This window comes from Acidovorax sp. SUPP950 (assembly GCF_030158935.1).
In the GTDB taxonomy this organism is placed as follows: Bacteria; Pseudomonadota; Gammaproteobacteria; order Burkholderiales; family Burkholderiaceae_C; genus Paracidovorax.
Genome location: NZ_BQXE01000011.1, coordinates 1 through 56,376, shown reverse-complemented (window position 1 = coordinate 56,376; position 56,376 = coordinate 1). Strand labels below are relative to the sequence as shown.

Here is a 56,376-nt window from a genome sequence, read left to right as displayed (position 1 = left end):
CGCGCACGCGCTGCATGCCGTAGTTCAGGCGGATGGCGGCGGGCCGCGTGGTGCCGTAGTCGCGCGCCAGCTGGCGGATCTGCTCCACGGGCAGGCCGCAGACCTCGGCCGCGCGCTCGGGCGGCCACTGCAGCGCGTTCTCGCGCAGCGCGTCCCAGCCCACGGTGTACTGCGCGATGTAGTCGTGGTCGAGCCAGTCGTTGGCAATCAGCTCGTGCATGAGCGACAGGGCCAGGGCCGCATCGGTGCCGGGGCGCAGTTGCAGGTGTTCGTGGCACTTCTCGGCGGTCTCGCTCTTGCGCGGGTCGATGCACACCAGCCGGGCGCCGTCGCGCTTGGCCTGTTGCGCGTAGCGCCAGAAGTGCAGGTTGCTGCCGATGGAGTTGCTGCCCCAGATGACGATGAGGCGCGATTCGGCGAAGAACTCCACCTTCATGCCCAGCTTGCCGCCCAGCGTGTAGTTCAGGCCTTCGCCGCCGGCGGTGGAGCAGATGGTGCGGCCCAGCTGCGATGCGCCCAGCCGGTTGAAAAAGCGCCGGTCCATGCTTTCGCCCTGCACGAGGCCCATGGTGCCGGCATAGCTGTAGGGCAGGATGGCCTGCGGGGCGCGGGCGGCGATGCGCGTCAAACGCGCCGCGATATCAGTGAGCGCCTCGTCCCATGTCACCGCCTCGAACTGCGCCCCCGGGCCCTTGGGGCCGACGCGCCGCAGCGGCTGCAGCAGGCGGTCGGGGTGGTTCGTGCGCTCGGCATAGCGCGACACCTTGGCGCACAGCACGCCGCCGGTGTGGCCGTGCGCCGGGTTGCCCTGCACGCGCGTGGCCACGCCGTTGTCCACGGTGGTGAGCAGGGCGCAGGCGTCGGGGCAGTCGTGGGGGCAGGCCCCGCGCACTTGCCGGACCGGCTCGGAAATGGGGGGGATTTCAGTCGTGGACATAGGGGTTTTCCTGTCGATACACTCACCGACCAGCAGCGATGGCGGGGTGGCGACCCCGCGGAACGTCGACGTTTTTGATCGAAGAGGGGATTTCACCATGAAGCATATTGCGTTGGGGCGCAGACGGTTTTCCATCGGCCTGGGGGCCGCCGCGCTTGGCGGTTTCGGGCTGGCACGGGCGCAATCGGAGGCGCCGATCGTGCTGGGACAGTCCGCCCCGTTCAGCGGGCCCGCCGCGCAGCTCGGGGTGCAGTTGCACCAGGGCGCCCAGCTTTACTTCGAGCAGTGGAACGCCCAGGCGGGCTCCGGCCGGCGCACGGTGGAGCTGCGCACGCTGGACGACGGCTACGAGCCCGACCGCTGCGCTTCCAACACGCGCAAGTTCATCACCGACGATGTGTTCGCGCTGTTCGGCTACGTGGGCACGCCCACCAGCCTGGCGGCGATGCCGCTGCTCACGCAGGCCAAGCTGCCGTTCTTCGCGCCGTTCACGGGGGCCGAGGCCTTGCGCCAGCCCTTGAACAAATTGGTGTTCCACGTGCGCGCCTCGTACAACGACGAGACCGCCGCCATCGTGAACAAGCTCACCCACCTGGGCCTGAGCAAGATCGGCGTCTTCCATCAAAACGATGCCTATGGCAAGGCCGGACTGGATGGCGTGGCGCTGGCACTGGGCGCCCACAAGCTCGCCCCGGTGGCGCAGGCCACGGTGGAGCGCAACTCGGTGGACGTGGCCGCAGCGGTGCAGACCCTGGTGGCGGCGCGGCCCGAGGCGATCGTGCAGGTCGGCACCTATGCCGCCAGCGCCGCTTTCGTGCGCGCCGCGCGCAAGGCGGGCTACGGTGGCACGTTCTACAACCTGTCGTTCGTGGGCACGCAGGCGCTGATGGACGAGCTCAAGGCCGATGGCGCGGGCGTGGTGGTCTCGCAGGTAATGCCCTCGCCCTACCAGTCCGCCCGCCAGCTCACGCGGGAGTTCCAGGACGCGATCAAGAAGGGCGGCAACAAGGTCCAGGCCAATTACTCCAGCCTGGAGGGCTACCTGGCCGCGCGCGTGTTCACCGAGGGGCTGCGCCAGGCCAGCGGCCGGCCCACGCGCGAATCGCTGATCTCGGCGCTGGAAGGGTTCGGCACGCAGCAGATCGCGGGCTTCCAGGTGGCGTTCGGCCCCGGCAACCACACGGGGTCGCACTTCGTGGAGATGTCGATGCTCACGGGCGACGGCCGCGTGCGCGTCTGACCCGGCGCGCGGTTTACAGCTGGCGCGTCGCGGCCAGCCCCTGCATGAAGGCCTCGCAGCGGGCGAGCTGGTCCAGCGAGACGTATTCGTCGGGCTGGTGCGCCTGCTGGATGCTGCCGGGCCCGCACACCACGGTGGGAATCCCGGCGTTCTTGAACAGCCCCGCCTCGGTGCCGAAGGCCACCAGCGTGGTGCCCTGTTCCCCGGCCAGGCGCTGCGCGAGCCGCGTGACGGCATCGTCCCGGTTGCCCAGGAAGCTCGGGATCTCGCAGATCGTCTCGAAGGTGATGCCGGTGCTGGGCGCCACTTTATGCATCGCGGGCTCCAGCGACCGGGCATAGGCGATCACCTCGGCCTGCATGCCGGCGGCGTCCGCCGTGGGCAGGTCGCGGAATTCATAGCGGAACTCGGCATCGCGCGGCACCACGTTGTCGGCGATGCCGCCATGGAACTGGCCCACGCTGGCGGTGGAAAAGGGCACGTCGAAGCCTTCGAAGCGCGGCTCGTGCCGCTCGAAGCCCTCGGCCATGTCGCGCACGCGACCCACCACGCGCGCGGCCATCTCGATGGCGTTGACCGAATGCGGCGTGAGCGAGGAGTGCGCCTCCTTGCCGCGCACGCAGCACTTGTAGCGGTACACGCCCTTGTGCGCGATGGCCGGCACCATGCTGGTGGGCTCGCCCACGATGCAGGCCAGCGGGCGGATGCCGGCGTCCTTCATGTCGGCGATGAGCTCCTTCACGCCGAAGCAGCCCACCTCCTCGTCGTAGCTGAAAGCGTAGTGGATGGCGAAGGGGGCATCGCTGTTCAGGAACGCTTCGGCCTGCGCGAGCGCGATGGCGATGAAGGCCTTCATGTCGGCGCTGCCCCGGCCGTACAGGCGCCCGTCCTGGACGGTGGCGCCCAGCGGGTCGAAGGTCCAGTCCTGGCCGTCCCACGGCACGGTGTCGGTGTGCCCGGACAGGATGATGCCGGCAGGCTTGCCCTCGCCCAGCGTGGCGAACAGATTGGCCTTGGTCTTGTCGGCGTTGAAGCTCAGGCGGCTTTTCACGCCGAGCTTTTCGAGCGTGTCGCGCACGAAATGGATGAGATCCAGATTGGAGTGGTGGCTGACGGTGTTCATGCGCACCAGCGTCTGGGCCAGTTGCAGGGCATTCGTGGAGATCATGGTTCCATTCTCCCGGATCCCGCCGGCCCGCGCTGCGAGCACGGGCTCAAAAGCCTTCCCAATCCTTTTCTCTGTGGGCTGCGCTCGCGCTCGGCGCGGTGCCCAGCCGCTTCACGGTGGCCTGCGAAGCTGGCAGCGGTGGCCGTACCGCGCTGGGGCGGGGGCGTGGCACGGCGGGCTGCTGTGGCTGTTGCAGCGATGCCCCGGGCGCGAGCTGGAATACCTCCATGGTCTGCACCAGTTGCTGCGCCTGCGTCTTCAGGCTCTGCGCCGCTGCGGCGCTTTCTTCCACCAGCGCGGCGTTCTGCTGGGTGACCTGGTCCATCTGGGTGATGGCCTGGCCCACCTGCTCCACGCCGGCGCTCTGCTCGCTGCTGGCGGCGCTGATCTCGCCCATGATGTCAGTCACCCGCCGCACCGAGGCGACCACCTCGTCCATGGTCACGCCAGCCTGGTTCACCAGCGTGGTGCCCTGGCCCACGCGGTCCACGCTGATGGTGATGAGGTTCTTGATCTCCTTGGCGGCCTCGGCGCTGCGCCCGGCCAGGCTGCGCACCTCGCTGGCCACCACGGCGAAGCCCCGGCCCTGCTCGCCGGCGCGGGCCGCTTCCACGGCCGCGTTCAGCGCCAGGATGTTGGTCTGGAAGGCAATGCCGTCGATCACGCCGATGATGTCGGAGATCTTCTTGCTGCTGTCGTGGATGCCCTTCATGGTTGCCACGACCTGCGTCACCACGTCGCCTCCCTTTTGCGCGATGGCGCTGGCGCCGGCGGCCAGCTGGTTGGCCTCCCGGGCGTTGTCGGCGTTCTGCTTGACGGTGGAGCTGAGCTGCTCCATCGACGCGGCGGTCTGCTGCAGCGCCGAGGCCTGCCGCTCGGTGCGCTGGGCCAGGTCGTTGTTGCCGGAGGCGATCTCCGCGCTGGCCGTGGCCACGCCTTCGGCGTTGTTGCGCACGTTCACCACGACGTCCGTCAGCGAAGCCTGCATGGTCGCCATGGTCTGCAGCAGCGGACTGAATTCGTCGTGGGCGCTGTCCATCACGGGCTGGGTGAAGTTGCCCTGGCGCACCCGGTCGGCCACGTCCTGCGACACCTTCACGCGGGTGCGCAGCAGCCTTGCGATGTAACAGGAAAAAGCGATCAGGCCAATGGCGATCACCGTGACCAGGGCGGTGAGCTGGCGCCGCGTGGCGTCGGCAGCGGACTGGATCCCCTGTACCTCCGTTGCCAGCGTTTGGCTCTGGCGCTCGCGTTCGGCCTTCAGCCAGGCCTGCATGGGCATGAAGGTGGGAATGGTCCTTTCCATCAGCATGGACTGCGCCTGCGGCTGCTGCCCCCCACGCACCAGGGCCATGTTGGCCTCGGCGGCGGGCCAGGTGGCGCGCTGCAGCTGTAGCCAGTCGCGCTCGAAGGCGTCGCGGCCGGCCTGGTTGGTCACCCCCTGCAGGAACGCGTCATCGTTGCGGGTGATCTGCTGGCGCATCGCGTCGATGTCCTTGGCCGCGGCGTCGATGCCCTGGGGCGACTGCACCAGCAGCGCCTGGCGCAGGTCCAGCAGCACTTGCGTCACGCTCAGCTCGGTGCTGGCGATGAGCCCGAGCTGGAGCACGCGTGTCTTGCCGGCCACGTCGGCCAGCCGCGCCACTTCCGAGAGCTGGAGCCAGGAGGTGAGGGCAAGGGCCGACAGTGCGGCGATCAATAGCAGGGACACGCCATGCAGGCGGGTGCCGATGCTCAGTCCGTTGAAGAATTTCATGGGGTTTCCTGGCTCTCTGCGCTGAAGGGATGCCCTGGGGGGCATCGGGGGATCGGACCGGGGGAAGATGGCTTGGACGTGGCAAGTAGCGGTGCCCATTCGATCGAGTTTGCGAAGGGCCGAAACCTGCAGGCTGCGTGCTGGCCTGCTGGGACTATCGGCATCCTATGGAGGCGATTAGCATCCCAGGTTGCGCCAGGTCAATCAAAGCAGTTTCCGGCGTGTGGGGCAGGCAGGCCCTAGACTCGGTGCGTCAGGCATGCATGTTGCATTCCTGCCCTTCTTTTTCGTCATGGTCGCTGGGTCCAGCCCTGGTGCACCGCTAAAGGAATGTTCCTATGAAAGTCCTCGACTCCATCGTTGCGCAGGCCGCCGGCATCGCCGCTGTGCGCCGCGACATCCACGCGCATCCCGAACTGTGCTTTGAAGAAGTCCGCACCGCCGACGTGGTGGCCGGCAAGCTCACCGAATGGGGCATTCCCATCCACCGCGGCCTGGGCAAGACGGGCGTGGTCGGCATCGTGCACGGGCGCGACGGCGGCGCCTCGGGCCGGGCCATCGGCCTGCGCGCCGACATTGACGCGCTGCCCATCACCGAATTCAACACCTTCGCCCACGCCAGCACCCACCCCGGCAAGATGCACGCCTGCGGCCACGACGGCCACACGGCCATGCTGCTGGCCGCGGCGCAGCACTTCGCCAAGCACCGCGACTTCGACGGCACCGTGTACCTGATCTTCCAGCCGGCGGAGGAGGGCGGCGGCGGCGCGCGCGTGATGATCGAGGATGGCCTGTTCGAGCAGTTCCCGATGCAGGCCGTGTTCGGCATGCACAACTGGCCCGGCATGAAGGCCGGCCAGTTCGCCGTGAGCCCCGGCCCGGTGATGGCCTCCAGCAACGAGTTCAAGATCGTCATCCGCGGCAAGGGCAGCCACGCGGCCATGCCGCACATGGGCACCGATCCCGTGCCGATCGCCTGCCTGATGGTGCAGGCCTTCCAGAACATCATCAGCCGCAACAAGAAGCCGGTGGATGCGGGCGTGATCTCGGTCACCATGATCCACACCGGCGAGGCCACCAACGTGGTGCCCGACAGCTGCGAACTGCAGGGCACGGTGCGCACCTTCAGCGTCGAGGTGCTGGACATGATCGAGCGCCGCATGAAGCAGGTGGCCGAACACACCTGCGCCGCGCACGAGGCCACGTGCGAGTTCGAGTTCGTGCGCAACTACCCGCCCACCATCAACTCGCCTGCCGAAGCGGAGTTCGCGCGCCAGGTCATGGCCGGCATCGTGGGCGAGGCCAACGTGGTGCGGCAGGAGCCCACCATGGGCGCGGAAGACTTCGCCTTCATGCTGCAGGCCAAGCCCGGCGCCTACTGCTTCATCGCCAACGGCGATGGCGACCACCGCGCCATGGGCCATGGCGGCGGCCCCTGCACGCTGCACAACCCGAGCTACGACTTCAATGACGACCTGATCCCGCTCGGCGCCACCTACTGGGTGCAGCTGGCACAAGGCTGGCTGTCCCGGCCGGCCGGCTGATCCGCTGGCGCGTGCCGGCCTCCATCCTGGCTCCCAAGGGTGCCGGATGGCATTCCTGTTTTTCGGGTGCTTCGGGCGCCTGCGCCCTGCCGCTCGCGGCGGGGTTTTTGCGTTGCCTTTTTTTGCCTCCCGGCCTCTTGAACGGAGATCTTCATGATCGGTATCGCCCCGGCGTTTTCCCCCAGCTACGCGCGCGCCCGCACCCAGTTCCTGGAGGCCGCCGCGGCCGCCGGATTGCTGGTGGAGTCGCACACGCACCCGCTCAAGGGGCGCGACGGCGAGACGCTGGCGATGGACGTGGTGCGCGACGGCCCGGACCATGCGCAACACCTGCTCATCGTGAGCAGCGCCTGCCATGGGGTCGAAGGCTACTGCGGCAGCGGCGTGCAGGTGTTCGCCCTGCACGACGAGGCCTGGCGCGCCAAGGCCCGCGAGCAGGGCGTGGCCGTGCTCTACGTGCATGGGCTCAACCCGTATGGCTTCTCGCACATCCGCCGGGCCACGCACGAGAACGTGGACCTGAACCGCAATTTCCACGACTTCACCCGGCCGCTGCCGGAGAACGCGGCCTACCGCGAGATCCAGCCGCTGCTGCTGCCCGACCAGTGGCCGCCCACGGCCGAGAACCGCGAGGCGGTGTTCCGCTTCATCGCCGAGCGCGGCGAGGCCGCGTGGCAGGCCGCCATCAGCCGCGGCCAGCATGAGTTTCCGGGTGGGCTGTTCTTCGGCGGCACGGCCCCGACCTGGAGCAACCGCACCTTGCGCCAGGTGCTGCGCGAGCAGGGCGAGCACGCCCGGCGCATCGCCTGGATCGATCTGCACACGGGCCTGGGGCCGAGCGGCCATGGCGAGCGCATCTATGCCGGCCGGGACGATGCCGCCTCGGTGCAGCGGGCGCGCGACTGGTGGGCCGGCGGCGGCGCCACGCCCGTCACCTCGATCTACGACGGTTCGTCCACCTCGGCTTTTCTCACGGGCCTGATGTGGAACAGCGTGTACGAAGAATGTCCACAGGCCGAAATCACCGGCATCGCGATGGAATACGGCACGGTGCCGGTGCTGGAGGTCATGCAGGCCCTGCGCGCCGAGCACTGGCTGAACCTGCATCCGGAGGCTCCGGCTGAGCTGGCAACGCAGATCAGGGCTCAAATGCTGGCCGCCTTCTACACCGACACCGACGCCTGGAAAGGCCAGGTGGTGAGCCAGGCGCGACAGTCGATGTTCCAGGCCGTGGACGGGCTTTGCGGCCCCGCATAGCGCTGCGGCGATAGATCCTCTGCATCCGTGGTGACACGGGGGGCTGGCATTTCCTGCGAATAACGCGAACAATGGCCCCTGCGCACCACCCGCAGCGCCCCGTATGGCCCGCCATGCGGCGGCGCTGTCAAAACAATCAAGGCACAGGGGATCGCTATGGAGGTTGGACAAGGACGGAACACGCTCGCACGCCGTTTGATGCTCATCAACGGGGTCATCCTGCTCCTGCTTGGCGGGGTGGCGGTCGCGATCTGGATCATGATGGGGCAGGTCACCGAGGACGCGGAGGTGGTCCGCTCCAGGAACGTGCCGCAACTGCAGCGGATCGCGGCCCTGGAGCTGAACGTGACGCGGGTGTCGCTGCAGCTGCGGCACTCGATCCTGTCGCGCACACCCGAAGAGCGGAATGCCGCGTTGGCCGACATCGCCGAAAAGCGCCAGCTGCTGCAAAAAACCCTGGAAGAGTTCGGCGCCAACATGGTCTCCGACGACGGGCGCCGCGCCTATGAGCCCCTGCCCGCGCTGATGCGCGCGTTCTGGGCCACCGGCGAGCAGAACCTCGCGCTCATCCAGGCCGATCGCAAGGAGGAAGCCTTCGCCTTCCTGGTGGACCAGACCATTCCCGCCCGCAACCGCCTGCTGGCGCCCTTGGGCCAGGAAAAGGACCGCCAGGGCGAGCGCCTGTCCTCCCGCATCAACGACGTGAAGGAATACGCGGCCACGGGCCGTGCGGTGGCAACGGCCGCGGTGCTGGCCGTGGTGGCTTGCCTTGCCGGCCTGAGCGTCTACCTGCGCACGGTGGTGCGGCAGCTCGGCGCCGATCCGTCGGAGCTCAAGCGTGTCGCGGACGCGGTGGCGGCGGGCGATCTGGCTTCGCGCGTTCCCGTGCGGCCGGGGGATACGAACAGCATCATGGCGGCGATGGCCAGCATGAGCGCGCGGCTGGCTTCGGTCGTGCGGACCGTGCGCAACAGCGCCGAAAGCGTGTCCGGTGCCAGCAGCGAGATCGACGCCGGCAACCACGACCTGTCCTCGCGCACCGAGCGGCAGGCCTCTGCGCTGGAGCAGACCGCGGCGTCGGCGGAGCAGCTGGGCAGCACCGTGCGCCAGAACGCCGACAGTGCGCGCCGGGCCAACGAATTGGCGCAGACCGCCTCGTCGGTGGCCGAGCAAGGGGGGGCGGTGGTGGCCGAAGTGGTGGACACCATGCGCGGAATCCAGGACAGCAGCGGCAAGATCGGCGAGATCATCGGCGTGATCGATGGCATTGCCTTCCAGACCAACATCCTCGCCCTCAACGCCGCGGTGGAAGCGGCCCGCGCGGGCGAGCAGGGCCGGGGCTTCGCGGTCGTCGCATCGGAGGTGCGCAGCCTCGCGCAGCGCAGCGCCGAGGCCGCCAAGGAGATCAAGGGCCTCATCACCGCCAGCGTGGACCGGGTGGAGCGCGGCAGCGCGCTGGTGGACAAGGCGGGACACACCATGGCCGAGGTGGTGGCCGCGATCCGCCGCGCCACGGACCTCATGGGCGAGATCAGCGCGGCCAGCGCCGAGCAAAGCAGCGGCGTGGACCAGATCAGCGAAGCCATCACGCACGTGGACCAGGCCACGCAGCAGAATGCGGCCCTGGTCGAGGAGATGGCCGCGGCGGCCAGCAGCCTGAACGCCCAGGCCAGCGAACTGGTGCGCGCGACCGCGGTGTTCCACCTGGGCGGCGAGGGCGCACTGCCCGCCGCGGCGCCACCACCGGTACCCCGGGCTGCGCCGGTGTCTGCACCACGGTTTGCGGCTTCCACGGCGGCCAAGCCGGCGGTCAAGCGCTTGTCGCCGGCCGTGGGCCAAAAGGCCGGGCCGCAGGCGCCGGACTCTCCGCCTGCATCGCCAACCGATGCCCCACCAGCCACTTCGCCAGCGCCCAAGCCCGCGCAAACCACCTCGGCATCGGCGGCGGCAAACCGCGCCGCGCCACCGGCATCCCGGCCCGGATCCGAGAGCGACTGGGAAACCTTTTGACGGGATGCGGCGCTGATGCGATGGGGGGTCACGGCGCTCCGGGCGTTCCAGGGCGCAGGAGCAACAGAGGCCCTAAGATGGCAGTTCGACCACCAACGGAGACCCTTTCCATGTCCGATCTGAACGCGGCGTTCGAAGCCGCCGTCGCCCAGTCCAAGAACCTCAGCGAGCGCCCCGACAACCCGACGCTGCTCAAGATCTACGCGCTCTACAAGCAGGCCACGGCCGGCGACAACGCCGAGAAGAAGCCGAGCTTTTCCGATGTGGTCGGCCGCGCCAAATGGGACGCCTGGGAAAAGCTCAAGGGCACCGAGGGCGATGCCGCCCGCCAGCAGTACATCGACCTCATCGAATCGCTGAGCTGACGCCGCGCTGGGCGCCAGTGTTTCCATGCGGGGCCGTGCAGTGCGCGGCCCCGCATTTTTGTTGCGGTGACCGATGCGGCTCAGGCCGCACTGGGCGACGGCCGGCCCAGCAGCTTGTCGAACTGCGCATCGATCTCGGCGGCGATACGGTCCTTGAAGGCGCTGAACAGGAAACCCAGTTCCGCCTGCAGTTCGAAGCGGTCGGCATGCACCTGCAGCGTGCCTTCGATGCCCGGGCGCTGAAAGCGCAGCGTGTCCTGCGCCGCGCCTTCTTCGTAGGCGCATTCCATGTCGAACTTGGCCTGGGCTTTCTGGGCCCACAGGCCGGCGATCTTGCGGGCCTCGGGCAGGCCGAGCCGGTGGGGGCGTTGGATGTGGATGTCAGGCAAGGGGCTTCTCCGGGGATGGCGTGGGCAGCAGGGCGCGCATGGCGGCCTGGCGTTGTTCGTGCGGCAGGGCCGCGAGGCGTTTCACCGCATCATAAAAGCGCGGCCAGTCGCGGCCTTCGCGCTCGAACAGCGCCTCGAAGGCCGGCACCCATTCGTCGTAGGCGGCCTGCGCGCCGAACGTGGCGTTGTTGGCCTCTGCCACCCATCGGTCGTAGCCCGCCAGCTGCGCGGGGGTGGCGCCGTCCTCGGCGATCCAGCGGGCGCGCAGCGCGGCGTAATCGGCGCGAAACGCCTGCATGCCCTTCTGTTTCAAGGTTGCCATCTCCGCGCTGGCAGCGGCGTTTTCGGCCGCAGCGACCGCCGCAGCGGCGGAGGCCGGGGCCGGGGCTTCCGAAGCACGGGGCGCATGGGCCGCGTAGACGGCGGCCAACCGCTCGCGGGCGTTCCGTGTGAGCGCGCGGAACGCGTTGCGGCGGCCATCGCCGCGCGCGTAGTCGGCCCGCGCCTGCGGCGTGGCGCGCTCGGCCAGCCAGCGCGCCACGCCCAGGCGCTCCACGGCGGTGGCGAACGATTCATTGAACAGTGTGTCGCCATGGGCGTACACGACCTGGTGCGCCAGCTCGTGGAAGAGCAGCCGCACGAACTCGCCCTCGGGCCAGCCGATGAAGGTGTTGAGCAGCGGGTCGCCGCCCGCCCAGTTCATGTAGCCCAGGGTGGAATACGCCGGCACGCCGTACACGCCCACCTCCAGGCCCTCGGTGGCCAGCCGCGCCGCCTCGGCGCGCGCATCGGCCTCGTTGAAATAGCCGCGGTAGCCGATGCACCCCGTGATCGGAAAGCACCAGCGGTGCAGCGTGAGCGAATCGGGCGGCGCGGCCACCACGTTCCACACGGCCGCGCGGCGGCCCAGGTCGGCATAGCGGCGGTAGCTGGCGTTGTCGGGCAGCGCCAGCTCGGTCACGGCGAAGCGCCGGGCCTCCTGTGCCAGCTGCAGGCGATCGCGCAGCGGCTGCGAGGTGTCGCCCCGCGCGAGCCACGTGTCGATGGGTTCGGCCGCGTGCATGAGCTGCAGGTGCCCGCGCACCGACTGCCAGTAGTACGCCAGCGACTGCCCCGTGCTGGCGCAGCCGGAGAGCAGGAGCGAGGCGGCCAGCAGCAGGGGGCGGGGCGACCGCAAGGGTGACGGGGGAAAGGGTGGCAGGGGCATTCGGCAATGGGTCGGCGGTCGGTGGGCCAAGGATAGCGAAAGCCATTGTTCGCCGCCGGGTGCCCCCGCGTTCGGGGCGCGGGCAGAATCCCGGCATGCCCGCCCCTCTTTCCGCTCCCGTTTCCGCCCACCCGTCTTCCAGTCCGGACAGTGGCCTGTTCACCGACGAGGCCGGATGCGCCCGCTGCCAGTGGTGCAGCGCCACGCCACTGTACCGCCACTACCACGACCATGAATGGGGCTTTCCGGTCGCGGACGACCGGCGCCTGTATGAAAAGCTGTGCCTGGAAGGCTTTCAGGCGGGCCTGAGCTGGCTCACCATCCTGAACAAGCGCGAAGCCTTCCGCGCGGGGTTTGCCCATTTCGATGCCGAGCAGGTGGCGCGCTTCGGTGCGGCCGACGTGCAGCGGCTGCTGGGCGATGCCGGCATCGTGCGCCACCGCGGCAAGATCGAGTCGGCCATCCAGAACGCGCAGCGCGTGCTGGAGCTGCGCCGCGAGTTCGGCTCGCTGGCGCACTACGTGTGGCGTTTCGCCCCGGCCGCCGCCGAAGGGCGCCCCGGCCGCATCACGCTGGAGTCGGTGCGCGCCATGCCCACCACGCCGGCTTCGGTGGCGATGTCCAAGGACTTGAAAAAACGGGGCTTCACCTTCGTCGGCCCCACCACGGTCTATGCCTTCATGCAGGCCATGGGGCTGGTCAACGACCACTTCGAAGGCTGCAGCGTGCGCGCGGCGGCCGAGGCGGCGCGTGCGGCGTTCGTGGTGCCCGGTCCGGGCTGATCACCGGGCCGCGGGCTACACCACCGTGTCGGAGCGGATCACGATGCGGTCGAAGCCCAGGTGCTGCATGCATTCGCGCAGGATGAGCAGCGTGGCGGCGAAGGCGGAGCCCTCGGGCAGGCCCTCCTGGGCGGGCGGGCGGCCCAGGGCCACCGAGACCAGGCGGTTGAAGGTGCGCTCCACGGCATCCAGCGGCAGGGTCATCTCGGGCTGGGCTTCGATGCCGGCCGCCAGCGCCACCTGGCGGATGCCGGCATCGGCCGTGTAGAGCGTGGTGTCCGGCGGCAGCACCGCGTGCACGGGCATCACGGCCTCTTCCACCACCTGGATGGCGTGCTCCAGTTCGCCCTCGGCCGGGGGATCGTGGCGAAAGCAGGCGGCGGCCGTGGCGTAGTAGCCCACTTCCAGGGTGCGCAGCAGCCGGGCCTGGGCCTGGGTGCCGCTGGCGATGGACGAGTGGCCCGCTCCGATGCGCAGCGCCGTGATGGGGCTTCCGGCCAGCGGGCCCGCCTGCAACGCCTGGTACAGGGCGCCGGCGTCGTTCGGTGAAAGGTGGGTGGACATGGTGCGGTCCCGGCAGGTGGAAAGGGTGGATCGATTGTGCCCTTTGCCGCAGGCCATGGGGCCCTGGCGGGTCAGTGGCCTGGATCGGCGGGCCGCCTGGGACGGCCGATGGCAGCCCCCGCCCCGGCGGCGCGCAGGAGGCGCCGGAAGGTGGGGCATTCCATGTGGCTGGGGGCCTTGCAGCGCGCGGCGTGCTGCAGCCCGTCGCGCATGGCGGTGAGCTGGCGGATGGTGGTGTCCAGGTCGTCGGCCTGGGCCAGGAGCCGGTCGCGGTCGATGCGCGGCTGGCCGTCGGGGCCGAACATCTGCCCGATGGCGTCGAGCGAGAAGCCGGCCGCCCGCCCGAGCGCGACGAGCGCGAGCCGCTCCACCACGCCCGCATCGAACAGCCGCCGCAGGCCGTGCCGCCCGACGGAGGCGATCAGGCCTTTTTCTTCGTAGAAGCGCAGCGTCGATGCCGGCAGGCCCGAACGGCGTGCCACCTCGGCGATGTCCAGGATCTCCATGGGCTTGACCTCAAGTCGGCTTGAAGTCGCACAGTCTAGCTTTCACTCCCTTTCCAGGCACCCAGGAGGCCGCCATGAACCCACCCCTTTCGATCGATTCCCCGCAAGCCGCGCTCTGGAACGGCGCCGCCGGCCATGCCTGGGTGCAGGCGCAGCCCCTGCTCGACCGCATGTTCGCGCCCTTCGAGGCCCTGCTCGCCGAGGCGGCCGACGCCCCTGGCGCGGGGCCCGGCATGCAGGTGCTCGACATCGGCTGCGGCACCGGGGCCACCACGCTGGCCATCGCGCGCCGGCTGGGCGACCAAGGGCGCTGCACCGGGATCGACCTTTCCGCGCCCATGGTCGCCGCGGCGCGCCAGCGCGGCCTGCGCGAGGGGCTGACGGCGCCCCGCGCGGACTTCGTCTGTGCCGATGCGCAGACCCATGCGTTCGCGCCGGCTTCCGTGGATCGGCTGGTGTCGCGCTTCGGGGTCATGTTCTTCGGCGACCCGGTGGCGGCGTTCGCGAACCTGCGCCGCGCGGCGCGCCCCGGTGCGAGCCTGTGCGCCGTCGCGTGGCGCAGCGCGGCGGAGAACCCCTTCATGACGGCCGCCGAGCGCGCCGCCGCCCCGCTGCTGCCGGGCCTGCCCGTGCGCCAGCCGGATGCGCCAGGCCAGTTCGCGTTCGCGGACCGTGAGCGGGTGGCGGGCATCCTGCGGGCCAGTGGCTGGGCCGGCATCGAGATCGAGCCCCTGGATGTCGTCTGCACGCTGCGGCGCGACGAACTGGTGCCTTATTTCACCGGCCTTGGCCCGGTCGGCCTGGCCCTGCGCGGCGCCGACGGGCCGACCCGCACCCGGGTCATCGCCGCCGTGCGGGCGGCTTTCGAGCCCTTTGTGCAGGGCGAGGCGGTGCGTTTCGGCGCGGCCTGCTGGCGGATCGCCGCACAGGCCGCGGCGGGTGGCACGCAAGGCTGGCGTTAGAGGGCCGTGGCCCGCCTCCTGGCCCGCTGCGGGGTGAACGATCGCCTGCCGGTCGCGCTGAACGTGCAGAACGTGTTCGACCGCAAGTACATCGCCGCGATGTCGGGCTGGTGGTATTCGGGCATGTACGGCGCGCCGCGCAGTGCGCAGGTGATGGCGGCGCGCTACCGGTTCTGAGCCGGCGGGCCGAGCGCGCCGCCGCCGCGTTGGCGCGCCACCGTCGCACCATGAAAAAAGCCCTCCGGAGAGGGCTTTGGCGTTGCGCTGGGCGCGAAGGGGGCTTTTCAGCCGCCCTTCTTGGAGCGCTTGCCGGGGTTCTTCTTGCTGCGGGTGGCGACGCCACGCTCCAGGCTCACGCGCTGGCCGCGGCCGGGGGTGGCCAGGGTCACGCCGGGCAGTGGCTGGGGACGGGGGGTGCGCTTGCGGTCGGCTTCGGTAACGATCTTGTTGCCCATTTGGGAGGCTCCTGGAGAGAAAAGTGAAAAACACGCTATTAGGCCACATCGTGCAGCCGCGCCCGGTGCGGGCCGTTTCCGCCCCCGCCGGGGCGCCGGGAAGTGCAGGGGGCCGCGCTCAGTCCGGCAGCACGGCGGTGGCCTCGATCTCGATGCGCGCGCGCGCTTCCATGAGGCCGGCGACCTGCACGCAGGCCATGGCCGGAAAGTGCCGGCCCAGCACCTCGCGGTAGGCGGCGCCCAGCTCCTTCAGGCGCGCGTTGTATTCCTCGCGGTCCACCACGTACCAAGTCATGCGCACCAGGTGTTCGGGGCCGGCGCCGCCGGCCTCCAGCACGGCGCGCACGTTCAGAAAGGTCTGGCGGGCCTGGACGATGAAGTCGTCGCTCTCGAACTCCTGGCGGGCGTTCCAGCCGATCTGGCCGCCCACGAAGAGCAGCGTGCCGCGGGCGGCCACGCCATTGGCGTAGCCCTTGGGGGGCGCCCAGTCGGGCGGTTGCAGTCGGGTGTGCAGGGTCATGTCTTGGGGGATGGAAGTGGGGCGTTGGCGGCCGCAGCGGCCGCGCTGTCGCGGGCCAGCGCGGCGGCCTGGCGCAGCTTGAAGCGCTGCAGCTTGCCGGTCTCGGTGCGCGGCAGGGCGGTGGCGAACTCCACGATGCGCGGGTATTTGAAGGGGGCGATGCTGGCCTTCACGTGGTCCTGCAGCGCCTTGGCCAGGGCGTCGTCGCCGGCATGGCCGGGGCGCAGCACGCAGATGGCCTTGACGACCATGCCGCGCTCGTCGTCGGGCACGCCGATCACGGCGCACTCGGCCACGGCGGGGTGGCGCAGCAGGGCATCCTCGACCTCGGGGCCGCCCACGTTGTAGCCGGCCGTGATGATCATGTCGTCGTCGCGCGCCTGGTAGAAGAAGTAGCCGTCGGCGTCCTGCACGAAGGCGTCGCCGGGGTGGTTCCAGCCGTTCTTCACGTAGTTGGCCTGGCGCGCATCGTCCAGGTAGCGGCAGCCCGTGGGGCCGATCACGGCGAGCTTGCCGACCGTGCCGCGCGGCAGCTCGCGCCCGCGCCCGTCCACCACCTTGGCCTGGTAGCCCGGCACCACGCGGCCGATGGCGCCGCGCCGCACCTCGCTGCCGGCCGACGAGATGAAGATGTGGAACATTTCGGTGGCGCCGATGCCGTCGGTCATCTCGATGCCGGTGGCGTCCTTCCACAGCTGGCGCGTGGCATCCGGCAGGGCCTCGCCGGCACTCACGCAGGTGCGCAGCGCGGGCAGGCCCAGGGCCTTGGCGAAGGGTGCCATCTGCCGGTAGAAGGTGGGCGCGGTGTAGCAGACGGTGGCGCCCACCTCGCGCATCAGCCGCACCATCACCTCGGGGGTGTAGGGCACGTCGGGAAAGTACACGCTCGCGCAGGCGGCCATGGGAAAGAGCAGCAGCCCGCCCAGCCCGAAGGTGAAGGCCAGCGGCGGCGAGCCGACCACGATGTCCTCGGGCGTGGAGCGCAGCACATGGTGCGGCCACGCGCCGCAGGCCGCCAGCACGTCGCGGTGGCTGTGCACCGGCGCCTTGGGATGCCCCGTGGTGCCCGAGGTGAAGGCCATGAGCGCGATGTCGTCCGCCGCGGTGGGGCAGGCGGGCAGCGGCGCGCAGCCGGCCGCGCGCACCAGCAGGTCGTCGGCCGCCGGCGCGGTGTGGAAGGGCACGATGGCGCGCAGCACCGGGTGCTGTGCCTGCGCGGCCTGCAGCTCGTCCAGCAGCCGGCCGTCGCACAGCGCGGCGGCGGGCTGGGCGCGCTCGATCACGTCGGACAGCTCCCGCGCGCGCAGCAGCGGCATGGTGGCCACCGCCACCAGCCCGGCATGCACCACGGCCAGCCAGGCGAGCGCCATCTCGGGCGTGTTGCCGCCGCGCAGCAGCACGCGGTTGCCGGGAACCAGGCCCAGGCCGTCCACCAGCACGCGGGCGATGCGCGCGACCTCGTCCTGCGCCTGCGCGTAGGTCCAGGTGCGCGTGGGCGAGCGCAGCAGCGGCCGCCCGCCGTGGCCTGCCTGTGCGGCGCGCTCGAACAGCACCTGCACGAGGTTGGCCTGCGCCGGCACCTGCAGCGAGGGCAGGTCGTAGTGCAGCGCGGGCCACTGCTCGCGCGGCGGCAGGCGGTCGTGGACGAAGGTGTCGGTCTGTGCGCTGGGGGTCATGCCTGCTCCTGCAAGACGGCTTTGCCGATGATGAGTTGCTGGACCTCGGTGGCGCCTTCGTAGATGCGCAGCGCGCGGATGTCTCGGTACAGCGATTCGATCTTGGCGCCCACCTCGACGCCGCGCCCGCCGTGCATCTGCAGGGCCATGTCGATCACGCGCTGCGCGTTCTCGGTGGCGGTCATCTTGGCCATCGCAGCGGCGACGCTGCGATTCCGGGCCTCAGAAGGATCGTGCGCGCGGCCCGCGGACAGCGATTCATCGCGCATCCATGCCGCCCGGTACGTGAGCAGCGCCGCGCCATCGACCAGCGCCGCCATCTCGCCCAGCTTGGCCTGCGTGAGCTGGAAGTCGCCCAGCGTCTGGCCGAACATGCGGCGCGTGCGCGCATGGTGCACCGCCTCGGCGAGCGCGCGCCGCGCCAGCCCCAACGCGGCGCCCGCCACCGAGGCGCGAAAGATGTCCAGCGTGCGCATGGCCAGCTTGAAGCCGCCGTGCAGCTCGCCCAGCAGCGCATCGGCCGGCACGGTGCAGCCCTCGAACGCGAGCGTGGCCAGCGGGTGCGGCGCCATCACGTGGATGTGGCGCGAATCGTCCAGGCCCGGCGTGGGCGCATCGACGATGAAGGCGCTGATGCCGCGCGTGCCGCCGGCCGGGTCGGTCTTGGCGAAGACGCAGTAGAAGTCGGCGATGCCGCCGTTGCTGATCCACGTCTTGGTGCCGTTCAGCGTGTAGGCGCCCATGGCCTCGCCCGCGGTATCGGAGCCGTTCGGGCCCGATGCCGGCGGATTGTTTGCCTGTGTAGCTATTGTTTTCATAGCGCCGACGTCGGAGCCGGCCTCGGGCTCGCTGAGCGCGAAGGCGGCGATCTTCTCGCCGCGCGCCACCGCGGGCAGGTAGCGTGCCTGCTGCGCGGCACTGCCGGCCAGCGTGATCGCGCCGCTGCCCAGGCCCTGCATGGCGAAGGCGAAGTCGGCCAGGGGCGAGTGGTAGGCCAGGGTCTCGCGCAGCAGCACCAGCGCGCGGGAATCGAGTTCGGCCAGCGCGCCGCCGTGCGCGGCGGGCACGCAGTAGCGCAGCCAGCCGCCGTCGCCCAGGCGGCGCACCCACTCGCGGCAGGCGGCGCGGTCGTCGGATTCGTCCACCGCCTGCGCGGCGGCCCAGGGCACGAGGCCATCCACCAATGCCCGGTGGGCTTCGCCGAAGAACGGCAGGGCGAGGTGCGCCGTGGACGGGGCGGCGGGCGCGGGGGGCGTGGCGGCGTGCATGGCCTCAATCCCCCGCGAACACGGGTTTCTGCTTGGCTGCGAACGCCTCGTAGGCGCGGCGGAAGTCCTGCGTCTGCATGCAGATGGCCTGCGCCTGGGCCTCGGCCTCGATGGCCTGGTCGATGGTCATGCTCCACTCCTGGCCCAGCATGGTCTTGGTCATGCCGTGCGCGAAGGTGGGGCCCTCGGCCAGCGAGCGGGCCGCGGCCTGCACGTGGGCGAGCAGGTCGGCCGATTCGTGCAGGCCGTTGAAGAAGCCCCAGGCCAGCCCTTCCTGCGCCGTCATCGCGCGGCCGGTGAACAGCAGCTCGGAGGCGCGGCCCTGCCCGATCATGCGCGGCAGCAGCGCGCAGGCGCCCATGTCGGCGCCGGCCAGGCCCACGCGGGTGAACAGGAACGCGGTGCGAGCGGCGGGCGTGCCGTAGCGCAGGTCGCAGGCCAGCGCCACCATGGCGCCGGCGCCGGCGCAGATGCCGTCGATGGCGCCCAGCACCGGCTGCGGGCAGGCGCGGATGGCCTTCACCAGGTCGCCCGTCATGCGCGTGAACTCCAGCAGTTCGGGCATGGTCATGCCGGTGAGCGGGCCGATGATTTCGTGCACGTCGCCGCCCGAGCAGAAGTTGCCGCCCGCGCCGGTCACCACCACGGCCTTCACGTCGGTCGCCGTGCGCAGCGCGCCGAAGAAGTCGCGCAGCTCGGCATAGCTCTGGAAGGTCAGCGGGTTCTTGCGCTCGGGCCGGTCCAGCGTGATGGTGCCCACGCCGCGGTCGAACTGCCAGGCGAAGTGCCGTGCCGCGTAGGGGGCCCGGGGCTCGAACTGCGGGCGCATGGGGTTGCCCGCGGAGATGTAGTGCTTCATGCGTTGGTTTCCTGGAGGGTGGGGGTGGCTGCCTGGGCGTGGGCCTTCACCTTGCCGAGCAGCCGGTGCAGGCTGGCGATATCGCGCTCGCCGAGCGGGCCGAAGGCCTCGACGATCCACTGCGCGTGCGCGTGGGCCATCGCGTCGAACTGTTCGCGCCCGCGCGGCGTGAGCCGCACGAGGAACACGCGGCGGTCGCCCGCCACGTCCACGCGTTCCACCAGCCCTTCGGCGACGAGCTGGTCGGTGATGCCGGTGACGTTGCCGCTGGTGACCATCATGCGGCGCGAGAGGTCCTTCATCTTCAGGCCCTCCGGCGCGCGTTCGAGCTGCGCCATCAGGTCGAAGCGCGGCAGCGTGGTGCCGAACTGGTCGCGCAGCCGGGTGCGCACCTGCTTTTCCACCAGCTGCGTGCAGGTGAGCAGGCGCAGCCACAGGCGCAGGGCCTCGGGGTGCTCGCTGGGGGCGGCGCCGTGAAGGCGGGCTTCGAGGTCCATGGTTTCAGTCCAGGGCATCATTTGCTATTGTTTTAATAGCGGTATGCCCTAGTACCGATTGCGCTGGGGCCTGTTTTTGCTTGGAGGCCTCGCGCAGCAGCTGGTCGCGGCCCGGGCCGTAGGGGCGCGGCCAGTGCACGTGGCGGCTGGCCGTCTCGCCCAGTTGCGCGGCGGCGTGCAGCGTCCAGGCCGGGTCGGCCAGGTGCGGGCGGGCGAGGGCGCACAGGTCGGCGCGGCCGGCGGCGATGATGCTGTTGGCATGGTCGGCCTCGCTGATGGCGCCCACGGCCATGGTGGCGATCTCCACCTCATTGCGGATGCGGTCGGCGAACGGCGTCTGGTACATGCGCCCGTACACCGGCCGGGCGGCGCGCGTGGTCTGGCCGGAGGAGACGTCGATCAAATCGCAGCCCGCGGCCTTGAACCACCGCGCCATCGCCACGGCGTCGTCCGGCGTGGTGCCGCCGGGTGCCCAGTCGTGGGCCGAGATGCGCACGCTCATGGGGCGCTCGGCGGGCCACGCGGCGCGCACCGCCGCGAACACCTCGAGCGGGTAGCGGCAGCGGTTTTCCAGGCGGCCGCCGTATTCGTCGGTGCGCTGGTTGGTCAGCGGGCTGATGAAGCTGGCCAGCAGGTAGCCGTGCGCGCAGTGCAGCTCCAGCCAGTCGAAGCCGCAGGCGGCCGCACGCCGGGCGCTGGCCACGAAGGCGGCGGTGAGCGCGTCCATGTCGGCGCGCGTCAGCGCGGCGGGTGTCTGGTTCTGCGGGCCGTAGGGCAGGGCGCTGGCGGCGCGCAGCGGCCAGTTGCCGTGCGGATCGCCCTCGGGCAGGGGCTCATCCGTGCCTTCCCAGCCCACGCGCGTGGAGCCCTTGGGGCCGCTGTGGCCCAGCTGCAGGCCGATCTTGGCGCGGCTGCTGCCGTGCACGAAATCCACGATGCGCGTGAAGGCGGCCTGCTGCGCATCGTTCCACAGCCCGGTGCAGGCGGGGGTGATGCGGCCGTCGGGCGTGGGGGCGGTCATCTCCACCATCACCAGCGCCGCGCCGCCGAGCGCGCGGGCGCCCAGGTGCACCAGGTGGAAGTCCTGCGGCACGCCCTCGACCGCGCTGTAGGTGGCCATGGGCGAGACGACGATGCGGTTATCGAGCGTGAGGCCGCGCAGCGTGAAGGGCGTGAGCATGGGCGCCACCGCGGCGCCGCTGTCGCCGGGCACGCCGGCGGGTGCCGGGGCCGGCGCCGCGCCGACCGTGGGGCGCGCCTGGGCCAGCCAGGCCTCGTAGCCCTCCAGCCAGCGCGCGTCGCGCAGGCGCAGGTTCTCGTGGCTGATGCGCTGGCTGCGCGTGAGCAGCGAATAGGCGAACTGCTCCACCGGCAGCCGGCTGTAGCGCGCCACGTTCTCGAACCACTCGGTGGAGTTGCGCGCGGCGTTCTGGATCTTGAGCACCTCGACGCTGCGGCGCGCCTCGTAGTCGTGCAGCGCCTGCTCCAGGGTCGCGCCGGTGGCCAGCGTCTGGGCCAGGTCGATGGCGTCTTCCAGCGCGAGCTTGGTGCCGCTGCCGATCGAGAAATGCGCCGTGTGCGCGGCATCGCCCATCAGCACGATGGGCACCGCCTTGCCGCCGATGGTTTCCCGATGCACCCAGGTGCGGCAGATCACGCGCGGAAAGCGGATCCAGTTGGCCGAGCCGCGCAGGTGCGTGGCGTTGCTGATGAGCGCGTGCCCGCCCAGGTAGGGCGCGAATAGCCGTTCGCAGAAGGCGATGGCCTCGGGCTGCTCCATGCGGTCCAGCCCGTGGGCCTGCCACACGGCCTCGGGCGTCTCGACGATGAAGGTGGAGGTGTCGGCGTCGAACTGGTAGGCGTGCGCCTGGAACCAGCCGTGCTCGGTCTCTTCGAACGCGAAGGTGAAGGCCTCGAACTTCTGGTGCGTGCCCAGCCACACGAAGCGGCACTGGCGCAGGTCGATGTCGGGCTGGAAGACCTCGGCATAGCGCGTGCGGATGCGGCTGTTCAGGCCGTCGCTGGCGATCACCAGGTCGGCTCGGTAGCGCGCGGCGAGCGCCTGGTCGTCGGACACGTCGGTCTCGAACACCAGCTCCACGCCCAGCGCCAGGCAGCGCTCCTGCAGGATGTTGAGCAGCCGCTTGCGCCCGATGCCGCAAAAGCCATGGCCGCTGGAGCGCACGCTGCGCCCGCGCAGGAACACCGCCACGTCGTCCCAGTGGTTGAACGCATCGCCGATCTGCGCGGCGGTTTCGGGATCGGCCGCGTGCAGGTTGGCCAGCGTCTGGTCCGACAGCACCACGCCCCAGCCGAAGGTGTCGAACGGCCGGTTGCGCTCCACCACCACGACGCGGTGCGCCGGGTCCTGCCGCTTCATCAGCAGGGCGAAATAAAGGCCGGCGGGACCACCGCCGATGCACAGGATGTTCATGTGAAAACAGTTTAGGCTTAAACGAATGACTGTCAATGGGGCCTGTGCCGATCGGGCGCGCCCGTGTCGGACAACGGCCATTGACGAGGCGTTGGGGCGGTTCAAGAATCGACGGCCATGAAACCGCTGCTGCACGCCCTGCAAGCCCGGCTGGAATCCCTGCCGGTGGACCTCTCGCTCGAACTGCCCGGCGGGCAGCGGCTGGGCCGTGCGCAGGCCCCGGTGGCGCTGCAGTTCCGCGACCGCCGCTCGCTGGCGGCGCTGCTCTCGGGCGAGGTGGGCGACCTGGGCGCGGCCATCGTCGAGGGGCGCGTGCGCTTCGAAGGCCGCATGCGCGACCTGGTGGCGGCCGCCGCCGCCCTGCTGCACGGCGACCCGGCGCGCGAACAGGCCGGGTGGTGGACGCGCATGATGGCCCGCGCCCGCTCGCGCGCGGTGCACACCATCACGCGCGATGCGCAGCAGGTGCGGTTCCACTACGACCTGTCCGACGACTTCTACGCCCTGTGGCTGGACCCGCGCCGCGTGTATTCGTGCGCCTACTACCGCGACGGCGCCATGGACCTGGCCCAGGCGCAGGAGGCCAAGCTCGACCACATCTGCCGCAAGCTGCGGCTCGCGCCGGGCCAGCGCTTCCTGGACATCGGCGCGGGCTGGGGCGGGCTGCTGCTGTGGGCGGCCGAGCACTATGGCGTGGACGCCACCGGCATCACCCTGTCGCGCAACCAGCACGCGCACGTGTCGCGCCTCATCGCCGAGCGGGGCCTGTCGGGCCGCGTGCGCATGGAACTGCGCGACTACCGCGAACTGCAGCACCCCGAGCCCGCGCCGTTCGACCGCATCGCCTCGGTGGGCATGTTCGAGCACGTGGGCCGCGCGCACATGCCCGATTACTTCGCCACCGTGCGCCGGCTTTTGCGGCCCGGCGGGCTGCTGCTCAACCACGGCATCACCTCGGGCGGCGTGGACAACGCGCAGCTGGGCGCCGGCCTGGGCGACTTCATCGAAAAGTACATCTTCCCGGGCGGCGAGCTGCTGCATGTGAGCGCCGTGCTGCACGATCTGGCGGCCAGCGGCCTGGAGATGGTGGACACCGAGAACCTGCGCCCGCACTACGCGCGCACGCTCTGGGCCTGGTCCGACGCGCTGGAGGCGCGGCTGCAGGAAGCGCTGCGCGTGCTCTCGGCCGGGGTCGGCGCGCCGCAGGGCGAGCGTGCCCTGCGCGCCTACCGCCTCTACCTGGCCGGCAGCGCCATGGGATTCGAGCGCGGCTGGATGGCCCTGCACCAGATGCTGGCCGCGCGGCCCGACGGCGACCTGGCCACGGGCGCCCTGCGCGGGGCCCAGTCGGACTATCCTTTCACCCGCGACTACATGCATTCACGCACCAGCCCGGCCGGGCATTGACGGCTGCAAGCCACCCCATCACCCCTACCTACCCACCCTTACCAAGGACCCTCGCCACCCATGCTGTACAAGTTCAAATCCCGCGCCACCGCCGACGTCATCATGCTGGAGGCCAACGGCCGCCAGCTGCTGCAGATCATGGGCAAGGGCACCGACCCGCACGGCATCGTCACCGCCGCGCAGATCCCCGCCGCGCTCCAGGCACTGGAAGCCGCCGTCGCAGCCGACGACGCCAAGGGTCGGTCCGATGCCGGCGAGGCGCCGGGCAGCGAGGACGACGATGCGGGCGAGCGCCCCGACACCGTGCGCCTGCGCCAGCGCGCGGCGCCGATCATCGACATGCTCCAACGCAGCGCCGCGGAAGGGCACGACGTGGTCTGGTGAACCAGGCCGGACCGGCGCTGCGGCAGGCCGCCATGAGGCCGGGCACGCGGGCGTCGGCCGCGGCATGCAAGTCCCTCCTGGCGGAGGAAGTGAAGGCCAGGATCGGGGCCGGCATGCCGGATTTTTCAGGCGAGAACGTTTCGAATTTCCGCAGCGCGGCACCCGTGGTGCCGATCGGGCCAAGCCGACCTTAAAAGTTCTGAATCCTGCTTCAGCGCGGCGTGGAAAGCGTGAATTTCAGGACCCGGGCACCTACAGTTCGAGTCCGAAGCCAGGGGTCGAGCGACCGTGACGCGAGACCCGGGCCCAGCGCCCCACCGTGGGCACCATATCCTGCGTTCTCACCGCTTTTCATGTTGACTCTCGTTCCGCGCGGCATCCGCAACCACAATCCCGGCAACATCGTGCGCAACCACATTGGCTGGCGCGGCATGGCCGAGGACCAGTCGGCCGACCCCCGGTTCGTGGTGTTCTGCGAGCCGTACTGGGGCCTGCGCGCCATGGCCCTGCTGCTGCGCAACTACCAGGCCAAGTACCAGCTGTGCACCATCGACGGCATCATCCGCCGCTGGGCAGCCTGCGGCGAGTGCGACCCCTGCGACTACGTGCGGCAGGTCGCCGGCAGCCTGGACATCAGCCCGCACGCCTTCATCTGCCTGAACGCTGCGACCCTGCCGCCGGTCATGCGCACCATCGTGCAGCTGGAAAACGGCATGCAGCCCTATCCGGATGGGTTGATCGCCCGGGCGGTCAGCGCGTACTGAACGCCCACCGGGAGGCGTGCGGCCGCGCCACCGCGGCTCAATCCACCTTTGCGCCCGACGCCTTCACCACCTGCGCCCACTTGCGGTGTTCGCTGTCGATGTGTTTGGCGAAGTCGGCCGGCGAGTTGCCGCCAGGGATCGCGCCCTGCGCCAGCAGGCGTTCCTTGACGGCCGGGGTGGCCAGGGCCTTGGCGGTTTCCTGCTGGATGCGGGCCACGATCTCGGGCGGGGTCCCGGCGGGGGCGAGCAGGCCGAACCACGAGCTGGCCTCGTAGCCCTTGAGATCCGGGCCGCCGACCTCTTCGACCGTGGGCACATCGGGCAGGGCGGGCGAGCGGTGGGCGCTGGTCACGGCCAGGGCCTTGAGCTTGCCGGCCTTGATCTGCGCCATGGAAGACGGCAGGTTGTCGAACATCACGTCCATGTTGCCGCCCACCAGGTCCAGCAGCGCGGGGCCGGAGCCGCGGTAGGGCATGTGCAGCATGTAGGTCCCGGTCATGCTCTTGAACAGCTCGCCGGCCAGGTGGATCGAGGTGCCGTTGCCGCTCGATGCCATGTTCAGCTGGCCGGGGTGGGCCTTGGCGTAGCGGATGAAGTCGGGCACCGACTGGATGCCCAGCGTGCGCGCCTTGTCGGCGTTGATCTCCATCACGTTGGGCACGGCCGCCACCAGGGTGATGGGCACGAAGTCCTTGATGGGGTCGTAGGGCAACCTGCTGTACAGCGCGCGGTTGATGCCGTGCGTGCCGACCGTGCCCATCAGCAGGGTGTAGCCGTCGGCCGGCGACTTGGCGACCACTTCGGCGCCGATGTTGCCGCCCGCGCCGCCCCGGTTGTCCACGATGAACTGCTGGCCGAAGGCGCGGCCCAGCTCGGGCGCCACGGCGCGCGCCAGGATGTCGGTGGTGCCGCCGGGGGCGAACGGCACGACGATGCGCACCGGCTTGGTGGGCCATGCGCCGGACTGGGCATGGGCGCCGGGCATCGCGTTCCAAAGGCCGGCGGCCAGCAGCAGGGCGGCGAGCGCCAGCGCGCGGCGGCGCGGCGTGGCAAGGGGCTGGCGAAGGGTCTTGGACGGGGTGGCGGAAAAGCGCATGGGGATCGGTCCTTGGGGATGGCGGTCAATCCCCCGTTGTAGGCCCCGCTGCGCGAGGCGGGCAGAGGGATGACCCGTAGGCCGGAGCGCGTTCCACGCCTCGCAAAATGCACGCCCCAAGAAAAAAACCGCCCGGGGCGCAAGGCCAGAGGCGGTCGGGGCGATGCGCGGGCGCTGCGTGTGGCGCAGTGCCCGGCCCGTCAGTGGGATCAGTCGGATCAGTCGGCGTAGGTGCCGGCGGCCTTGATGATGGGGCCCCACTTGTCGATCTCGGCCTGCACGAACTTCTTGTGCTCGGCGGGTTCGACGCGCTGGTCGGCCGCCACCACGGCGCCCAGGCCTTCCTGCTTCTTGATGAAGTCGGGGTCTTTCAGCGCGGCCTTCAGGGCGTCGTTGAGCTTCTTGAGCACGTCGGCGGGCGTGCCCTTGGGCGCGTACAGGCCGTGCCAGATCGTGACCTGGAAGTCCTTGACGCCGGACTCAGCCAGCGTGGGCAGGTCCTTGAGGGATGGCGTGGTGAGGCGCTTGGGCGTGGTGACCGCGTAGGCCTTGACCTTCTTGGCCTCGATCTGCGAGGTGGTGTTGGTGGTCTGGTCGCACAGCAGGTCGATCTGGCCACCGATCAGGTCGGTGATGGCGGGTGCCGTGCCCTTGTAGGGCACGGGGGTCATCTCGACCTTGATCGCGCTCTGGTACAGCAGGCCGCACAGGTGCGACGCGGCGCCCAGGCCGGCATGGCCCAGGTTGATCTTGCCCTTGTTCTGCTCGATCCAGGTGGCCAGTTCCTTGTAGTTGTTGGCGGGCAGCGTGGGGCGGGCGATGAGCGTCATGGGCACGTCGTTCACGACGCCCAGGTATTCAAAGTCGTTGGGCACGCTGAACGGCAGCTTGCGGTACAGCGCCGGCATGGTGGCCATGGCGATGTGGTTGAGCAGCAGGGTATAGCCGTCGGCACTGGCGCGCGCCACCTTGGCGGTGCCGATGCTGCTGCCTGCGCCCGCGGCGTTGTCGATCACCACGCTCACCCCACCCAGCGGCTTGCGCATGGCCTCCGCCAGATCGCGTGCCACGCGGTCGGTCGGGCCACCGGCGGCGAAAGGAACGACGATCGTGACCGTCTTGTCCTTGGAGGGAAAACCCTGCGCCTGCGCGCCGAAAGCGGCGGCCACGGCAACGGCCACCAGTGCGGTCTTGAATGTAGTTTTCATGAGGTTCCTTTGAAAAGACGCGCCATGATAGCCACCGGTTTTTACACCGCCATCAAGGTAATTACTTAGCAGTAACGTGTAGGGGTTTAAAGGTTTATAGGCCTGCAGCGCTTGTCTGTATTGGTTTTTAAGCTATTAATATAGGAGCGACGGGTGCGGCGATCCGGTGGGCGGCTGCCGGGCTCATCGATAGCTGCGTGCGTCCTCGATCACACGGCCGTCATTGGGCAGCGTGCCGGGGGCCACCATCTCGACCTCGCCGCGCAGCTTGGTCTGCTCGCGCATCGCCTCGGCCAATTGCACGGCCAGGCCGGCGGCGGTCTCGGTGGTTTCCACGCGCAGCAGCATCTGGTCGCTGGCCATCTCGCCGCTCACCACCAGGCGCGCGCGCAGCACCTGCGGAAAGCGCCGCACGATGTCGGCCACCTGGCCGGGGTGCACGAACATGCCGCGCACCTTGGTGGTCTGATCGGCCCGGCCCATCCAGCCCTGGATGCGGGTGTTGGTGCGGCCGGTGGGGCAGGTGCCGGGCAGCACGGCCGAGAGGTCACCCGTGCCGAAGCGGATCAGCGGGTAGTCGGGGTTGAGCGTGGTCACCACCAGTTCGCCCACCTCGCCTTCGGGCACCGGGTCGCCGGTGCCGGGCCGCACGATCTCCACGATCACGCCCTCGTCCAGCACCAGGCCTTCGCGCGCGGTGGTTTCGTAAGCGATCAGGCCCAGGTCGGCCGTGGCATAGCACTGGTAGCCGGCCACGCCCCGCCCGGCCAGCCAATCGCGCAGCGAGGGCGGAAACGCCTCGCCCGAGACCAGGGCCTTGCCCACGCTGGGCAGCGGCGTGCCCAGCTCGGCCGCCTTGTCCAGCAGGATCTTGAGAAAGCTCGGCGTGCCGATGTAGCCCGCGGGTTTCAGTTCGGCCATGGCCTGCACCTGCTGCTCGGTCTGGCCCGTGCCGCCCGGGAACACCGAGCAGCCCAGTGCATGGGCGCCGGTTTCCATCATCGAACCGGCGGGCACGAAGTGGTAGCTGAAGCTGTTGTGGATCAGTTCGCCGGGCCGAAAGCCGGCGGCGTGGATGGCGCGCGCCATGCGCCAGTAGTCGCGCCGCGTGCCCTCCGGTTCGTACAGCGTGCCGGGGCTGGCGAACACGCGCGGCATGGCGGCGCCGAACGACAGCGCGCTGAATCCGCCGAACACGTTGGTGGCACGGCCGGCCTGCTGGCGCGCGAGCAGCTCGTGCTTGCGCGTGACCGGCAAGGTGGCCAGCGCCTGGCGCGTGGCGATGCCCGCCGGATCGATGCCCTGCAGGATGCCGGCGAACGCGGGCGAGGCCCGCTGCGCATGCGCCACCTGCGCGGGCAGCGCGGCCATCAATGCGCTTTCGCGGGCTTCGGGCGGGCGGGTTTCGAGGTCGTCGTAGAAAACGCTCATGGATATACCTCCGGGGTGCACGTTCTGGGCGTGCTGGGGATGGGAGACAGGCAAATGGTGGGCTGGACTGCACCGCGCGGTCGCGGCGCGCCGGATTCGCGGTGGACCTAGGCCAGCCAGCGCTTGCGGCGCTTGTAGCTCTTGACGTCCTTGAAGCTCTTGCGCTCGCCGCCGCCGACGCCCAGGTAGAACTCCTTCACGTCCTCGTTGTTGGCCAGGTCGCTCGCCGCGCCGTCCATCACCACGCGGCCGCTTTCCATGATGTAGCCGTAGTCCGAGTATTTGAGCGCCATGTTGGTGTTCTGCTCGGCCAGCAGGAAGGTCACCTTTTCCTTGGTGTTGAGGTCCTTCACGATGTTGAAGACCTCCTCCACGATCTGCGGCGCCAGGCCCATCGAGGGCTCATCGAGCAGCACCATGCTGGGGTTGGCCATGAGCGCGCGGCCGATGGCGCACATCTGCTGCTCGCCGCCCGAGGTGTAGGCGGCCTGCGAGGTGCGGCGGGTCTTCAGGCGCGGGAAGTACGCGTACACCTTCTCCAGGTTGGCCGCGATCTCGGCGCGGCTGGTGCGGGTGTACGAGCCCGTCATCAGGTTCTCTTCGATGGTGAGGTGGGCGAAGCAGTGGCGCCCCTCCATCACCTGCACCACGCCGCGCTGCACGAGGTCGGCGGGCGAGAGGTTCTCGATGCGCTCGCCCCGCAGCTCGATGCTGCCCTTGGTGACCGCGCCGCGCTCGCCCTGCAGCAGGTTGGAGATGGCGCGCAGCGTGGTGGTCTTGCCCGCGCCGTTGCCACCCAGGATGGCGACGATGCCGCCTTCGGGCACCTGCAGCGAGACGCCCTTGAGCACGAGGATCACGTGGTTGTAGATGACCTCGATGCCGTTGACGTTCAGGACGATGTTTCTGGGTTCCATGGTGTTGCCTTCGCTGTGCCAATCGAAAGCGCTGCGGTGCAACGCTTTCGATTGGCGGCTGTGAACACAGCCTCAAAAAACCGGCGCGCCCCACGCCAGCAGACGCCGCGCAAGGGCCGCCCGCGGCGCTGGCGTCGTCCCCCTTCCGCTTCGCACAGCGAAGCCAGAGAAGGGGGAAGCCGCGCAGCGGCTCAGGGGGTTGTCCTTAGCTCTGGCAGTCGGCCGCATCCCGCCGCGTCATCTTCTTGTCGGCCAGGTACTTGTCGGAGCCGGCCTTGATCATGGGCTTCAGGATCTGCTCGTCGGCCTGGTACCAGTCGGAGGAGAAGTCCCACTTCTTGCCGTCCCAGGTGTGCACGCGCGACCAGGTGGAGCCCATGTGGTCGGAGCAGCTCGTGGACAGCGGCCGCATGATCCCGTTGAAGCCCAGCGCGTCGAGCTTCTTCTGATCGAGCGCGAGGTTCTCCATGCCCCAGCGCACCTGCTCGCCGGTCATGACCTTGCCCTTGCCGAAGCGTTCCTGCGCGCGGCGCACGGCCTCGACGGCCAGCATCTGGATGATCACGCCGCGCGTGTACAGCACCGATCCCACCTCGTCCTTCGGCCCCGTGCCCTGGCCCTTGTCGTGCACGTTCTTCAGGATGTCCTGGATCACCTTGGACTGCGTGCCATAGCCGTTCAGCGCCAGCGCGTGGTAGCCCTTGGCGCCTTCGCCCACGTCGCGCACATCCGGCTCGGCGCCGGCCCACCACACGCCATAGAGCTTGTCGCGCGGGAAGCCCGTGGCCTGCGCTTCCTTCAGGGCGGTGGAGTTCATCACGCCCCAGCCCCACAGCAGCACGTAGTCGGGGCGGCTCTGGCGCACCTGCAGCCAGGTGGCCTTCTGCTCCACGCCGGGGGCGGTCACCGGCAGCATCTGCAGCTCGAAGCCGTGCATCCTGGCGCGCTCCTGCAGCACGGGAATGGGCTCCTTGCCGAACGGGCTGTCGTGGTAGACCAGCGCGATCTTCTTGCCCTTGAGCTTGTCCAGCCCGCCGGCCTGCTTGCCGATGTGCTGGATCAGGATGTCGGCGCCCGTCCAGTAGCTGCCCATGAAGGGGAAGTTCCACTTGAAGGCCATGCCGTCCTGCGCGACCGACAGGCCGTAGCCCAGCGTCATCAGCGGGATCTTGTCCACCGGGGCTTTTTCGGTCAGCGCGAAGGTGATGCCGGTGGCCTGCGGATCGAACAGCGCCACGCCGGGGCGGCCCTTCAGGCGCTCGTAGCACTCCACGCCGCGGTCGGTGGCGTAGCCGGTCTCGCATTCCTCGAACGTGAGCTTGACGCCGTTCACGCCGCCGTCGCGCGCGTTGATCATCTTGATGTAGTCCTGCTTGCCGTTGGCCCACGGCACGCCGTTGGGCGCATACGGCCCCGTGCGGTACGACAGCAGCGGAAAGAACTGCTCCTTGGCCTGCGCGACGGCGCTGGTCTCCACGGAAACACTGCCTGCCGCCACGAGGGCGGCGATCACGAGTTTCGAAAGCTTCATTTGTCTCTCCTTGGAAATTGAATGGATTGAAGCGCGGGGGGGAACCGGGTGGATCAGTGTGGGAAGGGCCACAGGCGCAGCTTTTGCTTGGCCGTGGACCACAGCTTGGCCAGGCCGTGCGGCTCGACGATGAGGAACCACACGATGAGCGCGCCGAAGATCATCAGCTCGGCGTGCGACACGCCGGCCGTGGAGATGTGGATGCCGAACAGGCCCATCAGCGCGGGCAGGAACTGGTTGAGCACGATGGGCAGCACCACGATGAAGGCCGCGCCGAAGAAGCCGCCCATGATCGAGCCCAGCCCGCCGATGATCACCATGAACAGCAGCCGGAACGACACCTCCACCGAGAACGCCGCAGGCTCCCACGCGCCCAGGTGCACGAAGGCCCACAGCGCGCCGGCCATGCCCACGATGAACGAGCTGACGGCGAAGGCGCTGAGCTTGGCGTACATGGGGCGGATGCCGATCACCGCGGCGGCCACGTCCATGTCGCGGATGGCCATCCACTCGCGGCCCACCGCGCCGCGCACCAGGTTCTTGGCCAGCAGCGCCACCACCACGAGCAGGGCGAGGCAAAAGAGGTACTTGGACTGCGCGCTCTCGATGGGCATACCGAACACCTGCAGTCCGTTGACCGACACCGAGCCCGAGTCGGAGTTGTTGGTGAACCACTTGATGCGCAGGAACATCCAGTCGCTGAAGAACTGCGCCGCCAGCGTGGCCACCGCCAGGTACAGGCCCTTCACGCGCAGGCTGGGCAGGCCGAAGAGGATGCCGAAGAACGTGGCGCACAGCCCGCCCAGCACGATGGCCGGAATGAGCGGCAGGCCCGGCACGCGCACGAAGAAGTTGTAGGCCCCGTAAGCGCCCACGGCCATGAAGGCCCCCGAGCCCAGCGAGATCTGCCCGCAGTAGCCCACGAGGATGTTCACGCCCAGCGCGGCCATGGACATGATGACCAGCGGGATCAGGATCGCGCGGAAGAAATAGTCGCTCGCCAGCATCGGCACGGCGATGAAGGCCACGGCCAGCAGCACCACCATGGCGATGCGGTCCTGCGCGATGGGAAAGATCTGCTGGTCGGCGCGGTAGCTGGTCTTGAACTGGCCGTTTTCGCGGTAGAGCATGGCGTGTCTCCTGTGTTCTTGTCGTTATGGGTTACACGCGGTCAATGATCTTCTCTCCGAACAAGCCCTGGGGCCTGAAGAGGAGAAAGACCAGCGCCAGCACGTACGCGAACCAGATCTCGATGCCGCCGCCCACGAACGGGCCCAGGTACACCTCGGAGAGCTTCTCGCCCACGCCGATGATCAGCCCGCCGATGATGGCGCCCGGCACCGAGGTGAGGCCGCCCAGGATCACCACCGGCAGCGCGCGCAGCGCCACCGTGGTGAGCGAGAACTGCACGCCCAGCTTGCTGCCCCAGATCATTCCGGCCACCAGCGCCACCACGCCCGCCACACACCACACGATCACCCAGATGCGGTTGAGCGGGATGCCGATGGACTGCGCCGCCTGGTGGTCGTCGGCCACGGCGCGCAGCGCGCGGCCGGTGGAGGTCTTCTGAAAGAAGATGCTCAGCAGGATCACCAGCCCCGCGGCGATGGCGGCGGCGATCACGTCTTCCTTGTTGATGAGCACGCCGCCCTCGAACATCGACTCGAGGGCGAAGATCGGCTCCTTGGGCATGCCGATGTCGATCTTGTAGATGTCGCTGCCGAACATCGTCTGGCCCAGGCCTTCGAGGAAGTAGGTGATGCCCAGCGTGGCCATGAGCAGCGTGGCGCCTTCCTGGTTGACCAGGTGGCGCAGCACCAGCCGCTCGATGCACCAGGCCACCACGAACATGAGCGCGCCGGCCAGGACGAAGGCCGCGATGCCGGCCAGCAGCCGGCTGTCGATGCCGGTCCATTGGGGAATCCATTCGGACAGCCGGGCCATCGCGAGCGCCGCGAACAGCACCATCGCGCCCTGCGCGAAGTTGAAGACGCCCGAGGCCTTGTAGATCAGCACGAAGCCCAGGGCCACCAGCGAATACAGCATGCCCGCCATCAGGCCGCCGATCAGGGTTTCGAGAAAGAAAGCCATGGTGTGTGTTCTCCGGTCAGTGCGAGGTGCCGAGATAGGCGCTGATCACGTCGTCGTTGCTGCGCACTTCGTCGGGCGTGCCATCGCCGATCTTCTTGCCGTAGTCGAGCACGACCACGCGGTCGGAGATGTCCATCACCACGCCCATGTCGTGCTCGATGAGCACGATGGTGGTGCCGAACTCGTCGTTCACATCGAGGATGAAGCGGCACATGTCCTGCTTTTCCTCCACGTTCATGCCGGCCATGGGTTCGTCCAGCAGCAGCACCTGCGGCTCCATCGCCAGGGCCCGGCCCAGGTCCACGCGCTTTTGCAGGCCGTAGGGCAGCTGGCCCACGGGCGTCTTGCGCCAGGCCTGGATCTCCAGGAAATCGATGATGCGTTCGACGAACGCGCGGTGGCGCATCTCCTCGCGCTCGGCCGGGCCGATGCGCAGCGCCTGCAGGAAGAGGTTGCTCTTGATCTTGAGGTTGCGCCCCGACATGATGTTGTCGATCACGCTCATGCCCTTGAACAGCGCCAGGTTCTGGAAGGTGCGCGCCACGCCCATCTCGGCCACCTGGCGCGAGTTCATGTGCGAGAACGTCTTGCCCCGGAAGGTGATGGAGCCGTCCTGCGGTGCATAGACGCCGTTGATGCAGTTGAGCATCGAGCTCTTGCCCGCGCCGTTGGGGCCGATGATGGCGCGGATCTCGTGCTCGCGCACGTTGAACGAGATGTCGGTGAGCGCTTTCACGCCCCCGAACCGCAGGCTGATGTTCTGGACGTCGAGGATGACGTCGCCGATCTTCTTGGTGGTCATGGTGGGGTCTTGCGGCGTTGCGGTCAGGCGGCCTGCTTCGTCGGGGCGAAGGTCCGGGCGTCGTCGAGCTTGAGCGTGGCGCTCACGCTGCCCGTGCGGCCGTCCTCGAACTTGACCTGCGTCTCGATGAACTGTTCGGTGCGGCCGGCGTACAGCGCCTCCACCAGCGTGCCGTACTTGTCGGCGATGAAGCCGCGGCGGACCTTGTTGGTGCGCGTGAGCTCGCCGTCGTCCGCATCCAGTTCCTTGTGCAGCACGAGAAAGCGGCTGATCTGGCTGCCCGCCAGCAGCGCATCGCCCGCGAGGTCGGCGTTCACCTTCTCCACGCAGTCGCGGATCAGCTCGTACACCTCGGGCTTTTGCGCCAGGTCGGTGTAGCCCGCGTAGGGCAGGTTGCGGCGCTCGGCCCAGTTGCCCACGGCGTCGAAGTCGATGTTGACCATGGCGCACACCTTCTCGCGCCGGTCGCCCAGGGCCACGGCCTCCTTGATGTACGGAAAGAACTTGAGCTTGTTCTCCACGTACTTGGGCGCGAACATGGCGCCGTCGTTGGCGCCGCCCTGGATGCGGCCCACGTCCTTCACGCGGTCGATGATCTTGAGGTGGCCGTGCGCATCGAGAAAGCCCGCATCGCTCGTGCGATACCAGCCATCGGCCGTGAGCACCTCGGCCGTGGCGGTGGGGTTCTTGTAGTACTCCTTGAGCAGGCCGGCGGACTTGACGAGGATCTCGCCGTTGTCGGCCACCTGGATCTGCACGCCGCGGATCGGCACGCCCACGGTGTCGGCGCGCGCCTGGTGGTCGGGCTGCAGGCACACGAACACGGCGGTCTCGGTGGAGCCGTACAGCTGCTTCAAGTTGATGCCGATCGAGCGGTAGAAGGTGAACAGGTCCGGCCCGATGGCCTCGCCGGCCGTGTAGGCCACCCGCACGCGCGAAAAGCCCAGGTTGTTGCGCAGCGGGCCATAGACCAGCAAGTCGCCCAGCGCGTACTTGATGCGGTCCAGCAGGCCCACGGGCTGGCCGTCCATGCGCGCCGGGCCCACGCGGCGGGCCACCGCCATGCAGGCGTGGAACATCTTGCGCTTGAGCGCGCCCGCGTCTTCCATGCGGATCATCACGCTGGTGAGCAGGCCCTCGAAGATGCGCGGCGGGGCGAAGTAGTAGGTGGGGCCGACCTCCTTCAGGTCGATGGAGACGGTGCCGGCCGACTCGGGGCAGTTCACCACGTAGCCGCAGGCCAGCCACTGCGAGTAGCTGAAGATGTTCTGCCCGATCCACGCGGGCGGCAGGTAGGCCAGCACCTCCTCGGCGGACGTCAGGCGGTCGAACTCGGCGCCGGCCTGCGCGCGGTCGAGCAAGGTGGCGTGCGTGTGCACCACGCCCTTGGGGTTGCCGGTGGTGCCCGAGGTGAAGAACATGGCCGCCACGTCGCCGGGCTGCACCCGGTCGACCTGCGCGCGGAACCAGCCGGGGTTCTGCGCCACGAAGGCGGTGCCGGCCTCGACCAGGGCATCGAGCGACGCCAGGCCCGGCTCGCTGTAGTTGCGCAGGCCGCGCGGATCGTCGAAATACAGGTGCGACAGGGCGGGGCACTGCGCGCGGATCTCCAGCAGCTTGTCCACCTGCTCCTGGTCTTCCACCACGCAAAAGCGCACCTCGGCGTTGTTCAGGGGGTAGATGCATTCGGCGGCCACCGCATCCTGGTACAGCGGCACGGGAATGGCACCCAGCGACTGCGCCGCGAGCATGGTGGCATACAGGCGCGGGCGGTTGGCGCCCACCACCACCAGGTGCTCGCCCGCGTGCAGCCCGGCCTGGTGCAGGCCGGCGCACAGCGTCTCCACCATGGCGGCCAGGCCCGACCAGGTGTGGGTCTGCCAGATGCCGTATTCCTTTTCGCGCAGCGCCGCGTCGGTGGGCCGTTCGGCGGCGTGCCGCAGCAGCAGTTGGGGGAAGGTGGTCGTCATGCCTGTTCCTACCGGTGGTGTCCGCCGAGGCTGCTGGCGGGGCGCGCAGCCATGCAAGGGAGATGCAACGGATGGTAGGAACCGCTTTGACGTCTTCTTGTCTTGCCGACGACAATTTGCGGGAAACTCCTGACGGGTGTAACCCTGCCCGTGGCGGGTCCAGGGGGAAAGGGTGCCGCTGCAGGACCGCCACGGCAGGGCGGTATCCTTGCCGCCATGTACGCCCCGTTTTTCGGCCTGGAGCACGCGCCGTTTTCCATCGCCCCCGACCCGCGCTATCTGTTCATGAGCGACCGCCACCGCGAGGCGCTGGCGCACCTGCTCTACGGCCTGGACGCCGGTGGCGGCTTTGTGCTGCTGACGGGCGAGATCGGCACCGGCAAGACCACGGTGTGCCGGTGCTTCCTGGAGCAGATCCCGGCGCACTGCAACGTGGCCTACATCTTCAATCCGCGGCTCACGGTGGGCGAGCTGCTGCGCTCCATCTGCGACGAGTTCGGCGTGGCGCACACCCCGGCGGTGCCGGGCTCCGAGACGGTCAAGGACTGCATCGACCCGTTGAATGCCTTCCTGCTGCAGGCCCATGCGGCGGGCCGCAACAACGTGCTCATCATCGACGAGGCGCAGAACCTCTCGGCCGATGTGCTGGAGCAGTTGCGCCTGCTCACCAACCTGGAAACCAGCGAGCGCAAGCTGCTGCAGATCATCCTGATCGGCCAGCCCGAACTGCGCGGCATGATCGCCGGCCCGTCGCTGGAGCAACTGGCCCAGCGCGTGATCGCGCGCTTTCACCTCGATGCCCTGAGCGCCGAGGAAACCCGCCAGTACATCGCCCACCGCATGGCCGTGGCGGGCCTGCAGGGCGCGTTGCCTTTCACGGCGCGCGCCCTGCAGCGCGTGCATGCCCTGGCGCGCGGCGTGCCCCGGCGCATCAACCTGCTGTGCGACCGGGCGCTGCTCGGCGCCTATGCCGGCGGCGTGCGCGAGGTGAACGAGGCCATCGTGGACCAGGCCGCGCGCGAGGTGTTCGATGCCGCGCCTGCCGCCCGCACGGGCGCCGCGCGGGCGCCGCGCTGGGCGGTGGCGGGGGCCGGCGCCCTCGCCGGTGCGGCGGCCGTCGCGTGCGCGGGCTGGGCGCTGGGCTGGTGGCCGCCCACGGGCGCTGCGGTGGCGGGCCCGGGCCCGGGGCCGGTGGTGGCGGCCGGGCCGGCGTCCTCCGTGGTGCCACCGGTGGCCTCCCACGCGGCCTCCCTGCCCGCCGCCTCGGCCGCGGCCACCGTGCCCTCTTCGGCGCTGCAAGGCTTCCTGGCCCTGCAGCCCGAGGGCGAGCACGACGCCTGGCGCGCGCTGGCCGCGGCCTGGGGCGCCCCGTCCGCGCCCGGAGCCGATGCCTGCGCGGGCCTGGCTTCCCAGGGCCTGCGCTGCTTTCGCCAGCGCCGCACGGCGCTGGGCCTCGTGCGCCAGCTCGACCGGCCGGGCGTGATCACGCTGTTCACGGCGGACGAGCGCCCGGTGGCCGTCGTGATGTCCCGGCTGGACGGCGCCGTGGCCACGCTGTCGGGCGCGGGGCGCACGCTGCAGGTGCCCCTGGCCGATCTGGCGCAGGCCTGGCGCGGCGAGTTCGCCACGCTGTGGCGTGCGCCGCCGGGCCTGCAGGACGGCAGCGATCTGGCCGACCAGCCCGCCACGCTGGCGTGGCTGGACGCCCAGTTGCCGCCCGCGGCCGATGCCGCCGCCGCGCGCAGCGCCCCGCGGGCGGAAGCCGCGCAGCGCCGCGCCCGCATCCAGCGCTTCCAGGTCGCGCAGGGCCTGGTGCCCGATGGCCGCGCCGGACCGCTGACCCTGATGCTGCTCAACCGCGCCGCGGGCGTGGCCGAGCCGCGGCTGAGCACTGCAAATTAGCCCATGCCAGGCCTTCTCCGCACTTTGATGTCCCCGCCCGGCGGGCACCGCCCCACGCACTTTTTTCCATCCTATGTCCTACATCCTTGACGCCCTGCGGCGCGCCGAAGCCGAACGCGGCCGCGGCGCCGTGCCAGGCCTGCACACGCCGGCCGTGCCGGCGCCGGGCGCCCCGTCTGTGGCCGAACCGGCGCGCACTGGCGCCCTGCCGTGGTTGCCGGTGCTGGCGGCCGGCGTGGCCGTCGCCGGTGCGGCGGCGGGTGCGTCCTGGTGGTTCGCGCACCGCACGGCGGTGCCGTCCGAGCCGGTGCGGCTGGCGGCCGCGCCCGCGTCCAGCCCTGCAGGCCCGGTGGCCGCCCCAGCCGCTGCGGTGACGGCGCCCTTGCCTGCGCCGGCCCCCGCACCCGCCGAAGCACCCGCCCGCACCCGCGTGGCCCCGTTGCCGGCGCCAGCCCCTGCTCCGGCGCTGCGGCCGGAGCGTGTGGCCCCGGTCGCCGTGCCTTCGGCGGCAGTGGCACCTGCACCGGCGGTGCCGGCAGCCCCTGCGCCCGAACGCGCCGCCGAGCGCGCAGCGTCCGCCCCCCTGTCGCGCGCTTCGGCCGCGGCAGCGGCCACCGCGCGCCTGCTGCCGCCGGCCCAGGCTCCGGCTGCACCCGCCGTGGCGCCGCCCGCCCAGGCCTCGGCCCAGCCCGTCGTGGCGCAGCGCGATCTGCCGCCGTCCGTGCGCGAGCAATTGCCGGCCATGCAGTTCAGCGGCGCCACCTATTCGGCCAACCCGGCCTACCGCATGGCCATCGTCAATGGGCAGGTGCTGCACGAGGGCGACCAGGCCGCGCCGGGCGTGGTGCTGGAGAAGATCGAGCCGTCCGGCACGGTGTGGGCATTCCGGGGCTACCGCTACGCCGTGCCGTCGCAGTGAAGGCGAAGCCAAGGGCGAAGTCGAGGGCGCAGCGGATGCGCTGGTACAGGCCAAAACAGGCCCATGCCGGCGGATTGCATGCCTGTATTGCTATATATTTAATAGCAAATGATTCGTCCACCGCGTTCTGATGATCGCGGGCCGGCGACCGCTGTGCGGCTCAGCGGATGAACCGGCCGTCCCGCCCCACGAGGGTCAGCTCGACGAAGCGCGAGGCGCTGCGTTCCGGGCCGGTGGCGTTCACTTCGAAGCCGCCCAGGTCCCAGTTCTTGAGGCTCCAGGTGGCGTCCACGAAGGCGGCGCGCGACGGGTTGCGGCCCGCGCGCTGCAGGGCCTGGGCGAACACGCGGGCGTTGATGTAGCCCTCCAGCGCCAGGTGCGAGGGCTCGGCCGTGGCGCCCACGGCTTTCCAGGCGGCCTGGAATTCGCGCACCACCGGCACCACCACATTGGTGGGCAGCGGCACGACCTGCGAGATGGTGAGCCCGACGGCATCCGGTCCCAGGGCCTTGACGGCGGCCGAGGTGCCCATCACGGACGTGGCATACAGCGCGGTGCCGCGCCGAAGGCTCCGGAAGGCTTTCACGAACTCCAGCGCCGGCTTGCCGGCCAGGCCGATCAGCACCGCCTCGGGGTTGCCGTCGGCCACCTGGCGCGCCGTGGCGCCGGCGTTCGACGCATCGCTTTCGACGGTGCCGGACAGCGGTTCGCCCAGCTTCAGCCGGGCCATGGCGTCGCGGGCGGCGTTGAACACCTCCTTGCCGAAGGCGTTGTTCTGGTAGGCCACGGCGATGCGCCGGATGCCCAGCGTGGAGAAGTGCTGGACCAGCTTGTCGGCCTCTTCGGCGTAGGTGGCGCGCACGTTGAACACGCTGCGCGCGCCCTTCACGCGGCTGAGCGTGGCGCCGGTGAACGGGGCGAAGAACGGCATGCCCGAGGGCAACACCTTGGGCAGCATGGCCTCGACCATGGGCGTGCCCATGCAGTTGAAGAGCGCGAACTGCTCGCGGTCGGCGAGGAATTTGTCCACGTTGGCCAGCGCGCGGGGGATGTCGTAGCCGTCGTCCAGCGTGGTGAGTTCGATCGCCTGGCCCTGCACGCCGCCCTGGGCGTTGATGGCGGCGAAGGCGGCCTTGGCGCCCTGGTGCATGGCCGAGCCCAGGTCGCCCAGCGGCCCGGTGAGCGCGGTGGACTGCGCGATGCGCAGCGCCGTGCCCTGTGCGCGCGCCGGCGCGGCGCCGATCCAGGGCAGGGCCAGCGCGGCCGCCCCCGCGAGCAGGCGGCGGCGCGCGGCGGGCGAGGCCGGCGTGGCGGACGGGGCGAAGCAGGGGGCCTGTTGGAATAGTTCTGGCATGGTGTCTCCGTGGCCTTTGGGCGGATCATCGGCGCGAGCGGGCCGATTCTTTGTCGTCCCGGCAACAGTCCGCGTCGTGGTATTCCCGCAATCGCCCAGCGGCCTTCCTGCGCCATGCTCGCAGTCCATGAACGATGACCTTTCGCTGCACCAGCGCCGCCGCCTGCCGTCCCAGGTGGAGCTGGACGGCATTCCCTGGCTGGCGCTGCTGTCCGCGCCCGAGCGCGAGCGCGCCGTGGCCGCGCTGCTGGTGGGCGATGCGAAGGTGGGCGACTACGTGTGCCGCGTGGGCCGGCCGGTGACCTACTGGTTCGGCGTGGTGGAGGGGCTGCTCAAGATGAGCACCGACAACGCCCAGGGCCAGACGATGACCTTCACCGGCGTGCCCCCGGGCGGGTGGTTCGGCGAGGGCACGGCGGTCAAGCGCGAGCCCTACCGCTACAACATCCAGGCGCTGCGCAAGAGCGTGGTGGCGGGCCTGCCCATCGACACCTTCCACTGGCTGCTGGACCACTCCATCGGCTTCAACCGGTTCGTGATGAACCAGCTCAACGAGCGGCTGGGCCAGTTCATCGCCGCGCGCGAGATCGACCGGCTGGGCAACCCCGACGTGCGCGTGGCGCGCAGCCTGGCGGCGCTGTTCAATCCGGTGCTCTACCCGGGCGTGCGCGAGGTGCTGCGCATCACGCAGCAGGAGCTGGCGTACCTGGTGGGGCTGTCGCGCCAGCGCGTGAACGAGGCGCTGGCCGAGCTGCAGGCGCAGGGCGCGATCTGCGTGGAATACGGCGGGCTGCGGGTGCTGGACCTGCCCGCGCTGCGCGAGAGCGTGTTCGCCGCGCAGGCCGAGGTGCCCGTGCGGCGCGCCATCCGGGCGCCGGGGTCGCCGGACGCCCAGGCGGTCATGCGCGGCTGACGGGCGCTGCCAATTCGGGGGTGCGCGTCAGGCGGAAGGTGCCCACCATGTCCGTGAGCCGGCCAGCCTGGTCCTTGAGGCTGCCGGCGGCCGCGCTGCTTTCTTCCACCAGCGCGGCGTTCTGCTGCGTCATGGTCTCCAGCGCGCCCACCGACTGGCTCACTTCGGCGATGCGGTCGCTCTGCTCGCGGGCGGATGCGGTGATCTCGGCCATGATGCCCGAGACCTGTTGCACCGACTGCACCAGTTCGCCGATGGTGGCGCCCGCGTGGCCCACCAACGTGGTGCCTTCCTGCACCTGATTGGCGCTGGCCAGGATCAGCGCCTTGATCTCGCGCGCGGCGTCGGCCGAGCGCCCCGCCAGCGCGCGCACCTCGCCGGCCACCACCGCGAAGCCGCGGCCCTGTTCCCCCGCGCGCGCGGCTTCGACCGCGGCATTGAGGGCCAGGATGTTGGTCTGGAAGGCGATGCCGTCGATCACGCTGATGATGTCCGCGATCTTGCGCGAGCTGGCGCTGATCACGTCCATGGTGCGCACCACCTGCGAGACGACCTCGCCGCCGCGCTCGGCCACCTGCGAGGCGGCGGCGGTCATCTGGTTGGCCTGGCGCGCGGCGTCGGCGCTTTGCTGCACGGTGTGCGTCAGGTCCTCCAGCGCCGATGCGGCCTGCTGCAGGTTGCCCGAGGTCTGCTCGGTGCGCTGGCTCAGGTCGAGGTTGCCCGAGGCCACTTCGGAGCTGGCCAGCAGGATCGAATCCGCCGTGGTGCCGATGCCGCCCACCAGCGAGCGCAGCTGCTCCTGCATGGCGGCGATGGCGTCCAGCAGCCGGCCGGTTTCGTCCTGGATGCGCACTTCCACGCGCGAGGTGAGGTCGCCGCGCGCGATGCGTTCGGCCACCACCACCGCCCGTCCGATGGGCTGGGTGATGCTGGCCGTGGTGCGCCAGGCGATCAGCGCGCCCAGCACGATGGCCAGCGCGACCAGCCCGCCGCCGATGGCGCGGGCCCGGTTTTCCATGCGCGACGCGCCGGCCGCGGCCTCGGTGTTGAGGGTGTTCTGCAGCTGCACCAGTTCGGCCAGCTTGTCGCGCCAGGCGGCTTCGGCAGGGGCCACGCGCGTCATGAGCGAGAGCGTGGCGCTCACGGTGTCACCGTCGGAGATGGCCTTGAGCGCCGTGTCCAGCTCGGGGCGGGTCTTGCGGGCCAGGGCCTGGATGTCGGTCTGCAGCTGGCGTTCGGCTGGCGTGGCGCCGGAGTCGAGCAGCGTGGCCAGCTCGGTCTCCTGCGCCGCGTAGCGCTGTAGTGCCTGGCCGACGCGGCGGGTCTGCTCGTCCGCGCTCTTGGGATCGACCTCGCCGAGCATGGCGGCCGAGCGCCCCTGGATGCCGATGGCGCTCACGTTCTCCAGCATGCTGTTGACCAGCCGCATCTTGGCGGCGCTGGCGCCGGTCATCTGCTGCATCTGCTGGTTGACCTCGTTCAGCGAGGCGTGCGCCACGAAGGCCACCGCGATGAGCAGCGCCAGCATGCAGCCGAACCCCAGGAAAAGACGGCGGGAGATGGAGAGGGTCTTGAAGAACGAAGCGGTCTGCATGGTGTTTTCCGTGGCCGATGGCCTTTGAACGAAATGCACAGCAAAAGCAGTGCCAGTGATCGGTGTGCGGCGCCGTCCGGGCAGTGGCCGCATTCGCAATGGGTGTTACATATGAAAGACCCAACAGGGAGTATCTGCCTCTAAAGTGCCGGGTGAATGGCGCACTTGTATGAATTGATTTAATCGCTCATATCTTATTAAATGCATCGTTCCGATGCTATTTTTTTGGTAGCGTAGCGCCGTGCCATTTTTGCGCATTCCACTCTGGCGCCCTTCGATCCGCCGTGGTCTTGTTACATTTTTGGAAGGAACCGGCCCCATGACCCGACTTCGCTCGACCATGCTCCGGAGCATGGTTGCCGTGCTCTGTGCACTGGCGTTGCCGGCGATGGCCGCGGAGGTCCAGGTGACGGTGCAGGACGGCTCCGGCAAACCGCTGCCGGGCGCGATCGTGTTCCTGGATTCCCCGGAGGCGCACAAGCTGGTGCGTCCCATGGCCCAGCAGGACATGGGGCAGCTCAAGCGCCGCTTCGTGCCCGAGGTGCTGGCCGTGACGGTGGGCACCGAGGTGCGGTTTCCCAACAGGGACAACGTGCGCCACCATGTGTATTCGTTCTCGCCGGCCAAGAAGTTCGAACTGCAGCTGTATTCCGGCACGCCGGCCAACCCCGTGCTCTTCGACCGGCCGGGCGTCGTGGTGCTCGGCTGCAACATCCACGACCAGATGGTCGCCTGGATCCTCGTGCTGGAGACACCGTATTTCGCGCAGAGCGCCGCGCCGTTCGGCAGCGCGCGCCTGGAGAAGGTGCCCGCGGGCAACTACACGCTGCGCGTGTGGCATTCGGGCCTGCCGGTGGGCGCCGCGGCCTATGCGCAGCCCCTGGCGGTGGCCGAAGGCGCGGCGCCGGTGGTCGTCCGCCTGACGGGGGTGACCCCTTGAACCTGCGCGCGCTGCACCGCAGTCTGATCCTTCGGCTGGTCGGCATTTCCCTGCTGCTGCTGCTGATCGTGCAGGCGGCGGGATTTGCCGTGGTGCAGACCTTCATCGTGCGCAATGCCCGCGCCCAGATCGAGCGCAGCCTGGACGTGGACGAACGCGTCTGGCGCTGGCTGCTGACGCAGAACGCCGTGCGGCTGCAGGAGGCCTCGGTGCTGCTGGCGGCCGACTACGGTTTTCGGTCCGCCGTGAATTCGGGCGACTCTGAGACGATCCAGTCCGTGCTGGAGAACCACGGCGCGCGCATCGGCGCCGCGATGACGGCGCTGCTGGACACCCGCATGCACCTGCAGGCCACCAGCCCCTCGCGCACTCCGGCCGACTACCAGAGCGCGGTGGACCAGGCCGTGCCCGCGCTGGTGGCGCAGCCACAGGGCAGCCAGATCGCCGTGGTGCACGGCATCCCGTACCAGTTCGTGATGGTGCCCATGCGGGCGCCTTTGCTGGTGGGCTGGGTGCTGATGGGTTTTCCGGTCAACGAGACGCTGGTGTCCGAGATGCAGCAACTGCTGTCGGTGGACGTGGCCATCCAGGTGCGCGATGCCACCGGTGCCGTGGCCGTGCCGGTGAGCACCCTGCCGGACCGCGCGCTGGCCGATCTGCGCGACTTCCGCATGGGCGGTGAGCAGGTGCTCGGCGGCGAGACGCTGCTGGTGCGCCCCGTGCGCCTGGACAGCGGCGCCACCAGCGCCCGGGCGCTGCTGCTTCGTTCGCTCAACGACGTGGTGGCGCCCTACCGCCAGCTGCAGGCCCTGCTGGGTGGGATCACCGTGGCTGGCCTGGTGCTCTTCGCGCTGGGCAGCGCCTTCATGGCTCGCCGCGTGACGACACCGCTGCGCTCGCTGGTCTCGGCCACGCACCGCCTGTCCCAGGGCGACTACGACGCCCCCATCGAGCACACGCGCCGCCTCGACGAGATCGGCAACCTCGCCCGCTCGTTCGACCGCATGCGCGTGGACATCGCAGGGCAGCAGGGTGAGATCCTGCGGCTGGCCGATACCGACCGGCTGACCGGCGTGCCCAACCGGGAGCGCTTTCGCCGCGCCATCATGGAGGCCATCGGTCCCGGCAGCGGAGGGCGCCCCGTGGCCGTGATCGCGCTGGACCTGGACCGATTCAAGCACGTGAACGGCGTGCTGGGCTACGCGCTGGGCGACCGGCTGCTGCAGGCCGTGGCCGAACGCATCAGCGGGCAGACGCGGTCGCCGCAGGACGTCATCGCCCGCCTGGGCGGCAACGAGTTCGCCATGCTGCTGCCCGGCGCCGACGAGGCGGCCGCGCGCGACATGGCCCAGCGCATCCTCCGGGCCTTCGAGACGCCCATGGCTTTCGACGACCGCACGGTGGATCTGAGCGCGGGCATCGGCATCGCCTGCTGGCCCGGTCCGGCGCAGGATGCCGACACCCTGCTGAGCCACGCCGAAATCGCCATGTACGCGGCCAAGCTGCGGCTCAGCGGGGCGCTGGTGTACGAGCCGTCGATGGATTCCTCCAGCGCCGTCTCGCTCTCGCTGCTGACCGAACTGCGCCGCGCGGTGGACCGCAACGAGCTGCGCCTGTTCCTGCAGCCCAAGGTGTCGCTGACCGGCCAGCCGGGCCACGCGGCCGAGGCCCTGGTGCGCTGGCAGCACCCTGAGCGCGGCATGGTGCCGCCGATGCAGTTCATCCCCTTTGCGGAGCAGACCGGCTTCGTGCGGCAGCTCACGCTGTGGATGTTCGAGCAGGCGGTGATCTTCCTGGCGCAGCCGCGCGTGCAGGATCTGGCGCTGCGCATCTCGATCAACCTGTCCACGCGCGACCTGCTCGACCCCGAGCTGAGCAACCGCCTGGGCACCCTGCTGGCGCGCCACGGCGTGAGCGCCGCGTCGTTCTGCCTGGAGATCACCGAGAGTGCCATCATGGACGAGCCCCTGCGGGCCGAGGCCATGCTCAACCGCCTGTCCGAGCAGGGCTTCAAGCTGTCCATCGACGACTTCGGCACGGGCTACTCGTCGCTGGCCTACCTCAAGCGGCTGCCGGTGGACGAGCTGAAGATCGACAAGTCCTTCGTCATCGGCATGGCCTCCGACGACGGCGACGAGCAGATCGTGCGCTCCACCATCGACCTGGCGCACAACCTGGGCCTGAGCGTGGTGGCCGAAGGGGTGGAAACCGTGTCCATCCTGGAGCGACTGCGGGCCCTGCATTGCGACGATGCGCAGGGCTACTACATCAGCCGGCCGCTCCCCACGGACGACTTTATCGCCTGGCACGCCGCGGCGGCCGAGCGAAAATAGCGCCCATGTCCGATTCGCCGCCCCGCCGCCGCCTCTCCCTTCCCCCCGCCGCCCCCGCCAAGGTGGCGCCGCCTGCGGCCACCGCACCCTCCGCACGCCGGGCACCGGCCACCGCGCAACCCGCCACCCGGGCGAATGCCGGCCCCGCCGCCCGGCCGTTCAATGGCCCGAATGCCGGTGCCAACAACGCATCGCCGCGCCCCGCTGTCCGTCCTGCCGCGGCCCAAGCCCCGTCCCGGCCCGAGCCTTGGCAGGGCCGGTCGCCGGACCGCGCACCGCAGGCGGCCGCCCGGCGCGGGCCTGCCGCTGCGCCCCTGGCGGGCGAGGGCGGCACCTCGCGCCTGAACAAGCGCATGGCCGAGCTGGGCCTGTGCTCGCGCCGCGAGGCCGACGACTGGATCGCGCAGGGTTGGGTCAAGGTCAACGGCGAAGTCGCGCCGATGGGGCTGCAGGTGCTGCCCACCGACCGCATCGAGGTCGAGCGCGTGGCGCAGGGCTTTCAGGAGCAGAAGGTCACCATCCTGATGCACAAGCCCATGGGCTACGTGAGCGGCCAGGCCGAGGACGGGCACACGCCCGCCGTCGCCCTCATCAACCCGCGCACGCACTGGCGCGAGGACCCGAGCCGCATGCGCTTTTCGCCGCCGCAACTGCGGGGCCTGGCACCCTGCGGGCGGCTGGACATCGACTCGGTCGGCCTGCTCGTGCTCACGCAGGACGGCCGCGTGGCGCGCCAGCTCATCGGCGAGGACTCCGACGTCGAGAAGGAATACCTCGTGCGCGTGCAGTACGGCGATGTGGCGCTGAACGTGCAGGACGCCTTTCCCGCCGGCCAGCTGGCCCGCCTGTGCCATGGCCTGGCCCTGGATGGCCAGCCGCTCAGGCCCGCCCGCGTGGACTGGCAGAACCCCGAGCAGCTGCGCTTCGTGCTCAAGGAAGGCAAGAAGCGCCAGATCCGCCGCATGTGCGAACTGGTGGGCCTGAAGGTGGTGGGCTTGAAGCGCATCCGCATCGGCCGCATCACCCTGGGCAACCTGCCCGTCGGGCAGTGGCGCTACCTGGGGGCGCACGAGAAGTTCTGACGCCGGGTGCGCGTGGGGCATGGCGCCGCCGCGGGCACCCATGGCAGGATTCTTGGGTGCTTTTGCCTCCATGCCCTAGTGAAATATGCCTTGATTGCTATTAAATTAATAGCAACCTCCTTGGGCAGGTTCCATCGGGGCACGGGCGCTCAGGGCAGGGCGCCCCCGGCGGTGCCGATCACGCCGACGCCCGCCTGACGCCGCACCGAGCGGGCCGTCTCGGCGGCGGATTCCGGCGCGATCAGCCAGGCCCGCCACGCACCGAAAGCCTGGATCGCCGGCGCATCCAGCGCTGGCGCGTCGGCGGTGCCGCTGGCCGTCTGGTCGTTGGGCACGCAGTCCCGGCCGATGGCCTGGCGGCACAGGCCATCGGGCGGGTCGGCCTGCCCGGCGAACGGGGCGAAGGCCGGGCCCGGGCCGGGCGCGTGCGGGTAGCGGTACACGGGCCGGGTCACATGGTCGAAATGGTTGCCCTCCATCAACAGGCGGGCCGTGGCCGTCAGGGGCATGGCCGCGCCTTCGCCGCTGAGGTTCTCGAAATAGTTGTTGACCAGGTGCGCGGCCACGGTGGCGTTCTTCATGCCGCCCGCATGCGGCCCGCGGCCCGAGGTGTCGTGCACGTAGTTGCGGGCCACGGTGATCGTGTCCTGCGCGCCCAGGAACAGCCACAGCCAGTAGTGGTGGCCGTCGCAGGTGGCCGACTGGCCGGTGCGCCCATCGAACTCGTTGCCGGACAGGGTGACGTGCGCGGCGCTGCCGAAGCCCGTCACCACCATCTGGCGGCCGATGCGCGCGAACAGGTTGTGGTCCACCCACACGCCGTCGGCGCCGTCGATGGTCAGCGCATCGCCGCCCCAGACGACGCCCGGGTTGATGTCGGTGATGCGGATGTTCTGGACGATGACGTTGCGGTTGCCGTCGCCGATGCGCAGGCCCCGGCCCTGGATGCCGGCGTTGCGGCCGACGCCGACGAGGGTCTTGTTGGAGCCCACGGGCAGGGGGCGGCGCCCGGCGTTGTCGTAGGTCACCGGGGCGGCCGGGCGGCCGTCGCAGAAGTGGGCGACGTTCAGGCCCCATTGGCCTCCCTGGCCCGGCGGGGTGCCCCGGCAGGCGAAGGCCAGGCACCCGGCCTCTGTGGTGGTGTTGGTGGTGGTGCCGTTGGCCTGCAGCGACCCCCGGAAGTCGAACAGGCGGTCCAGCACGATCACGCGCGGTGCGTCGTCGGTGCATCGCGGGCCCTCGGCGCGCTGGCACAGCGCGCGCTCCAGGCCCTGCAGCGAAGTGGGGCGCACCACCTCGGCCTGGCCGCCGCCCGTGACCCCGGCGGCGAAGCCATCGGGACGGCCCGTGGCCTGCTGCGCCCACAGCGGCGGTGCGGGGCCCAGCAGCAGGGCCAGGCACGCCGCCATCGGCAGGTGCCTGTGAAGCAGGCTTCGGAGTGGGTGCATGGATCGGGTTTCCGTCGTCGGGGATGCCGGCCCTAACCGGGCCGGGGCGGGATGGCGGCTTGGAACGGGGCGTGCGCCCGGAGTTCAATGGCCGAGGCGCCCCCGGCGCGGCGGCTCGGCCGGGAGTGGACCGGCGAGCCTTGATAATGCGGCGCCTGCCCCGAACTGCCGGGGCATCCCTCTTTTTGTGAATGACCCAGACCTCCCAATCCACACCATGAGCAAACAGACCCATTCCTTCCAGGCCGAAGTGGCGCAACTGCTGCACCTGGTCACGCATTCGCTGTACTCCAACCAGGAAATCTTCCTGCGCGAGCTGATCTCCAATGCGTCCGACGCCTGCGACAAGCTGCGTTTCGAGGCCCTGAACAACAACGCCCTGTACGAAGACGCGCCCCACCTCGAAGTGCGCGTGGCCTTCGACAAGGACGCCAAGACGCTCACCATCACCGACAATGGCATCGGCATGAGCCAGCAGGAGGCCATCGACCACCTGGGCACCATCGCCAAGAGCGGCACCAAGGACTTCATGGGCAAGCTCTCGGGCGACCAGAAGGCCACCGCGTCCGAGCAGGGCCAGTTGATCGGGCAGTTCGGCGTGGGCTTTTATTCCGGCTTCATCGTGGCCGACAAGATCACCGTGGAATCGCGCCGGGCCGGCCTGCCCGCCGAGCAGGGCGTGCGCTGGATCAGCGGCGGCACGGGCGACTTCGAGGTCGAGACCATCACCCGCCCCGAGCGCGGCACCAGCATCATCCTGCACCTGCGCGACGACGCCGAAGAGTTCCTGAACGCCTGGAAGATCAAGTCCATCATCGGCAAGTATTCCGACCACATCAGCCTGCCCATCCTGATGGAAAAGGAAGAGTGGAAAGAGGGCGAGCTGATCAACCCCGGTGACGAAAACGGCGGCCGCCAGCCCGGCGGCATGGTCAAGACCGGCGAGTGGGAAACCGTCAACAAGGCCAGCGCCCTGTGGACCCGCCCCAAGAAGGACATCACCGAAGAGCAGTACCAGGACTTCTACAAGGCCATCAGCCACGACCACGAGAACCCGCTCACCTGGAGCCACAACCGCGTGGAGGGCAACACCGAGTACACGCAGCTGCTGTATGTGCCCGCCAAGGCCCCGTTCGACCTGTGGAACCGCGACAAGAAGGCCGGCGTGAAGCTGTACGTCAAGCGCGTGTTCATCATGGACGATGCCGAGGCGCTGATGCCCACCTACCTGCGCTTCGTGAAGGGCGTGATCGACTCCAGCGACCTGCCGCTCAACGTGAGCCGCGAGCTGCTGCAGGAAAGCCGCGACGTGCGCGCCATCCGCGAAGGCTCCACCAAGCGCGTGCTCGGCATGCTGGAAGACCTGGCCAAGCACGACAAGCACACCGCCGGTGAAGAAGGCGCCGACGGCGTGACCGATGTGGTGAGCGACGAGGACAAGGCCAAGGAAGGCAAGTACACGGCGTTCTATGCCGAATTCGGCGCCGTGCTCAAGGAAGGCCTGGGCGAGGACTTCGGCAACCGCGAGCGCCTGGCCAAGCTGCTGCGCTTCGCCTCCACGCAGAGCGATGCGGTCACCGTCTCGTTCGCCGACTACAAGGCGCGCATGAAGGAAGGCCAGGACGCCATCTACTACATCACCGCCGACACGCTGGCCGCCGCCAAGAACAGCCCGCAGCTCGAAGTCTTCAAGAAAAAGGGCATCGAGGTGCTCCTGATGACCGACCGCGTGGACGAGTGGGCGCTGAACTACCTGCAGGACTTCGACGGCACGCCGCTGCAGTCCGTGGCCAAGGGCGCGGTCGATCTGGGCAAGCTGCAGGACGAGGCCGAGAAGAAGGCCGCCGAGGAAGCCGCCGAGGCCTTCAAGCCGCTGCTGGCCAAGCTCAAGGAAGCCCTCAAGGACAAGGCCGACGACGTGCGCGCCACCACCCGCCTGGTCGATTCGCCCGCCTGCCTGGTCGTGCAGGACGACGGCATGAGCACCCAGCTGGCGCGCATGCTCAAGCAGGCCGGCCAGCAGGCGCCCGAGTCCAAGCCCGTGCTGGAGGTGAACCCCGATCACGCCCTGGTCAAGAAGCTGGACGGCAGCGTGCACTTCCACGACCTGGCGCACATCCTGTTCGACCAGGCGCTGCTGGCCGAAGGCGGCCTGCCCGAGGACCCCGCCGCCTATGTGAAGCGCGTGAACGCGTTGCTGGCCTGATCGGCCTCCAGCGCATGATTCACTAGGGCGTATTGCTATTAAATAAGTAGCAATCAAAAAGCCCGGTCTTCTTGGGAGGCCGGGCTTTTTGCATGGCGGCGGGCCTGCTGGCCGATAATGCACCCGTCTGAAACGCCACCCCTTCGAGGCCGCCGCCATGCTGCGCTTTTTCCTGCTCTTCCTGACCCTGCAGTTGACGATGTTCGGCATCAACATGCTGGGCTGGGTGCAGCAGCACTTGGTGCTGCCGTGGACGGCGCTGCTGGCGCGCATCTGCGCCGGGTTGGTCACCTGGTTCGACAGCTCGGCCGCCGCCTCGGGCAAGGTGCTGTGGAACCAGGCCACGGGCTTCGGCGTCTCCATCGAGGCGGGTTGCAACGGCATCGAGGCGTGCATCGTGCTGTTCGCCGCCGTCATGGCGTTCCCGTCCACCTGGCGGCACAAGCTGGTCGGCCTGGTCGCCGGTTTCGTGGCCGTGCAGGCCATGAACATCGTGCGGGTGGTCAGCCTGTTCTACCTGGGGCAGTGGAACACCGCCATCTTCAACTTCGCCCACGAATACCTCTGGCAGGCGCTCATCATGGTGGACGTGCTCATCGTCTGGCTGCTGTGGGTGCGGGCCGGCAGCCGGGGCGGCGCGGGCGCCCCGCCGAACGAGCCGCCGGCGGCACCGCCCTCGGCGCCGTCCACCTCCCCTGCGGCCGTGCCGGCGTGATCCGCGGCACCGCATGCGCCGCGCCGCCAGCCTGAAAATCTTCGTCCTCGGCCTGTTCGCCGGGGTGGTGCTGCTCACCCTGCTGTGGATCCGGGTCTCGCCCTGGACCTCGTACCCCGTGGGCATGGTGGCCGGCGCGGTCCTGGAGCACGCCGCCCCCGGCTGGGTGCGCGAGACGCGGCTGCGGCCCGGGGCGTTCGAGGTCGATACCTCGGTGGCGGTCGCCACGCCGCAGACCGGCAACCGCCTGGTCGAGATCACCGTCGAATCCGACCCCGGCCGCTATGCCTACGGCCTGCCCATCTTCCTCGCCCTGCTGCTGGCCGCGCGCGGCCCGGGCCGCACCTGGCGCGCGCTGGCCGGCTTCGCGCTGCTCGTGCCGCTGCAGGCCTTCAGCCTGGTGATGCACCTGCTCATGCAGGTGGTGCTGACGGCGCAGCTCGACGTGCGCGTGCTCAAGGTCGCCCAGTGGCAATTGGAGGCCCTGGTGTACGGCTACCAGGTGGGCGTGCTGGTGCTGCCCACGCTCGCGCCCATGGTGCTGTGGCTGTGGCTGGACCGGCAGTTCGTCAACGAGGTGGTGATCGAGGCCTGGCGCCGCTCCCTGCCGGCCGCGCGCGCAGCCGCGCCCGTTCCGGCTGCGGCGGCAGTGGCATCGCCCCAGCCTGCCGCGGATGCTGTGGCTGAGCCTGCGGACGCCATCCCTGAGCCGATCCCCCACGTGCCGCCGGGGCTGGGCGGCAAGGTCTCGGCCAGCGCCGCAGCCACCCTGCCTGTGCGCAAAAAACCACGCTGAAGCGCGCGGCGGTCGCGCGGACACGCGCCAGCCACCAGGGCCTGACAGAATGCCGCCGCATGCTGTTGCTCCTCTCCCATTTCTTGCGTGGCTTCGGGCCCCGGCGCGTGCTGCAGGCCGCGCTGGGCGGCACCGCGGCCGTCCTCGCTGCCCAGGCCCTGGCCGCCCCGTCCGGCGATGCCGGCAACCCGGCGGAAGGTGACCCGCCCCCCTGGGCCCTGCACGCGCAGACCACCTACGTCTGGCAGCACAAGCCCTCGTTCGATGCGCCCTACACCGGCCCCAACAGCCTGGTGCCCACGGCCGAGCGCTCGTATTCCTTCACCGCCACCGCCGACCTCGGGCTGCGCCCCTGGAGCGGCGCGCAGATCCACTTCAACCCCGAGGCGGGGCAGGGCGTGCCGCTGTCGCACCTGTCGGGCGCGGGCGGGCTCTCCAATGGCGAGCTGGCCCGCACCTCGGGCGCGCAGATCAAGGCCTATCGCGCGCGCCTGTTCCTGCTGCAGCGCTGGGACGCGGGCGGCGACACCGAACGCATCGAGCCCGACTTCAACGAACTGGGCGGCAGCGCCAGCGCGCGCCGGTGGACCCTGGTGGCCGGCAACCTCTCGCTGCTGGACTACTTCGACAACAACCCCTACGCCAAGGACCCGCGCGAGCAGTTCTTCAACTGGTCCTTCCTGACGCCCGGCGCCTGGGACTACGCCGCCGATGCGCGCGGCTACACCTGGGCCGGCATCCTCGAATACCGCACGCCGCAGTGGGCCGTGCGCGGTGGCCGCGCCCTGCAGCCGCGCGAATCCAACGGCCAGCCGCTGGACCGCTCGTGGACCAAGCACTACGGCGACCAGATCGAGGCCGAATCCGATCTGCCCGTGGCCCTGCCCGCCGGCCCGATGCGCGGGCGCGTGCTGCTGTTCCGCAACCGCGCCGTGATGGGCGCGTTCGCCGATGCGCTGGCCGCGTCCCGGGCCGTTGGCGGCACGCCGGACGTCGGCGCCGTGCGCCGCCTGCAGACCAAGACCGGCTGGGCCCTGACCCTGGAGGCCCCGCTGGCCGAAGACGCCGGCGTCTTCGTGCGCGCCAGCCGCAGCAGCGGCCGCCAGGAAACGTACGCCTTCGCCGAGATCGACCGCCAGCTGTCCTTCGGCGGCCAGATCGGCGGCGCCGCCTGGGGCCGCGCCGCCGACCGTGTGGGCGCCGCCTTGGCGGTCAACGGGTTGTCGGCCGACCACCGTAACTATCTCGCAGCGGGTGGGCTGGGGGCTTTTCTCGGCGATGGGGCGCTGCGCTACGGCAGCGAGCGGGTGTGGGAGGCGTATTACCGGTTCACTTTCGACCCTGTGCCGATGTCCGGCGGGCCGCTGCAGTCCGCCGTGTCGCTGGGGGTGCAGCACATCGTGCACCCGGGCTACAACCGCGACCGGGGGCCGGTGGATGTGGTGTCGGTGCGGGTGCATGCGGAGTTTTGAGGGCGGCTGGTCATGCATGAATTGATTGCTTGTGAGTCAATTGATTTGTGACTAATAATTTAGTTTTTTAGGCATTAGACAAAACAGCAGGCGGGAGAAGAAATGCAATGTGCAAAAAATGAGGCATCGGTTGACGGTGCCTTGACTGTGGGTTGCCCTGTGTTTGGCACGTCGGTGCTCAGAGCCGCGGGACCTCAAGGCGGTTTTTTGGGGTGGACAGCGTTTGTCATGCGCCGGCTGAGCGGGTTGTGCCGTTGCGCGATGGCGCGGGCACTGTTGCATGCTGCGTTGGGCCTTTTGATGCTCACAGGCAGTCTCGCTGCGCATGCGGAACTGCAAAAAAGCTTTCTGTACCATTGGTCGACGGGAAACCCGAAGTTCGCCACCAAGGAGGCGTACTGCGCATGGTTTGCTGGAGGCTATTCCAATGCCACGGGCTTTGTGGTCGCAGGCGACTACTGCGCCGTCGACTCCTCTGAGGGCCCGGCGTATTACTGGGCCCCCATCTGGAAACAATCTACGTTGTCCTGCCCGCCCAACAGCACCACCACGGCGAGCGGCACCTGTGCCTGCCAGCCGGGGTTCGCCGAGGACGTGCCCACCAACGCCTGCATTGCCGCCACGCCCGAACCATCGGCATTTTCCTGCAGGGCCTCCGGCGTGGAAGTGGGGCAGCCCATCATGCCGTCGAACGAAGCCAAGGTCCGCACCGAGACCGACTGGAGCGGGCAGGGGCCTGCGGCGCTGTCTTTTACTCGGCGGTACGAAAGCACCTGGGGCAAAGACCCGGGCCGGCCCCAAGGGCCCTTGAGCATGGCGTGGAGCCACAATCACCAAGCGTTTCTGTTGGCCAGCAGCGCGGCCACCGGAATCAGCGTGAGCATCACGACGGGAGAGGGCCACCTGCGGACCTTCTTCAAGGCGACGGGCAGCAGCACCTGGACCACGGCCAGCAACGACGTGCTGACGCAATCGGCCTCCGGCACCTGGACCTACCAGCGCAGCGACGACGACGCCACGCTGCAGTTCAGTAGCGGCGGCAAGCTGCAGTCGGTCACGGCGCGCAACGGCTGGGTGACGTCCTACGCGTACCACACTTATGGACTCTTGGCCTCCATCACCAATCCGTTCGGGCAGAAGCTCTTGCTTGATTACCAACCGTCGGGCCGGCTGACCTCCGTCATCACGCCCGATCAGCAAACCATCGGCTATGCCTACGACGGTAGCGGCCGGCTCTCCAGCGTCACCTATCCCGATGGCAAGAGCCGGTCCTTCCTGTACGAAGATGCGGGCTTCCCGCAGGCCCTCACCGGCATCGTGGACGAGACCGGCGCGCGCTGGGGCACCTTCGGCTACGACAGCACGGGCCGGGCCACCAGCACCGAACTGGCCGGCAGCGTCAACCGCTACCAGGTGAGCTATCCGGCAGCCGATGGCTCCGGCGCCACCGTCATCGACCCCCTGGGCACGGCGCGCACCTTCAACTACAGCCTCAACCTGGGCAAACTGGTCGTCAGTGGTGCCAGCAAGCCCGATCCACTGGGCAAGCCCGATGCCGCGCAGCGTGTGCAGAACGCGCAAGGGCTGATCGACTCCGAGACGGACTTTCTCGGAAGCGTGACGACGTACCAATGGGATGCGGGCAGGCGCGTGCCGCTGAGCACCACGCAGGCCAGCGGCACGGCGCAGGCGCGCACGACCAGCACCGAATGGCACCCACAGTGGCGCCTGCCGGTCAAGGTGACGGAGGCGGGCCGCGAGACGGCCTACACGTACGACGGCCAGGGCAACGTCCTCACGCAGACGATCAAGGACACCTCGGTGAACCCGTCCGTCTCGCGCACCTGGGTCTGGACCTACCACCCCTCGGGCCTGGTCGCCAGCGAGACCGACCCGGGCGGCGCTGTGACCACCTACGCCTACGACAGCGCGGGCCACCTCACCCAGGCCACCAACGCGCTGGGCCAGAGCAGCCTGTACACCCACGACGCGGCCGGCCGGGTGCTCACCCACACCGCACCCACGGGCTTGGTGAGCAGCTACCAGTACGACGCGCGCGGGCGGCTCACGCGGGCGCAGCGCGGCGACGAGGTCAGCAGCTACACCTACACCGCCAGCGGGCAACTGGCCAGCGCCAGCGTGGCCAGCGGCTACGCCACCAGCTACACCTACGACGCCGCGCAGCGCCTGACCGGCTGGAGCGACAACCGGGGGGCGAGCGCCAGCTACACCCTGGACGGCATGGGCAACCGGATCAGTGAGAGCATCACCGATGCGCAAGGCCAGGCCGCATGGACGGTCGCGCGCACCATCAACAGCCTGAACCGGGTGGAGAGCGTCACCATCGGCTCGGCCGCGACCGGCACGGTCAGCACCAGCGGCTATGGCTACGACGCCAACGGCGACCTCGTCCGCAGCACCGAGATCGTTGGGGGCGCCAGCCGCAGCACCACGCTCGGGCTGGACGCGCTGCGGCGCGTGAAGACCCTCACCAACGCGCAGAACGCCAGCGCCGCGCTGGAATACAACGCCCAGGATGCCGTCACCAAAGCCACGGACTTCAAGAGCGTGGCCACCCGCTACACGCGGGATGCCCTGGGCAATGCCAGCCAGGAAGCCAGCGCCGACAGCGGCACGCTCACGCGCACCTACGACAGCCTGGGCCTGCCGCAAAGCCTCACCGACGCGCTGGGGCGTGCCACCGC

Annotated in this window: 48 protein-coding genes and 2 pseudogenes (1 of these 50 only partly in view); 23 read left to right on the top strand and 27 right to left on the bottom strand. The window is 69.7% G+C overall.

Going from position 1 to position 56,376, the window contains the following annotated elements; all coding sequences use genetic code 11:
• Positions 1-937, bottom strand: partial view of a molybdopterin-containing oxidoreductase family protein gene (locus tag AVME950_RS23655; protein ID WP_284431662.1) — the start only. 1,160 nt of this gene lie to the left of the window's left edge; only the first 937 of its 2,097 coding nucleotides appear in the window; it begins with the start codon at positions 935-937; the stop codon falls past the left edge of the window.
• 97 nt (positions 938-1,034) lie between these two features.
• Here AVME950_RS23655 and AVME950_RS23650 point away from each other — a divergent pair, with 97 nt between their 5' ends.
• Positions 1,035-2,177 carry an ABC transporter substrate-binding protein gene (locus tag AVME950_RS23650; RefSeq protein WP_284431661.1) on the top strand — a complete coding sequence of 381 codons (1,143 nt, stop codon included), beginning with the start codon at positions 1,035-1,037 and terminating at the stop codon, positions 2,175-2,177.
• Between the two features lie 13 nt (positions 2,178-2,190).
• Here AVME950_RS23650 and argE read toward each other — a convergent pair whose 3' ends face one another.
• Together argE and AVME950_RS23640 are read right to left on the bottom strand one after the other, a co-directional pair.
• Positions 2,191-3,345, bottom strand: a complete 1,155-nt coding sequence (argE, locus tag AVME950_RS23645; RefSeq protein WP_284431660.1) for an acetylornithine deacetylase — start codon at positions 3,343-3,345, stop codon at positions 2,191-2,193.
• A gap of 46 nt (positions 3,346-3,391) precedes the next feature.
• A complete protein-coding gene (locus AVME950_RS23640) occupies positions 3,392-5,101 on the bottom strand; it encodes a methyl-accepting chemotaxis protein (RefSeq protein ID WP_284431659.1) in 1,710 nt (569 codons plus the stop codon).
• A gap of 338 nt (positions 5,102-5,439) precedes the next feature.
• On the opposite strand from AVME950_RS23640, the gene AVME950_RS23635 reads away from it, so the two are divergent.
• The 4 genes from AVME950_RS23635 (at position 5,440) to AVME950_RS23620 (ending at position 10,277) form a co-directional block, all read left to right on the top strand.
• Positions 5,440-6,645 (top strand): M20 aminoacylase family protein, encoded by a 1,206-nt coding sequence (locus tag AVME950_RS23635; RefSeq protein ID WP_272549320.1) that lies wholly within the window; start codon positions 5,440-5,442, stop codon positions 6,643-6,645.
• A gap of 153 nt (positions 6,646-6,798) precedes the next feature.
• On the top strand, positions 6,799-7,902 hold the full coding sequence (locus AVME950_RS23630) for a M14 family metallopeptidase (protein WP_284431658.1): 1,104 nt from the start codon (positions 6,799-6,801) through the stop codon (positions 7,900-7,902).
• A 156-nt stretch (positions 7,903-8,058) separates the two neighbouring features.
• Complete coding sequence (locus AVME950_RS23625; RefSeq protein WP_284431657.1) at positions 8,059-9,912, top strand: methyl-accepting chemotaxis protein; 1,854 nt, start codon at positions 8,059-8,061, stop codon at positions 9,910-9,912.
• A 110-nt stretch (positions 9,913-10,022) separates the two neighbouring features.
• Positions 10,023-10,277: an acyl-CoA-binding protein gene (locus AVME950_RS23620; protein WP_284415135.1), complete on the top strand. Its 255-nt coding sequence runs from the start codon at positions 10,023-10,025 to the stop codon at positions 10,275-10,277.
• An 80-nt stretch (positions 10,278-10,357) separates the two neighbouring features.
• Here the strand turns inward: AVME950_RS23620 and AVME950_RS23615 are convergent, their stop codons facing one another.
• On the bottom strand, positions 10,358-10,666 hold the full coding sequence (locus AVME950_RS23615; RefSeq protein WP_284401443.1) for a polyhydroxyalkanoic acid system family protein: 309 nt from the start codon (positions 10,664-10,666) through the stop codon (positions 10,358-10,360).
• Positions 10,659-11,873, bottom strand: a complete 1,215-nt coding sequence (locus tag AVME950_RS23610; RefSeq protein ID WP_284431656.1) for an aminopeptidase — start codon at positions 11,871-11,873, stop codon at positions 10,659-10,661. The genes AVME950_RS23615 and AVME950_RS23610 overlap by 8 nt, the downstream gene beginning before the upstream one ends.
• Before the next feature lie 95 nt (positions 11,874-11,968).
• Here AVME950_RS23610 and AVME950_RS23605 point away from each other — a divergent pair, with 95 nt between their 5' ends.
• A complete protein-coding gene (locus tag AVME950_RS23605; protein ID WP_284431655.1) occupies positions 11,969-12,655 on the top strand; it encodes a DNA-3-methyladenine glycosylase I in 687 nt (228 codons plus the stop codon).
• Positions 12,656-12,670: 15 nt separating this feature from the next.
• Here the strand turns inward: AVME950_RS23605 and AVME950_RS23600 are convergent, their stop codons facing one another.
• Together AVME950_RS23600 and AVME950_RS23595 are read right to left on the bottom strand one after the other, a co-directional pair.
• The gene (locus tag AVME950_RS23600) at positions 12,671-13,219 is read right to left on the bottom strand and encodes a hypothetical protein (RefSeq protein ID WP_284415141.1); all 549 of its coding nucleotides are present in this window, start codon (positions 13,217-13,219) and stop codon (positions 12,671-12,673) included.
• Positions 13,220-13,290: 71 nt separating this feature from the next.
• On the bottom strand, positions 13,291-13,725 hold the full coding sequence (locus AVME950_RS23595) for a helix-turn-helix domain-containing protein (RefSeq protein ID WP_284431654.1): 435 nt from the start codon (positions 13,723-13,725) through the stop codon (positions 13,291-13,293).
• Positions 13,726-13,799: 74 nt separating this feature from the next.
• Between AVME950_RS23595 and AVME950_RS23590 the strand changes: the two genes are divergently transcribed.
• Together AVME950_RS23590 and AVME950_RS23585 are read left to right on the top strand one after the other, a co-directional pair.
• Entirely contained in the window at positions 13,800-14,687 is an 888-nt protein-coding gene (locus tag AVME950_RS23590; protein ID WP_284431653.1) for a class I SAM-dependent methyltransferase, read from the top strand.
• Between the two features lie 6 nt (positions 14,688-14,693).
• A complete protein-coding gene (locus tag AVME950_RS23585; protein ID WP_284431652.1) occupies positions 14,694-14,864 on the top strand; it encodes a hypothetical protein in 171 nt (56 codons plus the stop codon).
• Between the two features lie 107 nt (positions 14,865-14,971).
• Here the strand turns inward: AVME950_RS23585 and AVME950_RS23580 are convergent, their stop codons facing one another.
• From AVME950_RS23580 to AVME950_RS23550, 7 genes are all read right to left on the bottom strand, one after another.
• On the bottom strand, positions 14,972-15,142 hold the full coding sequence (locus AVME950_RS23580) for a hypothetical protein (RefSeq protein WP_272567028.1): 171 nt from the start codon (positions 15,140-15,142) through the stop codon (positions 14,972-14,974).
• Positions 15,143-15,260: 118 nt separating this feature from the next.
• Positions 15,261-15,656 carry a RidA family protein gene (locus AVME950_RS23575; RefSeq protein ID WP_372588286.1) on the bottom strand — a complete coding sequence of 132 codons (396 nt, stop codon included), beginning with the start codon at positions 15,654-15,656 and terminating at the stop codon, positions 15,261-15,263.
• A 2-nt stretch (positions 15,657-15,658) separates the two neighbouring features.
• On the bottom strand, positions 15,659-17,338 hold the full coding sequence (locus AVME950_RS23570; protein WP_284431651.1) for an AMP-binding protein: 1,680 nt from the start codon (positions 17,336-17,338) through the stop codon (positions 15,659-15,661).
• Positions 17,335-18,606, bottom strand: a complete 1,272-nt coding sequence (locus AVME950_RS23565) for an acyl-CoA dehydrogenase family protein (protein WP_284431650.1) — start codon at positions 18,604-18,606, stop codon at positions 17,335-17,337. The genes AVME950_RS23570 and AVME950_RS23565 overlap by 4 nt, the downstream gene beginning before the upstream one ends.
• 4 nt (positions 18,607-18,610) lie before the next feature.
• The gene (locus AVME950_RS23560) at positions 18,611-19,465 is read right to left on the bottom strand and encodes an enoyl-CoA hydratase family protein (protein WP_284401418.1); all 855 of its coding nucleotides are present in this window, start codon (positions 19,463-19,465) and stop codon (positions 18,611-18,613) included.
• Positions 19,462-19,962, bottom strand: coding sequence for a MarR family winged helix-turn-helix transcriptional regulator (locus tag AVME950_RS23555; RefSeq protein ID WP_272567036.1), 501 nt, complete (start codon positions 19,960-19,962; stop codon positions 19,462-19,464). The genes AVME950_RS23560 and AVME950_RS23555 overlap by 4 nt, the downstream gene beginning before the upstream one ends.
• Before the next feature lie 4 nt (positions 19,963-19,966).
• Entirely contained in the window at positions 19,967-22,396 is a 2,430-nt protein-coding gene (locus AVME950_RS23550; RefSeq protein ID WP_284431649.1) for a bifunctional salicylyl-CoA 5-hydroxylase/oxidoreductase, read from the bottom strand.
• Positions 22,397-22,513: 117 nt separating this feature from the next.
• Between AVME950_RS23550 and AVME950_RS23545 the strand changes: the two genes are divergently transcribed.
• The 3 genes from AVME950_RS23545 to AVME950_RS23535 all read left to right on the top strand — a co-directional run bounded on the left by AVME950_RS23545 (position 22,514) and on the right by AVME950_RS23535 (position 24,951).
• Positions 22,514-23,803: a class I SAM-dependent methyltransferase gene (locus AVME950_RS23545; RefSeq protein WP_284431648.1), complete on the top strand. Its 1,290-nt coding sequence runs from the start codon at positions 22,514-22,516 to the stop codon at positions 23,801-23,803.
• Between the two features lie 60 nt (positions 23,804-23,863).
• Positions 23,864-24,187, top strand: a complete 324-nt coding sequence (locus AVME950_RS23540; RefSeq protein ID WP_284415164.1) for a DUF1840 domain-containing protein — start codon at positions 23,864-23,866, stop codon at positions 24,185-24,187.
• A 353-nt stretch (positions 24,188-24,540) separates the two neighbouring features.
• Complete coding sequence (locus AVME950_RS23535; protein ID WP_284431647.1) at positions 24,541-24,951, top strand: structural protein P5; 411 nt, start codon at positions 24,541-24,543, stop codon at positions 24,949-24,951.
• Between the two features lie 37 nt (positions 24,952-24,988).
• Here the strand turns inward: AVME950_RS23535 and AVME950_RS23530 are convergent, their stop codons facing one another.
• The 9 genes from AVME950_RS23530 to AVME950_RS23490 form a co-directional block, all read right to left on the bottom strand.
• Entirely contained in the window at positions 24,989-26,047 is a 1,059-nt protein-coding gene (locus tag AVME950_RS23530; protein ID WP_502869449.1) for a Bug family tripartite tricarboxylate transporter substrate binding protein, read from the bottom strand.
• 218 nt (positions 26,048-26,265) lie between these two features.
• Positions 26,266-27,255 carry a tripartite tricarboxylate transporter substrate-binding protein gene (locus tag AVME950_RS23525; protein WP_284401408.1) on the bottom strand — a complete coding sequence of 330 codons (990 nt, stop codon included), beginning with the start codon at positions 27,253-27,255 and terminating at the stop codon, positions 26,266-26,268.
• Between the two features lie 183 nt (positions 27,256-27,438).
• The gene (locus AVME950_RS23520) at positions 27,439-28,686 is read right to left on the bottom strand and encodes a phenylacetate--CoA ligase family protein (RefSeq protein ID WP_272567046.1); all 1,248 of its coding nucleotides are present in this window, start codon (positions 28,684-28,686) and stop codon (positions 27,439-27,441) included.
• A 107-nt stretch (positions 28,687-28,793) separates the two neighbouring features.
• Positions 28,794-29,603, bottom strand: coding sequence for an ABC transporter ATP-binding protein (locus tag AVME950_RS23515; RefSeq protein WP_272567047.1), 810 nt, complete (start codon positions 29,601-29,603; stop codon positions 28,794-28,796).
• 205 nt (positions 29,604-29,808) lie between these two features.
• Positions 29,809-31,134: an ABC transporter substrate-binding protein gene (locus tag AVME950_RS23510; RefSeq protein ID WP_284415169.1), complete on the bottom strand. Its 1,326-nt coding sequence runs from the start codon at positions 31,132-31,134 to the stop codon at positions 29,809-29,811.
• A 53-nt stretch (positions 31,135-31,187) separates the two neighbouring features.
• A complete protein-coding gene (locus AVME950_RS23505; protein ID WP_272567051.1) occupies positions 31,188-32,264 on the bottom strand; it encodes a branched-chain amino acid ABC transporter permease in 1,077 nt (358 codons plus the stop codon).
• A gap of 31 nt (positions 32,265-32,295) precedes the next feature.
• A complete protein-coding gene (locus tag AVME950_RS23500) occupies positions 32,296-33,225 on the bottom strand; it encodes a branched-chain amino acid ABC transporter permease (protein ID WP_272567053.1) in 930 nt (309 codons plus the stop codon).
• A 16-nt stretch (positions 33,226-33,241) separates the two neighbouring features.
• The gene (locus AVME950_RS23495; protein WP_284401399.1) at positions 33,242-34,027 is read right to left on the bottom strand and encodes an ABC transporter ATP-binding protein; all 786 of its coding nucleotides are present in this window, start codon (positions 34,025-34,027) and stop codon (positions 33,242-33,244) included.
• A gap of 23 nt (positions 34,028-34,050) precedes the next feature.
• Positions 34,051-35,997: an AMP-dependent synthetase/ligase gene (locus AVME950_RS23490; RefSeq protein ID WP_284431646.1), complete on the bottom strand. Its 1,947-nt coding sequence runs from the start codon at positions 35,995-35,997 to the stop codon at positions 34,051-34,053.
• 216 nt (positions 35,998-36,213) lie between these two features.
• Between AVME950_RS23490 and AVME950_RS23485 the strand changes: the two genes are divergently transcribed.
• Together AVME950_RS23485 and AVME950_RS23480 are read left to right on the top strand one after the other, a co-directional pair.
• Positions 36,214-37,899, top strand: coding sequence for an ExeA family protein (locus tag AVME950_RS23485; RefSeq protein ID WP_284415174.1), 1,686 nt, complete (start codon positions 36,214-36,216; stop codon positions 37,897-37,899).
• Positions 37,900-37,972: 73 nt separating this feature from the next.
• The gene (locus AVME950_RS23480) at positions 37,973-38,818 is read left to right on the top strand and encodes a general secretion pathway protein GspB (protein ID WP_284415176.1); all 846 of its coding nucleotides are present in this window, start codon (positions 37,973-37,975) and stop codon (positions 38,816-38,818) included.
• A 160-nt stretch (positions 38,819-38,978) separates the two neighbouring features.
• Here the strand turns inward: AVME950_RS23480 and AVME950_RS23475 are convergent, their stop codons facing one another.
• On the bottom strand, positions 38,979-40,172 hold the full coding sequence (locus tag AVME950_RS23475) for an ABC transporter substrate-binding protein (protein WP_284415179.1): 1,194 nt from the start codon (positions 40,170-40,172) through the stop codon (positions 38,979-38,981).
• 127 nt (positions 40,173-40,299) lie between these two features.
• Here AVME950_RS23475 and AVME950_RS23470 point away from each other — a divergent pair, with 127 nt between their 5' ends.
• Positions 40,300-41,085, top strand: a complete 786-nt coding sequence (locus tag AVME950_RS23470; protein ID WP_284431645.1) for a Crp/Fnr family transcriptional regulator — start codon at positions 40,300-40,302, stop codon at positions 41,083-41,085.
• Here the strand turns inward: AVME950_RS23470 and AVME950_RS23465 are convergent.
• Entirely contained in the window at positions 41,072-42,679 is a 1,608-nt protein-coding gene (locus AVME950_RS23465) for a methyl-accepting chemotaxis protein (RefSeq protein WP_284415183.1), read from the bottom strand. The two genes, AVME950_RS23470 and AVME950_RS23465, sit on opposite strands and share 14 nt — an antisense overlap.
• A gap of 319 nt (positions 42,680-42,998) precedes the next feature.
• Here AVME950_RS23465 and AVME950_RS23460 point away from each other — a divergent pair, with 319 nt between their 5' ends.
• The 3 genes from AVME950_RS23460 to AVME950_RS23450 are packed head-to-tail and all read left to right on the top strand — an operon-like array spanning position 42,999 to position 47,034.
• Positions 42,999-43,619 carry a methylamine utilization protein gene (locus AVME950_RS23460; protein WP_498740620.1) on the top strand — a complete coding sequence of 207 codons (621 nt, stop codon included), beginning with the start codon at positions 42,999-43,001 and terminating at the stop codon, positions 43,617-43,619.
• Positions 43,616-45,952, top strand: a complete 2,337-nt coding sequence (locus AVME950_RS23455) for a putative bifunctional diguanylate cyclase/phosphodiesterase (protein ID WP_284415185.1) — start codon at positions 43,616-43,618, stop codon at positions 45,950-45,952. The genes AVME950_RS23460 and AVME950_RS23455 overlap by 4 nt, the downstream gene beginning before the upstream one ends.
• Before the next feature lie 5 nt (positions 45,953-45,957).
• On the top strand, positions 45,958-47,034 hold the full coding sequence (locus tag AVME950_RS23450; RefSeq protein WP_502869448.1) for a pseudouridine synthase: 1,077 nt from the start codon (positions 45,958-45,960) through the stop codon (positions 47,032-47,034).
• A 149-nt stretch (positions 47,035-47,183) separates the two neighbouring features.
• On the opposite strand, the gene AVME950_RS23445 is transcribed toward AVME950_RS23450, so the two are convergent.
• Positions 47,184-48,482, bottom strand: a complete 1,299-nt coding sequence (locus AVME950_RS23445) for a polysaccharide lyase family 1 protein (RefSeq protein WP_284431644.1) — start codon at positions 48,480-48,482, stop codon at positions 47,184-47,186.
• A gap of 217 nt (positions 48,483-48,699) precedes the next feature.
• On the opposite strand from AVME950_RS23445, the gene htpG reads away from it, so the two are divergent.
• From htpG to AVME950_RS23425, 4 genes are all read left to right on the top strand, one after another.
• Positions 48,700-50,688 carry a molecular chaperone HtpG gene (gene htpG, locus AVME950_RS23440; RefSeq protein ID WP_272567069.1) on the top strand — a complete coding sequence of 663 codons (1,989 nt, stop codon included), beginning with the start codon at positions 48,700-48,702 and terminating at the stop codon, positions 50,686-50,688.
• 157 nt (positions 50,689-50,845) lie between these two features.
• Complete coding sequence (xrtH, locus tag AVME950_RS23435; RefSeq protein ID WP_272567070.1) at positions 50,846-51,403, top strand: exosortase H; 558 nt, start codon at positions 50,846-50,848, stop codon at positions 51,401-51,403.
• 13 nt (positions 51,404-51,416) lie between these two features.
• The gene (locus AVME950_RS23430) at positions 51,417-52,199 is read left to right on the top strand and encodes an exosortase H-associated membrane protein (protein WP_284431643.1); all 783 of its coding nucleotides are present in this window, start codon (positions 51,417-51,419) and stop codon (positions 52,197-52,199) included.
• A 59-nt stretch (positions 52,200-52,258) separates the two neighbouring features.
• Positions 52,259-53,671 (top strand): carbohydrate porin, encoded by a 1,413-nt coding sequence (locus AVME950_RS23425; protein WP_284431642.1) that lies wholly within the window; start codon positions 52,259-52,261, stop codon positions 53,669-53,671.
• A gap of 491 nt (positions 53,672-54,162) precedes the next feature.
• Here the strand turns inward: AVME950_RS23425 and AVME950_RS23420 are convergent, their stop codons facing one another.
• Positions 54,163-54,372, bottom strand: a complete 210-nt coding sequence (locus AVME950_RS23420) for a hypothetical protein (protein WP_284415195.1) — start codon at positions 54,370-54,372, stop codon at positions 54,163-54,165.
• Here AVME950_RS23420 and AVME950_RS24345 point away from each other — a divergent pair.
• Both AVME950_RS24345 and AVME950_RS23415 read left to right on the top strand, forming a co-directional pair.
• Positions 54,353-54,526 (top strand): annotated as a pseudogene (locus AVME950_RS24345) (DUF6531 domain-containing protein); the annotation flags it as partial. The gene AVME950_RS23420 and the pseudogene AVME950_RS24345 overlap by 20 nt on opposite strands.
• A 21-nt stretch (positions 54,527-54,547) precedes the next feature.
• A pseudogene (locus AVME950_RS23415) lies at positions 54,548-56,376 on the top strand (hypothetical protein); the annotation flags it as partial.

Bases quoted from the DNA above. Each gene is read 5' to 3' on its own strand.
- AVME950_RS23650 (WP_284431661.1), top strand. From the start codon at position 1,035: ATGAAGCATATTGCGTTGGGGCGCAGACGGTTTTCCATCGGCCTGGGG.
- argE (WP_284431660.1), bottom strand. From the start codon at position 3,345: ATGATCTCCACGAATGCCCTGCAACTGGCCCAGACGCTGGTGCGCATG.
- AVME950_RS23640 (WP_284431659.1), bottom strand. From the start codon at position 5,101: ATGAAATTCTTCAACGGACTGAGCATCGGCACCCGCCTGCATGGCGTG.
- AVME950_RS23635 (WP_272549320.1), top strand. From the start codon at position 5,440: ATGAAAGTCCTCGACTCCATCGTTGCGCAGGCCGCCGGCATCGCCGCT.
- AVME950_RS23630 (WP_284431658.1), top strand. From the start codon at position 6,799: ATGATCGGTATCGCCCCGGCGTTTTCCCCCAGCTACGCGCGCGCCCGC.
- AVME950_RS23625 (WP_284431657.1), top strand. From the start codon at position 8,059: ATGGAGGTTGGACAAGGACGGAACACGCTCGCACGCCGTTTGATGCTC.
- AVME950_RS23620 (WP_284415135.1), top strand. From the start codon at position 10,023: ATGTCCGATCTGAACGCGGCGTTCGAAGCCGCCGTCGCCCAGTCCAAG.
- AVME950_RS23610 (WP_284431656.1), bottom strand. From the start codon at position 11,873: ATGCCCCTGCCACCCTTTCCCCCGTCACCCTTGCGGTCGCCCCGCCCC.
- AVME950_RS23605 (WP_284431655.1), top strand. From the start codon at position 11,969: ATGCCCGCCCCTCTTTCCGCTCCCGTTTCCGCCCACCCGTCTTCCAGT.
- AVME950_RS23600 (WP_284415141.1), bottom strand. From the start codon at position 13,219: ATGTCCACCCACCTTTCACCGAACGACGCCGGCGCCCTGTACCAGGCG.
- AVME950_RS23595 (WP_284431654.1), bottom strand. From the start codon at position 13,725: ATGGAGATCCTGGACATCGCCGAGGTGGCACGCCGTTCGGGCCTGCCG.
- AVME950_RS23590 (WP_284431653.1), top strand. From the start codon at position 13,800: ATGAACCCACCCCTTTCGATCGATTCCCCGCAAGCCGCGCTCTGGAAC.
- AVME950_RS23580 (WP_272567028.1), bottom strand. From the start codon at position 15,142: ATGGGCAACAAGATCGTTACCGAAGCCGACCGCAAGCGCACCCCCCGT.
- AVME950_RS23570 (WP_284431651.1), bottom strand. From the start codon at position 17,338: ATGACCCCCAGCGCACAGACCGACACCTTCGTCCACGACCGCCTGCCG.
- AVME950_RS23565 (WP_284431650.1), bottom strand. From the start codon at position 18,606: ATGCACGCCGCCACGCCCCCCGCGCCCGCCGCCCCGTCCACGGCGCAC.
- AVME950_RS23560 (WP_284401418.1), bottom strand. From the start codon at position 19,465: ATGAAGCACTACATCTCCGCGGGCAACCCCATGCGCCCGCAGTTCGAG.
- AVME950_RS23555 (WP_272567036.1), bottom strand. From the start codon at position 19,962: ATGGACCTCGAAGCCCGCCTTCACGGCGCCGCCCCCAGCGAGCACCCC.
- AVME950_RS23550 (WP_284431649.1), bottom strand. From the start codon at position 22,396: ATGAACATCCTGTGCATCGGCGGTGGTCCCGCCGGCCTTTATTTCGCC.
- AVME950_RS23545 (WP_284431648.1), top strand. From the start codon at position 22,514: ATGAAACCGCTGCTGCACGCCCTGCAAGCCCGGCTGGAATCCCTGCCG.
- AVME950_RS23540 (WP_284415164.1), top strand. From the start codon at position 23,864: ATGCTGTACAAGTTCAAATCCCGCGCCACCGCCGACGTCATCATGCTG.
- AVME950_RS23535 (WP_284431647.1), top strand. From the start codon at position 24,541: ATGTTGACTCTCGTTCCGCGCGGCATCCGCAACCACAATCCCGGCAAC.
- AVME950_RS23530 (WP_502869449.1), bottom strand. From the start codon at position 26,047: ATGCGCTTTTCCGCCACCCCGTCCAAGACCCTTCGCCAGCCCCTTGCC.
- AVME950_RS23525 (WP_284401408.1), bottom strand. From the start codon at position 27,255: ATGAAAACTACATTCAAGACCGCACTGGTGGCCGTTGCCGTGGCCGCC.
- AVME950_RS23520 (WP_272567046.1), bottom strand. From the start codon at position 28,686: ATGAGCGTTTTCTACGACGACCTCGAAACCCGCCCGCCCGAAGCCCGC.
- AVME950_RS23515 (WP_272567047.1), bottom strand. From the start codon at position 29,603: ATGGAACCCAGAAACATCGTCCTGAACGTCAACGGCATCGAGGTCATC.
- AVME950_RS23510 (WP_284415169.1), bottom strand. From the start codon at position 31,134: ATGAAGCTTTCGAAACTCGTGATCGCCGCCCTCGTGGCGGCAGGCAGT.
- AVME950_RS23505 (WP_272567051.1), bottom strand. From the start codon at position 32,264: ATGCTCTACCGCGAAAACGGCCAGTTCAAGACCAGCTACCGCGCCGAC.
- AVME950_RS23500 (WP_272567053.1), bottom strand. From the start codon at position 33,225: ATGGCTTTCTTTCTCGAAACCCTGATCGGCGGCCTGATGGCGGGCATG.
- AVME950_RS23495 (WP_284401399.1), bottom strand. From the start codon at position 34,027: ATGACCACCAAGAAGATCGGCGACGTCATCCTCGACGTCCAGAACATC.
- AVME950_RS23490 (WP_284431646.1), bottom strand. From the start codon at position 35,997: ATGACGACCACCTTCCCCCAACTGCTGCTGCGGCACGCCGCCGAACGG.
- AVME950_RS23485 (WP_284415174.1), top strand. From the start codon at position 36,214: ATGTACGCCCCGTTTTTCGGCCTGGAGCACGCGCCGTTTTCCATCGCC.
- AVME950_RS23480 (WP_284415176.1), top strand. From the start codon at position 37,973: ATGTCCTACATCCTTGACGCCCTGCGGCGCGCCGAAGCCGAACGCGGC.
- AVME950_RS23475 (WP_284415179.1), bottom strand. From the start codon at position 40,172: ATGCCAGAACTATTCCAACAGGCCCCCTGCTTCGCCCCGTCCGCCACG.
- AVME950_RS23470 (WP_284431645.1), top strand. From the start codon at position 40,300: ATGAACGATGACCTTTCGCTGCACCAGCGCCGCCGCCTGCCGTCCCAG.
- AVME950_RS23465 (WP_284415183.1), bottom strand. From the start codon at position 42,679: ATGCAGACCGCTTCGTTCTTCAAGACCCTCTCCATCTCCCGCCGTCTT.
- AVME950_RS23460 (WP_498740620.1), top strand. From the start codon at position 42,999: ATGACCCGACTTCGCTCGACCATGCTCCGGAGCATGGTTGCCGTGCTC.
- AVME950_RS23450 (WP_502869448.1), top strand. From the start codon at position 45,958: ATGTCCGATTCGCCGCCCCGCCGCCGCCTCTCCCTTCCCCCCGCCGCC.
- AVME950_RS23445 (WP_284431644.1), bottom strand. From the start codon at position 48,482: ATGCACCCACTCCGAAGCCTGCTTCACAGGCACCTGCCGATGGCGGCG.
- htpG (WP_272567069.1), top strand. From the start codon at position 48,700: ATGAGCAAACAGACCCATTCCTTCCAGGCCGAAGTGGCGCAACTGCTG.
- xrtH (WP_272567070.1), top strand. From the start codon at position 50,846: ATGCTGCGCTTTTTCCTGCTCTTCCTGACCCTGCAGTTGACGATGTTC.
- AVME950_RS23430 (WP_284431643.1), top strand. From the start codon at position 51,417: ATGCGCCGCGCCGCCAGCCTGAAAATCTTCGTCCTCGGCCTGTTCGCC.
- AVME950_RS23425 (WP_284431642.1), top strand. From the start codon at position 52,259: ATGCTGTTGCTCCTCTCCCATTTCTTGCGTGGCTTCGGGCCCCGGCGC.